Source organism: Bacillus siamensis (genome assembly GCF_051628075.1).
GTDB lineage: Bacteria > Bacillota > Bacilli > Bacillales > Bacillaceae > Bacillus > Bacillus siamensis.
The window spans coordinates 3,081,247-3,137,907 of sequence record NZ_CP155579.1 but is presented as its reverse complement, the minus strand read 5'-3'; the positions used below and the strand labels follow the sequence as shown (position 1 = coordinate 3,137,907).

The window sequence follows — 56,661 nt, the reverse complement described above, 5'->3', positions numbered from 1 at the left end:
AACAATTAAAGATTGCCCAGCCTTCTTTAAGTCTTACTATAAAAAGACTTGAGAATGAACTGGGAACAGCCTTGTTTGAGAGAAAAGGCAGAAATATTAAGCTGAGTTCATCAGGGGAAATTCTTTTAAAACATGTAAACAGGATTTTTACTGAAATTGAAAATGCACAAACGGAAATTCAATTGGAGGAACATCAAATTTCTGACACCATAAGAATATCTATTTCCAATCCAAGATTCCTTGCAGGACTGATGAGTGAATATATCAACCGCTCTCCTCAATCAAAAATTCTCCAAGCAATCGGAGTTAAAAGCGAGATCATAACAAGTTTAAAAAAAGGGGACATTGATTTAGGAATAACAGGTCATCCGATTCAAGATGAAGAGATAGAGAGTTGTGTGCTGGTAAATGAAGATATTGTTCTGGCTTTACCCTCAAACCACCGATTTACGGGTAAAACAGAAATTTCTTTACGTCTTGTCGCCGATGAACCATTTATTACTCTTGCTAATAATGAGGAGTATAGAGGTTTTACAACCTCGCTTTGTGAGAAAGCTGGTTTCACCCCAAATATTGCATTTGAGGCGGATTCTCATTTACTGGTCGAGATTATAAAGCTGGATCGAGGTGTTGCGTTGCTTCCTATTTCAGTTTGCAGAACATTGGGGCTGAATTTTATAAAAGTGACTGATAACTCTGCTTCATATCCAGTCGGTTTATCTTGGATGAGACATAAGCTGTTATCTTCTTCGGTAAGAAATTTTCGTGACTTTATTATGTCGTACTATAAAGATAACGATGAAATGTTTAAGGTTTATTAAAGGATTTCATCACTATTTTTTGAATGTTTACCCCCATTTCCTATTTCACTTGTTGCGGGGTAGGCACTCCGGCTGCACGAAAAGCTGGGCGTCAGAAAAGATGATGTGTTTATCGTCCTCTCAGGCAATGCGGCGGAAGACTGGTCATTTGGAAACGGAGAGGCCCAGATGATATAAAAAAAAATCCCGCGGCATCCGCGGGATTTTTCTCTATTAAACGGCTTTCGCCTTTTCTTCTTGTTTGCCTGTTTTTTTGTTAGTCAGTTTAATTGATTTAACAAACAGTGTGAGGATCAATCCGGCAGCGATAAAGGCCAGGCCTGTGAAAAACACGCTGTGAAGCGAATCCATCAGTGACGTTTTCAAAACCGGCACGATATGGGAAGAAAATGCGGCCGGAATCTGTTTAATCGATTCCTGGCTGAACAAGGATTGAAGCAGCCCTTCAGGATTCTTGTCAATCATACCTTTAAACTGGTCGGCAAAGGCACTGGCCTGTTTCGGCAGTGAATCTAAGTAAGGCACCAGTCTGTCGGTTAAAAGGCTTCCTGATCTGGCATTCATGACAGCGCCGAGCACCGTAATGCCGAATGTTCCCCCGATCATCCGGAAAAATTGGCTTGATGAAGTCACCACACCCAGCTCTTCTTTTGAGAACGTTTCTTGCAGAGCGAGTGTGAGAAGCGGCATGACGAGCCCCATTCCCAGACCGATCACGGCCATATAGCATGTAGCCGCGAGTTTGCTTGTATCCAGCTGCAAAGTCGTTAATAAGAAGAAGCCGACGGCCATGATCAGCATGCCGATCATGATTTGCGGTTTGATGCCGATCTTATAAACCAGCTGGCCCCCGATAATACTTGTGATGATCATAGATACCATCATCGGCGTCATAATCGTTCCGGACGCGGTAGCGCTGACTCCGATAATTCCCTGCATAAAGAAAGGAACGAACGTAACGGCGCCGAACATGCCGATACTCATGAAAAACCCGATCAGATTCAGTACGGTAAACGTTCTGTTTTTAAACAGGTACATCGGCAGAATCGGCTCTTTTGCTTTGATTTCAGCGAAAATGAATCCGACAATCCCGGCAAGCGCAAGCGCAAAGAGACCGAGAATCTGCCAAGACCCCCATGCATAATCCTTTCCTCCGAAGCTGAGTGCGAGCAGGAGGCTGACGATTCCGACGATCATTGTGAAAATCCCGGCGATGTCAAAGTTAATCGGCCCGGTCTGTTTTCTGCCTTGAAGTCCTCTTGCGATAAAGATGACGGCTAAGATTCCGACAGGCAGGTTGATATAGAAAACCCATTTCCAATTTAAAGAGTCAACAATCCAGCCCCCGATTTGCGGACCGATAACAGAAGCCAGCCCGTAAATCGCCCCGAAAAGCCCTTGGAACTTGGCACGCTGTTTCCCTGTGAACAAATCCCCGATGACGATCATGGCCATCGGCATCATGACACCGCCGCCGATTCCCTGAAGTCCGCGGAAAATAATCAGTTCCGTCATGTTGCTGGCCATTCCGCACAGCGCGGATGCTCCCATAAAAATCAATAAACCTGATACATATACGACGCGCCGCCCTAATAAATCTGCAAGTTTCCCCGCAATCGGGACGATCGTCGTCGAAGTTAAAAGATATGCCGTGGTCAGCCACGTCATCATGCTTAATCCCCCGAGGTCACCCACGATTTTAGGAATCGCCGTTCCTACGATCGTGCCGTCAAGGGCTGAGAAAAACATAGCGATAATTAAGCCCGTTATTAATAATGTGCGTTTTGGATCCTTCTGTTCAATGCTCATGCTTCGGCAGCTCCTCTTTTCTATTCGTTTTCTTTTTGATCAGCCGCGTATTTCTCGGCGGCTTCCGCTACTTTGCGGATGATGTTCACGGACTGAATCAGTTCATCTTCAGTCAGAACGGACAGGTTTCGCGCTAAGATCGCTTTTCTTCCTTCCACGACATCCTCGAATTTCTTCTCGCCTTTTTCGGTAAGGCTGATGTCGATGACACGTCTGTCCTGCTGATTATGTTTGCGGACGATCAGTCCTTTTTGCTCAAGGCGGTCGGCCATCAGCGTCACTGCGCTCGGCTTTACTTCCATACGCTCCGCTATTTCGGAAACTTTGCAGCTTCCTTGTTTTTTCAGGCTGGCTAAAACAAATAATTGGGCAGGAGTCACCTCATGTTTTGCCATGCTTTCCATCATTTCCGGCTGTATGTTTTGCAGCAGCGTCTGAAGGGATTTCTGGATGTCAGACACATATTGATCCGCGTTTTTCATAACTCCTCCTCATCTGGTTCTTCGGGAAAATAATTAACATTAGTTAAATATAAATAAGGATTAAAGATAAGTCAATCCTTTTGGGCAAAAATAAAAAAAGGATTGATGCTTAGTGAAAACATCAAATCCTTTCTTATGTTACTGCTGGTAGGGAGACTGCTGCTGAATGGTCTGCTGGAACTTCTGATACGATTGCTGAAGCTTTTGGGTGTCGGCCGCTTCAATGGAATACCAGCCATTTTGAAACATTACATCGTATAATCTTCTCTGCGCTTTTTGTGACTCATCGAAAATCGCCTGAATATCTTGATAAAGAGACTCGTGGCTGAACTCGTGCAGGGCTGTGCAATATGAAGACGTGATATACTTTTCCGTCGTCAGCAGTTCATTCACCAAGTCTCGGTCATTCATTTGCGCCGTATCGGGCACGGCCGTTTGCGGATTCGTGATTTTTTGATTTTGCTGTTCCATGTATTGTCCTCCTATTGCATATAGCCTGTTGTTGTCTGTCCGCCTTGAGCGGGATTCAGGTGACCCAAGATGTTTTGATAATGCTTGTGGTGCATCCGGCCTATTTGTTCAAGCTCTTGTTTTAACGTCTGATTCTGGCAGTGTTCCGCCATGAAATGCGCTTTTTTCATGGCAAGCAGATTCCAGTTCAGCATGTCTTCAAGATACAAATGGTCTTTCGTTGAGATGACGGCAGGCGGCAAATGTCCGTGCTGCTCCTGGTTATTCATATAAACGCCTCCTTCAATTCTGTTCTTCTTAGCTTTCTCTGCGACCGGGATTTCATACACGAATAAAAGAAAAAGGAGGGAGTTCGCCCTTGCTGCGGAGCATATGTTTATTTTTGTCGAAAAATAAAATGCTTACGAAATTCGCCCAGGCTTACGGCCTCCGCTTCGGCGCGGGAAGATTCGTTGCGGGGGAAACACTTCGAGAAGCTGTAAAAACGGTGAAGCGGCTGAACCAAAACGGGCTGTCGGCCTCGATAGATTATCTGGGTGAATATGCTGGGTCCCGGAAGGATGCCAAAAGGACGGCCGAAGAATGCAAAAAAGCAATCAGGGCGATCGCCGAGAATCAATTGGACTGTGAGCTGTCGCTGAAATTAACATCCATTGGTCTGGATATTTCTGAGAATCTCGCCGAACAGCACATCAGAGACATATTGACGGAGGCAAAAGAACACTGCGTCCCAGTCACGATTGACATGGAGGACTATTCCAGATGCGCCCGCACGCTTGATCTGTATAAGCGGTGCAAACCGGATTTTCCGATGCTCGGCACCGTCATTCAGGCTTATTTGTACCGCGCGGCTGAAGACATCAGCAGCCTGATGCCATATAAGCCGCGGCTCAGGCTTGTAAAAGGCGCATACAAAGAATCAGCGTCCGTTGCGTTTCCTGATAAAAAAGGGACCGATCTTCATTTCCATCAGCTGATTAAGCTGCAGCTTTTGAGCGGGCATGAAACAGCGGTGGCGACACATGATGACGACATGATTTCGTATACGAAAACACTCATCAGCGAGCATCAGATTCCCCGGGAGCAGTTTGAATTCCAAATGCTGTACGGCATCAGAACGGAGCGGCAGAAGAAGCTTGCCGAAGAAGGATACAGGATGAGGGTGTACGTCCCGTACGGAACCGATTGGTACGGCTACCTGATGAGAAGAATTGCCGAACGCCCGGCAAATGCGGCGTTTGTGCTGAAAGGAATCTTCAAAAAATAACGGCTGCCTTAAAAAAGCAGCCGCAGTATGTTACTCCATGTTGTCTTTTTTATATTGCTGATTTTGGCTTGTCCGCTTGCCGCCGCCGTATTTTTGCTTCGGTCCCGCATTTCCTTTCATGCTTGCCGCGCTCACTGCGCCGGAAGACGGATCTTTTCTCCCTCGCACCATTCCCTTCACCTCCGGGTTTAAGTTTCCCGCCTGCGGCACGGAACATGCGGAAGCCAAAAAATTTAAAAAAATTCCATATTTGCTATTGAAGTCATCCTGAAAATCTTTTAAGATGAAAGAAGAAAAGGGTTTCATTTTTTTTGCCGAAAAAATGAATGACTATTCATTCAAAGTTCAAGGGGGATGACTCATGCACAAGTTTATAAAGAAAGCAGCCGTTCTCGGGTCAGGCGTCATGGGGTCCGGAATTGCCGCGCACTTGGCTAACATCGGAATTCCCGTCCTGCTGCTTGATATTGTGCCAAACGAGCTGACAAAGGATGAGGTGAAAAAAGGGCTGACATTAGAAAGCCCGGAGGTCCGCAGCAGACTGAGCCGATCGGCCATGCAAAAGCTGCTGAAGCAAAAACCGGCGCCGCTGACTTCAGCTGCCAATCTCGATTATATAACGGCGGGGAATTTGGAAGATGACGCGGCTGAGTTGAAGGATGCCGATTGGATTATTGAAGTCGTCGTCGAAAATCTTGACGTGAAAAAACAGATTTTCTCACTTGTTGATGAATACCGGAAACCGGGAAGCATCGTGTCCAGCAATACGTCCGGTATCTCCGTCACAAAAATGGCGGAAGGCAGATCTGCCGATTTTAAAGCTCATTTCTTAGGAACCCATTTCTTTAATCCGGCCCGCTACTTGAAGCTTCTGGAAATCATTCCGATTCAGGAAACAGATCCTGACGTATTGCAATTTATGACTTCATTTGCCGAAAATACACTCGGAAAAGGTGTCGTCATCGCAAAAGACACGCCTAACTTTATCGCTAACCGCATCGGTACGTACGGCCTGTTGGTCACGGTAAGGGAAATGCTTTCCTCCGGCTGCCGCATCGGCGAGGTGGACACGGTGACCGGGCCTTTGATCGGCAGACCGAAAAGCGCGACCTTCAGAACCCTTGACGTCGTGGGGCTTGATACATTCGCCCATGTGGCAAAAAATGTTTATGATAAAGCCGACGGCGCTGAAAAAGACATGTTTAAGCTGCCGGAATTTATGAATGACATGCTGAAAAACAATTGGCTGGGCAGCAAATCAGGCCAAGGTTTTTACAAAAAAGAAGGTAAAACAATATATGAGCTCGATCCGCTTACCATGACATACGGCGAGCGCTCGAAAATGAAGACGCCCGCTTTAGAAGCCGCCAAACAGGCAAAGGGTGCCAAAGGGAAAATGAAAGCGCTTATATACTCTGATGACCGCGCCGGCCGCCTGCTTTGGAATATCACGTCGCAAACTCTCTTATACTCAGCCCGGCTTTTAGGTGAAATCGCTGATGATATCAAAGCGATTGACGACGCCATGAAATGGGGCTTCGGCTGGGAGCTAGGCCCGTTTGAAATATGGGATGCCATCGGTGTCAGAACATCAGCGGAGCGGCTTGAACAAGAAGGCGCAGAACTTCCCGGCTGGGTGAAAGAAATGCTTGACGAGGGCCATGAAACATTTTATATGAAGGAAAACGGAAGACGATTTTACTATTCAGACGGCCAATACAGGGCTGTGAAAGAAAATCCGAAACGGATCAGCCTGCAAACGGTAAAGGAAACAAAGGGCGTGATCAGCAAAAACAGCGGCGCCAGTCTGATTGATCTCGGCGATGATATCGCGCTGCTGGAATTTCATACGAAAAGCAACGCGATCGGCTTAGACATTATTCAGATGATTGACAATGCGCTTGAGGAAACGGAGCGGAATTATAAAGGTCTTGTCATCGGAAACCAAGGCAGACATTTCTGCGCGGGAGCAAACCTGGCGATGATTTTAATGGAAGCTCAGGATGATAACTTCATGGAAGTCGATTTTGTCATCCGCCGTTTTCAGCAGACGATGCTGAACATCAAATACAGCGCCAAACCTGTTGTGGCGGCGCCGTTCGGAATGACACTCGGCGGAGGAACGGAAGTCTGTCTTCCGGCAGCACGCGTTCAGGCGGCGAGCGAATCGTATATGGGTCTTGTCGAAACCGGCGTCGGCCTTATTCCGGGCGGCGGGGGAAATAAAGAGCTGTACATGAATTACTTGAACAGCGGAAGTGAACTGATGGACGCGGCCATTAAAACCTTCGAAACCATTGCGCTTGCCAAAGTGTCCGGCTCGGCGCACGAAGCCCGTGATATGAAGATTTTGTCTGCGGCAGACCGCATCAGCATGAATCAGGATCACCTGCTGCACGATGCGAAACAGCTGGCTGCTTATTTATATGACAGCGGATACCGCCCGCCTGCCCGCAAAAAAGTAAAAGTCACGGGAGAAACCGGCTGTGCGGCGTTACTGCTCGGAGCAGACCAAATGAGAAGATCCGGCTATTTATCAGATCACGATATGAAGATTGCGAAGAAGCTGGCCCATGTCATTGCCGGAGGAAGAGTCCCGTTCGGCACGGAGGTTTCAGAAGAATATTTACTTGAGATTGAAAGAGAAGCCTTTTTAAGCCTCGCTGGCGAGGCGAAATCTCAAGCGAGAATGCAGCATATGCTGGTCAAAGGCAAACCTTTACGGAACTAGGAGGGTGTTTATGAGAGAAGCAGTCATTGTGGCCGGTGCGAGAACGCCGGTCGGTAAAGCGAAAAAAGGGTCGCTTGCAGCTGTTCGTCCTGATGATTTAGGCGCGCTTTGTGTGAAAGAAACGCTGAAACGGGCAGGCGGATATGAAGGAAACATCGATGACTTAATTATCGGATGTGCAACACCAGAAGCCGAACAAGGATTAAATATGGCGCGGAATATCGGTGCGCTGGCGGGGCTTCCTCATACGGTGCCGGCCATTACGGTGAACCGCTACTGCTCTTCCGGACTCCAATCCATTGCTTACGGCGCGGAAAAAATTATGATCGGCGCGGGCGACACCGTCATCGCCGGCGGTGCGGAATCCATGTCGCAAGTTCCGATGATGGGGCATGTGACCCGCCCGAATATCGCTTTGGCGGAGCATGCGCCTGAGTATTACATGAGCATGGGGCATACGGCCGAGCAGGTCGCCGAAACATACGGCGTATCCAGAGAAGACCAGGATGCATTTGCCGTCCGCAGCCATCAGAATGCCGCAAAAGCCCTTAAAGAAGGGAAATTTAATGACGAAATCGTGCCGGTTGAAGTATCGCTGACAGAAGTCGGGGATGACCATAAGCCGCGGAAAAAACAATTTACCTTTTCTCAAGATGAAGGCGTGCGCCCCGGCACATCGGCGGACGTATTGGCAAAGCTCCGTCCGGCTTTTTCTAAAACGGGAACCGTGACGGCCGGGAACTCTTCACAAACGAGTGACGGCGCGGCTGCTGTCATGCTGATGGATCGCGAAAAAGCTTCGTCGCTCGGATTGACGCCGCTAGTCAAATTCCGTTCCTTTGCCGTAGGCGGCGTTCCCCCTGAGGTCATGGGGATCGGTCCGATCGAAGCCATTCCGCGGGCGCTCAAGCTTGCCGGACTCGAATTACAGGATATCGGGCTTTTTGAATTGAATGAGGCCTTTGCTTCACAGGCCATTCAAGTTATCAGATCACTGGGAATAGATGAAGAAAAGGTGAACGTCAATGGGGGCGCCATCGCGCTCGGACATCCGCTCGGCTGCACGGGGACGAAGCTGACCCTGTCACTCATACATGAAATGAAACGAAGAAACGAGCAATTCGGCGTGGTGACGATGTGCATCGGAGGCGGCATGGGCGCTGCCGGCGTATTTGAGCTCATTTAAACAAAAGGGGGAAACGAATATGAAACAGGAAACGGTCAACGTCAAAAAAGGCGGCAGCTTTCTGATTGAGGAGACGGGATATGATCAAATATTCACTCCGGAGGACTTTACAGACGAACATAAAATGATCGGCAAAACGACAGAAGACTATGTCGTAAACGATGTGCTTCCTTATATTGATGAAATTGAAAACCATCAGTTTGAGCATTCAGTCAGACTGCTCAGAAAAGCCGGAGACTTGGGCCTCCTCGGAGCAGACGTGCCTGAAGAGTATGGAGGCATCGGCTTGGATAAAATCAGTTCAGCCTTCATTACGGAAAAATTTTCGCGTGCCGGCAGCTTTTCGCTATCTTACGGCGCTCACGTCGGTATCGGCTCATTGCCGATCGTGTTCTTCGGAACGGAAGAACAGAAAAAAACCTATTTGCCGGACTTGGCTTCAGGACAAAGAATCGCGGCATACGCCTTAACTGAGCCCGGTTCAGGTTCAGATGCCCTCGGCGCGAAAACAACGGCCGTTTTGAATGAAGCGGGCACACATTATATTCTCAACGGAGAAAAACAATGGATTACTAACTCCGCCTTTGCAGATGTCTTTGTCGTCTACGCAAAAGTGGACGGAGATAAGTTTTCCGCATTTATCGTAGAGAAAAATTATCCGGGCGTGTCAACAGGCCCTGAAGAGAAAAAAATGGGGATTAAAGGTTCATCGACGAGAACGCTGATTTTAGATCAGGCGGAAGTGCCGAAAGAGAACCTTCTTGGCGAAATCGGAAAAGGCCATGTCATCGCCTTTAATATCCTGAATATCGGACGCTACAAGCTTGCCGTCGGCACAATCGGCGCTTCTAAACGGGTGATTGAGCTGTCTGCCGCTTACGCAAACCAGCGCCGGCAATTTAAAACGCCGATTTCAAGCTTCACGCTCACTCAGGAAAAGCTTGCGACAATGTCGGCACGGCTTTACGCCATGGAGAGCTCTGTATACAGAACAGTGGGCTTGTTCGAAGATAATATGAGCCGGCTGACGGAAGAAGCGCAAAAAGACGGACGCGAAGTCGCAAAGTCAATCGCCGAGTACGCGATTGAATGCTCGCTCAACAAAATGTGCGGATCTGAAACGCTTGATTACATTGCCGACGAAGGCGTTCAAATTCACGGCGGTTACGGGTTTATGCAGGAATATGAAGTGGAGCGCGCCTACCGTGACTCGCGAATCAACAGAATTTTTGAAGGCACAAATGAAATCAACCGCCTGATCGTAACGAGCACGTTCCTGAAAAAAGCCGTAAAAGGGCAGCTTCCGCTCTTTGAAAAAGCGAAGGCGCTCCAGGAAGAGCTCATGATGCTGATGCCTGAAGAGCCGGGCTCAGAGCCTCTTGAACAGGAGAAATACATTGTCAGACAGGCGAAAAAGATCGCCCTCTTGACAGCGGGGCTCGCGGCGCAGAAATACGGAAAAGAGATCGAAGGCGAGCAGGAAATCATGGTGAACATCGCTGATATCGTCAGCGCGGTGTACGCTTTGGAATCTGCCGTCCTCAGAACGGAAAAAGCGATTGCGGCGGACGGTGCCGAAAAAGCCGCGCAAAAGCTGTTATATACGGAGATCTTTGCCCAGGAAGCCCTTCAGAATATTGAAGCGCATGCCAAAGAATCACTGATCGCCATGGAGGAAGGAGATTCCCTCCGCATGATGCTTTCCGTGCTGCGCAAACTGACGCGCCTGACACCGAAAAATCTGATCCGGAAAAAACGTGAAGCGGCTGCCGCTGTCTTCCGTGAAGAAAAATATATCGTCTGATCACATGCTGTAAGCGCTCCTTCATCCGGAGCGCTTTTTCATGAAGCAACGTTATAGGTTTTTACAAGTGATTGTGTTAAAATAACGACGATCATTTACAAGGGGTGAAGAAGATGTCGTTAAATTTTTACTGGTACCCTAAATGCGGAACGTGCCGTAATGCGAAAAAATGGCTGGAAGACCGCGGTAAGGAAATAAACGAAATACATATTGTGGAGGAAACTCCGTCGAAAGAAGAAATTAAAGACCTCTATGAAAAGAGCGGACTTGAGCTGAGAAAGTTTTTCAACACGAGCGGCATGAAATACCGCGAGCTGAACCTAAAGGAAAAACTGTATCACATGTCAGAGGATGAACAGCTTGACCTTCTGGCATCTGACGGTATGCTCCTGAAACGCCCGATTACGACAGACGGCGAAAAAGTCACCGTCGGCTTCAAAGAAGACCAATTCGAAAAATATTGGATGTAATGCCGCGTTCTAAGAATTATGGTATCTTCTTATTATAAGAAAAAATTGGAGGGATTTAGATGAGCACACCGAAAGATATGCGTTATTCCAAAGAGCACGAATGGGTCAAAGTTGAGGACGGAAAAGCCCGTATCGGGATTACACATTTCGCGCAAGCCGAACTTGGCGATATCGTATTTGTCGAGCTTCCGGAAGTCGGCGCTGAAATTAAAGCGGACGAGCCATTCGGCAGCGTAGAATCCGTCAAAACCGTATCCGAATTGTACGCACCGATTAACGGAACGGTGACGGAAGTGAACGAAGACCTTGATGACAGCCCTGAATTCGTAAACGAGTCTCCATATGAAAAAGCGTGGATGATCGTCGTAGAACCGGCTGATGCTGAAGAAATCGAAAACCTCATGACTTCCGAGCAATATGACGAAATGACACAGGAAGACTGATCGGATAGCAAAAGGGCCATTTGGACATTCTATCTGTAACGGGAGGTGTCTAATATGGCTTTTGATAAACAAAAGGTCGATGTGACGGAAAACGTCACGGGCCGCTTTCAAAACGGCAGGTTTTCCTTGTTTCATGAAAATGAAGCCATCGGCGAGATGACAGGCATGAACCAGTACGAGCTCAAACAGGGCTTTTCATTTGAGAATCAAAAATTTTATAAAACAGCCGATGTCATAAACGGCAGTGATCCGAAATATGTGGATTGCGATTATGAGAACGGCTGGTGTTAACAGTTGGCGGTGAATTTCACTGCCTTCTTTTTTAATCTGACGCTAAAACAATCGGCAGGTGATGCTTATGAACAACGAAGATGAAAAGGTGATCATCGTAGAAGGGAAATCGGATAAAATCAAAGTCAGAGAAGTGCTCATCGAACCCGCGGAAATCGTCTGTACAAACGGGACGATCGGCCAAACCGAACTGGAAGATTTGGCGGACCGCCTGTTTGACAGAGACGTCTTTATATTAACGGACGCAGATGAATCCGGAGAAAAATTAAGAAAACAGCTGAAACGGGAGCTTCCCGAAGCGCGCCATATCTATATAGACAGAACATACAGGCAAGTCGAGTCGTGCCCGGGCCATCATCTCGCATCTGTGCTGATCAGAGCCGGCCTTGATGCAGACCCTGTATTTTTGAAAAAGAACGACCTGAGGTGATAATCAAAATGAAAGAACTCCAAGAAAATGAACTCGAATTGATTCAGGATGACGTCTATCTCCTGTATTTGTACACCCCGTTTTGCGGCACATGCCAGCTGGCGTCCAAGATGCTTTCTGTCGTCGAAGAAATGCTGCCCGGCACCGCCTTCTATAAAAACAACGTGAATTATTCCCCCGCATTCGCCAAAGCCTATCAGATTGAAAGCGTTCCGTGCTTTTTGCTGTTTAAAGGCGGAGAACTTGTTGAGAAAGGATACGCCTTCCGCTCCGTTTCCTATTTATATGAGCTGATTAAACAAAAAACATCGCAAACGTTCCCGATGTGACAATTTTTACAGGAAAATGTCGTGCGGTTTATAAAGGGTTCTGTCCGTTAAAAAGAGAAAGTGTATGTATGGCCATTAAAACGGGAGGTTATACGAGTGGAGAAAATAGAAGTTTTGGAGAATGACGGACAGCATCTGTTTTTGAAACCGCTATTAAACGCCTCAACGCTGCTGATTACATTCCAGGGAGAAAAAGAAGCCTTAACGGTCTCAATTAACGGACAGGGAGAAATGAGAAAAACGTCAGTTTCAAAGGAAAAATCTAATTTGACCTTTTACGGAAACCAGGCGGAAATCATCCATCTCCTGCACGGTGATGTCTCTTTGCAGAAGCTCATCCAAAGCGGAAAACTCAAAGTGAAAGGATCATTCCGGGCCCTGCTGAAGCTGGAGGCCATCCTCTGGCTGACAAACGGATTTTTTCAGACGATCAGCAAACAGCCGTAAACTGCCAATCTACTATGTGACAATAGCTTCCATTATTTATTTTATTGACTTTTTATCATTCGCCGTGCTATTCTACAGTAAGAATTTCCGGACGAAAATACGATATGTTTTCTCTTATCAAGAGAGGTGGAGGGAAGTGCCCTATGAAGCCCGGCAACCATCAACGATGTTGAAATGGTGCCAATTCACTCAAAGCGGTCTGCTTTGAAAGATGAGAGAAAGGCCTTTTTCAATAAGCCTTTCTGCTCATTTTTGCAGAAAGGCTTTTCTTTTGCGTAGAAAACCGGAAGATTTCTTAGAATAGTGTAAGGCAGGTGATTGCTTTGATCCATCTTCAAAATGTTTCAAAAATTTATAAAGCGAAGCATGGGGATGTCAATGCTGTCCAAGATGTCACTCTTGATATCAAAAAGGGCGAAATATTTGGAATTATAGGATATAGCGGAGCTGGTAAAAGTTCCTTAATCCGTCTTTTGAACGGCCTTGAAAAGCCGACGTCAGGCATCGTGGAAGTTGCAGGGACGGAATTAAATAAAGTAAGCAGCCGCGGGCTGAGAAAAGCGCGTCAGGAAATCAGCATGATTTTCCAGCATTTTAACCTTTTGTGGTCGCGCACCGTCCGGGAGAACATTATGTTTCCGCTGGAAATCGCCGGTGTGAAAAAAAGCGAACGGGTCCGCCGCGCCGATGAGCTGATTAAACTGGTCGGATTAGAGGGGAAAGAAAAGTCTTATCCGTCACAGCTGAGCGGCGGTCAAAAGCAGCGTGTCGGCATCGCCCGGGCGCTCGCCAATAATCCGAAAGTCCTTCTGTGCGATGAAGCGACATCAGCGCTCGACCCGCAGACGACCGATTCAATTTTGGATCTTTTATCCGATATAAATGACAGACTCGGTCTGACGATCGTGCTCATTACCCATGAAATGCACGTCATCCGAAAAATCTGCAACAGAGTCGCCGTTATGGAAAACGGGAAAGTCGTTGAAGAAGGCGAAGTGCTCCAAGTTTTCAGAAACCCGCGCGAACCGATGACCAAGCGTTTCGTTCAGCAGGTGACAGAACCGGAGGAGACGAAAGAAACCATCCAGCATTTTCTGCAGGAAACCGCGACAGGAAAAACGATTCAGCTTTCATTTGTCGGGCAGGCCGCCGAGCAGCCCCTCATTACGGAGATGATCCGAAACTTTGAGGTGGACGTCAATATTCTGCAGGGGAAAATCTCACAGACGAAGGACGGAGCCTACGGTTCTTTATTCATCCATATTGACGGTCAGGAAAAAGAAGTAGAAAACGTGATCCGGTTCATCAAAGACAAACAGGTAGAAGCAGAGGTGATCACAAATGTTTGAAAAATGGTTCCCGAACGTTGATTTAACCGAGCTGTGGACGGCCACATACGAGACCCTTTATATGACGGTCATCGCCTTAGTCTTTTCATTTGTCATCGGAGCGATACTCGGTCTTCTGCTCTTTTTAACGGGCAAGGGAAGCTTATGGGAAAATAAAATCATTAACACCGTGATTGCGGCGGTCGTTAATATTTTCAGGTCTATTCCGTTTCTTATTTTAATTATTCTGCTTCTCGGCTTTACTAAGATTTTAGTCGGCTCGATTTTAGGGCCGAACGCCGCATTGCCTGCGCTGATTATCGGCTCCGCGCCGTTTTATGCCCGGCTTGTTGAAATTGCGCTGCGTGAGGTCGATAAAGGAGTCATCGAAGCTGCCAGATCAATGGGAGCAAAGACATCGACGATTATCTTCAAAGTGCTGATTCCTGAATCAATGCCTGCGTTAATTTCGGGCATCACCGTTACAGCCATCGCCCTGATCGGATCTACCGCCATTGCCGGCGCCATCGGCTCAGGCGGACTCGGAAACCTTGCATATGTAGAGGGGTACCAGTCCAATAATACGGATGTAACGTTTGTAGCAACTGTATTTATACTCATCATCGTCTTTATCATTCAAATCATCGGTGATGTGATTACAAATATAATAGACAAAAGATAAGGGAGGATTTACATTGAAAAAGATTGTACTAAGTGCGCTGCTGCTTGTGTTCGCGGGAGTTTTGGCCGCCTGCGGATCAAACGGATCAAATAAAAAGGAAATCGTCGTCGCTGCGACAAAGACGCCGCACGCTGAAATCTTAAAAGAAGCGGAGCCGCTCCTGAAGGAAAAAGGCTACACATTAAAAGTAAAAGTGCTGAACGATTACAAAATGTACAACAAAGCGTTAGCTGATAATGAAGTGGATGCGAACTACTTCCAGCATGTTCCTTACCTTGAACAGGAAATGAAAGAAAATAAAGATTACAAACTCGTGAATGCCGGAGCCGTTCACCTTGAGCCGTTCGGTATTTATACGAAAAAATACAAATCACTGAAAGACCTGCCTAAAGGCGCGACCATCATCATGACAAACAACGTCGCTGAACAAGGCCGTATGCTGGCAATGCTTGAAAAAGCCGGACTGATTACACTTGATCCGAAGGTAAAAACGATTGACGCCACTACGAAAAACATTACGAAAAACCCGAAAGACCTGACATTCAAAAAAATCGCCCCTGAATTAACGGCGAAAGCATATAATGAAGAAGAAGGCGATGCAGTCTTCATTAACGTCAACTATGCGATTCAAAACAAACTGAATCCGTTAAAAGATGCGATTCAAGTAGAATCAACGAAAAACAACCCGTACGCAAACATCATCGCTGTGCGAAAAGGCGACGAAAAATCAGCGAAAATCAAAGCGCTTATGGAAGTGCTTCACTCTAAGAAAATCAAAGACTTTATTGAGAAAAAATACGACGGAGCCGTGCTTCCTGTATCTGAATAAAGCAAAAACCCCGGATGGATCATCCGGGGTTTTTTTCGGGTATTAATCGGAGAACTGTCCATAATAAAAAGGAAGGTTAACGATTGGAGGGAATGGCAGTGGCTCAATACCAGGATAACGGAAAAAGCGTGCATGACGCATTGAAACAATATAAAGAAGGTTTAGGCATATTCGAGCAAAAAATGCCGATGATGGGGCGGAAGTTTAATGAATTTACTGAACAGTGTTTTTCAGCGGATTCATTAACTGAAAAAGAGAAACAATTAATCGCTCTGGGCATCAGCATCAGCGCTCAAGATGAATTTTGCATGATTTATCACACGAAAGGCTGTCTTGATCAGGGTGCGACAGAGGAAAACATCCTTGAGGTCATCAGCGTCGCGGCGGCATTCGGGGGAGGCGCGGCCCTCAGTCAGGGAGTAACCCTCGTGCAGCAGTGCATTCAGGAATTCGGGCATACAACGCATTAGAAAGAGCAATCGTATGAATACCGTTTTTCAGATAAAGCCAGCGCCGGTTATCGGCACATTCGAAAGGATTCAGGGGCACACTCCCTTTGGCCGGAGCAGAGGATCATTGTTACAATAGAAGCAAATATATGAAGGGATTGATTCATTATCTGCACCAGCCACGAGAGACTGGACCTTGACTATACGCCTGAAATGGAAAAAGCGATGCAGAAGTCACACGGCATCGGCTACGAGGAATACGGACGGCGTCTTTCAAAAAGGATGGAAGTCGAACGGCAGAGGGAGCTTGAGTACCAAAAAAGCAAGTTCCTCGCAGCGCAGCTTAATGAGAAAATCGGTCAGTAAAAAAGGGTGGAATTCCGCCCTTTTTCTGTTTTAAACAGCTTTAATTACACCCTGATCTTTGATAAACTTTAGGAATGTTCCGGGTAATATAAAAAGTTGTATTTACTTTTCATTTGTTATAAAATTAGAATGAGAATAAATTGAGAATAATGATTATATATTTTTGGAGGTATAGATATGGCTGCTTCAACATTAACGATCAAGGATCTTCACGTTGAAATCGAAGGAAAAGAGATCTTAAAAGGTGTAAACCTTGAAATAAAAGGCGGCGAATTCCACGCTGTCATGGGGCCGAACGGTACCGGTAAATCAACGCTTTCTGCAGCGATTATGGGACATCCGAAATACGAAGTCACTAAAGGCAGCATCACGCTTGACGGCAAGGATGTACTGGAAATGGAAGTGGACGAGCGCGCTCAGGCGGGTCTTTTCCTTGCGATGCAGTACCCAAGTGAAATCAGCGGTGTGACGAATGCCGACTTCCTTCGCTCTGCGATTAACGCACGCCGCGAAGAAGGCGATGAAATTTCTCTTATGAAATTCATCCGCAAAATGGACGAAAACATGGAGTTCCTTGAAATGGACCCTGAAATGGCGCAGCGTTACCTGAACGAAGGTTTCTCAGGCGGGGAGAAAAAACGCAACGAAATCCTTCAGCTTATGATGATCGAGCCGAAAATCGCCATTCTTGACGAGATCGATTCAGGTCTTGATATCGATGCGCTTAAAGTCGTTTCTAAAGGAATCAACAAAATGCGCAGCGAAAACTTCGGCTGCTTAATGATCACTCACTATCAGCGCCTTCTGAACTACATCACGCCGGATGTCGTTCACGTTATGATGCAGGGACGCGTTGTGAAATCAGGCGGTGCGGAGCTTGCACAGCGCCTTGAAGCGGAAGGTTATGACTGGATTAAACAAGAACTCGGCATTGAAGACGAAACTGTAGGTCAAGAAGCGTAAGCGTTAGGGGGATTAACATGACATTGGAAACGAAACTATCCGTAGATCAGGAATATGTCAAAGGCTTTTCCGAAAAGCATCAAGAACCTGCCTGGCTGAAAAACCTGCGCTTACAGGCTCTTGAAAAAGCTGAAGATCTGCCGCTGCCTAAGCCTGATAAAACAAAAATCACAAATTGGAACTTTACAAAGTTCAACAAGCATACAGTAGAAAACGCGCCGCTTGCTTCTTTGGAAGATTTAGCTGATGAAGCAAAAGCGCTGATCGATATCGAAAACGAAGACAAAACGTTATATGTGCAGCGTGACCAAACGCCTGCATTCCTGTCTCTCTCTAAAGAGCTGAAAGACAAAGGCGTTATTTTCACGGACATCTTAACGGCTGCCCGTGAGCACAGCGACCTCGTTGAGAAATACTTCATGAAAGACGGAGTAAAGGTCGACGAGCATAAACTGACTGCGCTTCATGCGGCATTAATGAACGGCGGAGCATTCCTTTATGTTCCTAAAAACGTTCAGGTGGAGACGCCTGTTCAGGCCGTTTACGTTCATGAAAGCAATGACACGGCATTGTTCAACCACGTGCTGATCGTCGCTGAAGACCACAGCTCCTTCACTTACGTTGAGAACTATATCAGCACGGTGAATCCGAAAGAAGCTGTATTCAACATTATCAGTGAAGTGATCACAGGTGATAATGCCAGCGTGACGTACGGTGCCGTTGACAACTTGTCAGCAGGCGTCACAACATACGTCAACCGCCGCGGAGCCGCGCGCGGACGCGACAGCAAAATCGAGTGGGCGCTCGGTCTGATGAACGACGGCGACACGATTTCTGAAAACACAACAAACCTCTACGGAGACGGCACATACGGCGATACGAAAACCGTGGTTGTCGGAAGAGGAGAACAGACGGAAAACTTTACGACGCAGATCATCCACTTCGGTAAAGCTTCAGAAGGCTATATTCTGAAGCACGGAGTCATGAAAGATGCCGCATCTTCCATCTTTAACGGCATCGGCAAAATTGAGCACGGCGCGTCTAAAGCAAACGCTGAACAGGAATCCCGCGTCTTGATGCTGAGTGAAAAAGCACGAGGCGACGCAAACCCGATTCTGTTAATTGATGAAGACGATGTAACTGCAGGACATGCGGCATCTGTCGGCCGTGTGGACCCTATTCAGCTTTACTACCTGATGAGCCGGGGAATTGCGAAAGAAGAAGCAGAACGCTTAGTCATTTACGGATTCCTTGCTCCGGTGGTAAAAGAACTTCCGATTGAAGGAGTTAAGAAACAGCTCGTCTCCGTCATCGAAAGGAAAGTAAAATAATGAATATCACTGATATTCGTGAACAGTTCCCGATCCTTCATCAGCAAGTGAACGGACATGACCTCGTGTACCTTGACAGCGCGGCGACTTCTCAGAAGCCGCGGTCAGTCATTGAAGCAGTGGATCAGTATTACAGCAAATACAATTCCAATGTTCACAGAGGCGTTCATACTCTTGGCACAAGAGCGACAGACGGCTATGAAGGAGCGCGTGAAAAAGTCCGTAAGTTTATCAATGCGAAGTCAATGGCTGAGGTCATTTTCACAAAAGGCACGACAACTTCACTGAATATGGTGGCGCTGAGCTATGCCCGCGCCAGCTTAAAACCAGGTGATGAAGTGGTCATCACCCAAATGGAGCATCATGCGAATATCATCCCGTGGCAGCAGGCTGTAAAAGCAACCGGCGCGACTTTAAAGTATATCCCGATGCAGGAAGACGGCACGCTTTCGCTGGAAGACGTCCGGCAGACGGTCACAAGCCATACGAAGATCGTGGCGGTCGCTCATGTGTCAAACGTGCTCGGCACGATCAACCCGATTAAAGAAATCGCCAAAATCGCTCATGACAACGGCGCGGTCATCGTGGTGGACGGAGCGCAGAGCACACCGCACATGAAAATCGACGTTCAGGATCTGGATTGCGACTTCTTCGCGCTTTCTTCCCATAAAATGTGCGGCCCGACGGGAATCGGCGTGCTGTATGGCAAGAAAGAACTGCTTGAGAATATGGAGCCGGCCGAATTTGGCGGCGAGATGATCGACTTTGTAGGGCTTTATGAATCAACTTGGAAAGAGCTTCCGTGGAAGTTTGAAGCAGGCACGCCGATTATCGCAGGCGCAATCGGATTGGGAGCCGCGATTGATTTTCTTGAAGAGGTCGGACTCGACGAGATTTCCCGGCATGAGCATAAGCTTGCGGCCTATGCGCTTGACCGTTTCGAACAGCTCGACGGCGTGACGGTATACGGACCGAAAGAGCGGGCGGGCCTTGTGACATTTAACCTTGATGAGGTTCACCCTCATGATGTCGCGACTGTCCTTGATGCTGAGGGCATTGCGGTCAGAGCCGGCCATCATTGCGCCCAGCCGCTCATGAAATGGCTGGATGTATCTGCTACTGCGAGAGCGAGTTTTTATCTGTATAATACAGAGGAAGAGATCGATAAGCTCGCGGAAGCTCTCCAAAAGACAAAGGAGTACTTTACAAATGTCTTTTAATGCAAATTTAGATACATTATACAGACAAGTGATCATGGATCATTACAAAAATCCGCGCAACAAAGGGGTTTTGGATGACAGCATCGTCGTCGATATGAACAACCCGACTTGCGGCGACCGGATCAGACTGACAATGAAGCTTGACGGCGATACCGTTCAGGAAGCGAAGTTTGAAGGGGAAGGCTGCTCCATCTCCATGGCTTCAGCTTCCATGATGACGCAGGCGATTAAAGGAAAAGATATTGATACCGCCCTTTCCATGTCTAAGATTTTCTCAGACATGATGCAAGGGAAAGAGTATGACGACTCAATAGATCTCGGGGATATTGAAGCCCTTCAAGGCGTTTCGAAATTCCCGGCCCGGATTAAATGTGCCACCCTTTCATGGAAAGCACTTGAAAAAGGAGTCGCTGGCGAAAAAGGCGGCAATTAAAAGATTGGAGTGAAAATGGATGGCTAAAAAAATGCCTGAAATTGGTGAATACAAGTACGGTTTTCACGATAAGGACGTTTCCATTTTCCGTTCAGAGCGCGGATTGACAAAAGAAATCGTAGAAGAAATTTCACGCATGAAAGAAGAGCCTCAATGGATGCTTGATTTCCGCCTGAAATCTCTTGAGCATTTCTACAACATGCCGATGCCGCAGTGGGGCGGGGATTTAAACTCTTTAAACTTTGACGAAATTACGTACTACGTAAAACCGTCTGAGCGTTCAGAGCGTTCTTGGGATGAAGTGCCTGAGGAAATTAAACAGACATTCGACAAACTCGGTATTCCTGAAGCTGAGCAAAAATACCTTGCCGGTGTTTCTGCACAGTACGAATCTGAGGTTGTGTACCACAACATGAAAGAAGATCTTGAAGAGCAAGGCATCGTCTTCAAAGACACAGACAGCGCGCTGAAAGAAAATGAAGACATTTTCCGCGAGCACTGGGCGAAAGTCATTCCGCCGACTGATAACAAGTTTGCGGCGCTGAACTCAGCTGTATGGTCCGGCGGATCTTTCATCTACGTGCCAAAAGGCGTGAAGGTTGAAACACCGCTTCAAGCGTACTTCCGTATCAACTCTGAAAACATGGGCCAGTTCGAACGCACGCTGATCATCGTTGACGAAGAAGCAAGCGTTCATTACGTAGAGGGCTGTACGGCTCCTGTGTACACGACAAACTCACTTCACAGCGCGGTTGTTGAAATCATCGTCAAAAAAGGCGGCTACTGCCGTTATACAACAATCCAAAACTGGGCGAACAACGTTTACAACCTTGTAACGAAACGTACGGTTTGTGAAGAAAACGCGACAATGGAATGGGTTGACGGAAACATCGGTTCTAAATTGACGATGAAATATCCGGCTGTCATTCTGAAAGGTGAAGGCGCGCGCGGCATGACGCTTTCTATCGCTCTTGCGGGCAAAGGACAGCATCAGGACGCAGGTGCGAAAATGATTCACCTTGCACCGAATACGTCATCCACAATCGTATCAAAATCGATTTCAAAGCAAGGCGGAAAAGTAACGTACCGCGGAATCGTCCACTTCGGACGGAAAGCGGACGGCGCCCGTTCAAACATCGAGTGCGATACGCTCATTATGGATAACAAATCAACTTCTGATACAATCCCTTACAATGAAATTCTGAACGACAACATTTCATTGGAGCACGAAGCGAAAGTATCAAAAGTTTCTGAAGAACAGCTTTTCTACTTGATGAGCCGCGGTATTTCTGAAGAAGAAGCAACAGAAATGATCGTTATGGGCTTCATCGAGCCGTTCACAAAAGAACTTCCGATGGAATACGCAGTTGAAATGAACCGTTTGATCAAGTTCGAAATGGAAGGTTCCATCGGTTAATAGTAAAACCCCGCCACATGGCGGGGTTTTTTGTTTTATTGAATCGTGAAATTTCCGTATTCGCTTGACCGGACATGAATCGGTCCGTTTAAATTGTAGTTCTTCTCTTTGACAATATCGCGGAAAACGTCGACACGGGCAACCGATTCTCTCCATTCATCCTGGGTGTCCTCATCTGACGGATTCATCAGATCATCATAGCGTACATCCAAAAATTTATTTAACCATTTCTTCTCGTCGGTTCCGTCTTTCGGTGACCCGCCCATTTTTTTGTTCGTGCGTTTAATCAGGGCATAGAAGGAGTCTGGATCATCGCCGTCGCCGTGCTGAATCACCGTATCGTACATCACCGCTTTTGCTAATGCCGTTTTCAGTCCGGCTTGCTCTGAACGTTTCATCGCCGGCTGATAATACAAGCTGTCATTTACCCTATCCTGAGCAGCACGGAAGGCCTTATCATTGCCAAGTGAGCGCCAGGCAGAAGCGAATCCTTTCAGATTGCTGGTGTCATCGCTCTCGTCCTTTGCAAGACGCCGTAATTCAGGCAAATACTTTTTCAAGTTGTTATTCGGCACCGCTTTCGTGTATACTTCGACTACTTCCAGTGCATCTCCGGTAGCCGTCGTAAAGCCGGCCCGGCCGCAGGTGTAACCTCTTCCGTCATCCAATGCTTCAACATAGCCGTATTGGATTTCCGTCTTGCCGTTTTCAAAGATGCTGGTCAGCTGTTCCGCCCGGCGCTTCTGATCCTTATTCAGCCCGGCCGCAAAAACCGTACCGCTCATCATCAGGGTAAAAAACATGGTGAAAATAAGAGATGAAACCGCCGTCTTCTTCCAAAAACCTGCTTTTTTTTTCAAACTGATTTTCATTGTCATACCCCTTTCATATGTAAGTTACGCACTCAGTATACATGAGGGGGTTATTTTTTGTTGAAAACACACGAATTTGTCAAAATTTTGAATCATAAGCCCTATCCGACGCTTCATAAAAAGAACGCATCTTCATCAGACAGAAAATTCCGTTCTCTCATCATTCTCATCTGTAACATAGTCAATGCGGTGAAACCCGCGTTGTACAGCCTGCTGAAAAAGAGCCTCGAGCATGTCCGGATCTTTGCAATATAACGTTACATACGAGCAATCCGCGATGAGAAGCACAAGTTCACAGGAACTCTCCACATACTCCTCGTACGTATTGATTTCCGTTACCATCCCGCTCGGGAAAGCTTTCAATTCAGCAAAAATCATATAATAAAGGTTTCCTTCCAGACGCTGACGGAGTTCTTGACCCTCAATGATGCGCTGATTTTGCGGAAACAGCTCTGTATCGGTGTCTTCTTTGAACTCAGTATACGCCTCTCCATCACCGATAAACCACGTATAGGAAGAGATGGGGAATGGTTTTAATATATCTGCCGCAAACTGTCCGAATTCATTTGGGATGTCAAAGGTAATGCCGCGTTTCATATTGTCCTCTCTCCTTTCGGCTTTTGAATATTATGGTATACTAGTTGGATAAATATTGAAAGGGCTTGACGGTATAACAACACGATACGGAATTGATGCGCCTTATGGGGCGTTTGGGTTTATCTTACTTGCGATCCTTTATGCCGCAGGCACGTTATGCGGCATGATTCCTGTTTTCTGGGGCTGGCTGACGGGCGCCTTGTTTTTAGTGCCCGGACTTTGGATGCTCTTGTATTCAACGGCCATTCAACTTTCACACCGCCATCGTATTCTGGCGCTTTCCGGTTTAAAGCCGGACATGAAGGTGCTTGATATTGGGACGGGACGGGGGCTGTTAGCCATCGCCGCGGCTCAAAAAGGCGCTGACGTCTCAGCGATTGACAAATGGTCAGGCTGGGATCTGGGCGGAAACGGGAGAGACGCATTTGAAAAGAACAGACGGGCAGAAGGAGCGCCGGAGATTGCTTTGTATGACGGGCTCGCGCAAGACATGCCGTTTCCTGATAAAACGTTTGACCTTGTCATTTCACATTTTGTCGTACACAACATTTCAGGCAGAAAAGAGAGGGAACGGGCGATCGCGGAAATGGCGCGAGTGCTGAAACCTGACGGAACACTGGTTGTGTCAGATATAAAAAATACGTCTCAATACAGAAAGCTTCTTGAGGAAAACGGCTTCCGGACAAGAACTTATTCCTTTTATTATACGTTTCCGTTTTCGAAACTCATCATTGCTGTCAGGACTCCGGTAGGAACCGGGCGCTCCATTTGTTAAAATAAATAAGACAAAACAGATAGAAAAGGTGTTACACATGAAGTCTTATATCATTATCGGAGCCGGCATTCTCGGTGCGTCAGCGGCTTATCATCTCGCAAAGGCCGGTGCGGATGTAACGGTCATTGACCGGAAACATAAGGGGCAGGCGACTGACGCTGCGGCGGGGATCGTCTGCCCGTGGCTGTCGCAGCGCCGCAATCAGGCATGGTATGCGATCGCAAAAGGCGGAGCCCGTTATTATAACCAATTGATACAGCAGCTTGAAGCCGACGGAGAAACGGACACCGGTTATCAAAAGGTCGGTGCCGTCAGTCTCCATACGGATGAAAAAAAGCTCAGCCAAATGGAGGAAAGAGCTTATAAAAGAAGAGAGGACGCTCCGGAAATCGGTGACATTACAAGACTCACTCCGGCAGAAACGAAGGCATTGTTTCCTGCGCTGTCGGAGGAATACGGAGCGGTTCATATCAGCGGTGCGGCCCGGGTGAACGGCAGGGAGCTTCGTAAGGCGCTGTTAAACGCTGCCGTTAAGCACGGCGCGGCTGTTTACAATGAAGAGGCGTCAATATTGACAGAGGACGGTGCCGTCATCGGTGTGAAAACCGCAGAACGCACGCTTTTGGCCGACCAGGTTCTCGTAACGGCCGGCGCTTGGGCGAGAGAGCTGCTTGAGCCGCTCGGCATCCGCTTTTCAGTATCGTACCAAAAGGCGCAGATCGTTCATTTAGAGCTTCAGGATGAGGATACGGGCGGCTGGCCGGTCGTCATGCCTCCAAATGATCAATACATTCTCGCGTTTGCAAACGGCCGGATTGTAGCGGGCGCGACTCATGAAAACGATACCGGCATGGATTTGCGGGTGACGGCCGGCGGTCTCCGCGAGATTTTTGATAAAGCATTAACCGTGGCGCCGGGGCTTTCAGACAGTACTTTGATGGAGACAAGAGTCGGTTTCCGGCCGTTTACTCCCGGTTTTCTACCCGTCATCGGCAGACTGCCGAATATCAGCGGACTTCTCGTTGCCAACGGGCTGGGCGCCTCAGGGCTGACGAGCGGGCCGTATCTGGGGGCTGAACTGGCGAAACTCGCGCTCGATCAGCAGACAGAAATTGATTTGAGCCTTTATGATCCGGCCGGGGCGCTTGAATAAAAATTAGCTTTTAGCGCATTCTTATGATAGGATGGAGCTTTAATGAATAAGAGGACGTGACCCATTTTGATAAAAATAAACCTTCCTGCTCCTGATGTAACCATTACGGAACGGCAGCAGTCACCGTCGGAAAATGAACCGGCGATTAAAGCGATTTACGGTTTCATTGATTTTCACCGAATTCCGAGAGACAAAGGCGGCATCTTTATGTTTTATAACATTCATGATGAGCTGCTGTTTGTCGGGAAAGCCCGTAAATTAAGACAAAGAATCAAAAAGCATTTTGAAGACAATGTGTCGCCTGTTAAACATCACAGGGACGAAGTGTATAAAATTGAAGTATGTGTCGTCAATGATCCGATGGAAAGGGAAATTTACGAAACGTACGCGATCAATACCCTTCAGTCGAAATACAACATTGAGAAAGTATTTTATAAATAAGGAAAACCGGAGCCCTTCAAGGCTCCGGTTTTATTGTTGTTACAGTGCCAGCCACAGCACCGCGATGTGGACGATCAGCAGAAAGTATACGACGAGGAATAACTGGACGATCCGTTTTCTGAATAACATACAGACAACCATAAGCACGGGTAAAATCAGAACGCCGGCCGTTTTATTAATAGCTGTATTCGGACGGTTCGACACGTCATAGTGAATGGCCATATCAGCAGGAAGCAACGGATAAAACACAATCGACAGAATAAAGGCGAGAGCCACAGCTCCCCACAGCACCTTATCATTCATCAAAAACATATGAACACTCCTTTTTTACATATAATAGTATATTAGTCCGAAAAATCTAATTTATCAATATTTTACCTGTTGAATGGTGTATAATCATGTCAATGAAATTTCCAAACAATAGGAGGGTTTCGATTGACTGACAAGAAGCAAACCGGCATGTTTTCATTCTTTCTTTTTATCATGGCCGCCTGGATCATCGTTTTGTTTTTAACCGTTATCGCGGCACTGCCAAGCTCCGCCATCCAATTAACCAAACATCAATCCAAAACCGTTTCTATGATTTATCCGCAAAGCTGGGGGTTTTTCAGTAAAGATCCGAGAGAAGACAGCCTGAATATCTATCTTCTTGATGCCGGGGAGGAGCTCAGATGGCCGAATAATTCTCTGAAAAACGTGATCGGCTTAAATCGGCACGGACGGACGCAAGGGATAGAACTCGGCCTTATGCTGGAAAAGCTGCCTTCCAAAGAAAAGTGGAACGACTTCACGGCCGGCCAAGACTTTAAGAATACCACATTTTTGAAGGTGAAAAATGAGTCTCCCTCCCCAAGGCTGAAAGGAAAAATGATCATTACATATGAACGCATTACCCCATGGGCATGGAGCAGCCATACTGAAACGAAACGAACCATCAAAAAATACATCGGAGTGGATGTCAATTGATTCAGGATGCAAAAAAGCAGCTCACCTTATGGATGATGAAGAATCCGCCTTGGACAAATGTGTATGGTCTTGCCAGAAGTTTAATCGCGCTCGGCACGCTTCTGACATTGCTGTTCAATCCGGCATCTGTCTTCTTTAAAACGCAAAATCAAATGCTCAGCTTTTCCGATACGTTCAGCCTGTTCTTGCTGTTTCCCGATTTCCGTTACATTGAGGTCGTCAAAGCCGTTTGTATCTGTATTTTAATTCTGGTTGTCATTGGCTGGCGGCCCCGCCTAACCGGTTTTTTTCACTGGTGGATTTCATACAGCTTCCAAAACTCCGCCGTTACCCTTGACGGGGGAGATCAGGTGGCTGCCGTCTTTACGCTGCTGCTGCTCCCCTTGACATTAACTGATCCGCGGAAATGGCACTGGTCTCCGTACGAAGCGTCTTTTGAGAAAAGGCCGCTTGAGCCTTATTACCGTTCCTTATGCTGGGCGACACTGACAATCATCAGAATACAGGTCGCGATGCTGTACTTTAACTCCGTCATTGCCAAACTGATGGAAGAAGAGTGGCAGAACGGCACCGCCGTTTATTACTATTTGAACGATCCGATGCTGGGGCTGCCGGATGCGCTTCACAGTCTGTTTGACTTTATGTTGCAGTCAAAGCTTGTCATCATCCCGACTTGGGGCACGCTCATTGTGCAAACTATTATGTTCTGCGCTTTGTTCGCTCCGAAAAAATATTGGCGCCTGATCTTGTTTATATCCATTTTTATGCATGAAATTTTTGCTGTCATGCTTGGGCTTACCTCATTTTCCATTACAGTGTCTGGTATTTTGGTCCTGTTTTTGGTGCCGGCAGAGAAAACAGTAGATTTGAACCATTACAATCCCTATTTTATCAGATACAATTTTCTCAATAAAAGGAAAAGGAGGAAATTATATGGTTAAAAGTAAAAGGTCAGCTGCCGCCATGCTGCTGGTGTTTGTTTTAATGGTCGCATTAGTCGGCCCGCATGCCACAGCGCAAACGAAGCCAGCCGTCTCTTATTCGGGTGAAGACATTTTTTCCGGCATCTTTTTTGGACAAGGTGAGGTCGCAAAGCTTCTTCCCGAGGTATGGGATACCAAAGCTGTCAAAAAGATTAATCAGGACGAATTAAAGCAAGTTTCCGATCAGGTGATCGCTGATATTAAAAAGTCATCGCCGGATTATTTTAAAAAGTTAAAAACGGCTGTCTACAGCGGCGATTATGAGAAAGTGAACAGCGTCATTGATCAAGGTTCACAGATTATGGCGAAAGTGCTGAAAGAAGAATTTGACAAAAAAAGCATGGACAAAGGAAAATCAACGGCCATCGGCCAATGCGCAACGGCAGTTTGGGTGTTTTTAAACGCGGCAGCCGCCATTGAGACGATCGCTCTTGCGGTAGCGGCCATCATTTTGACCGTAGCAAGCGTTGACGAAAATTCCGACTTAGGCAAAGAGCAGCTCATCGCTCATGTCGTGGACCGCATTAATGCGCAGCACTGAAGCTGAAGAAAGAAACGCTAAGGAAATCGGCCTTAGCGTTTTTTTATTTGCAGCATCTTTTTTAAATATGCCTCTGAATCAAAGCCGAGCTCCTCGTCGGCTTCTTTTTTCAGTTCAAGCTGAAGGCGCACGTATTTGTCATAGGTCGGACTGAGCTTTTGAAGGAGATTGCTGAAAGGCGAACCTGCCTTAAGTGCCGGCAGATCCGAAGCGGATTCCCCGACCTTGATCAGGTTTTCTCTGTATTCTTCATCTGTCTGCACTCTTTTTACGAGCTGAATGATTGTGTTTTTATGAGTGTCCCAAGTAGCGGGGTCTCTCTCCAAAATCCGCTCGATGAATTGGTCATGCTGGGCTTTGTGCTGCTGGAGCTGAGCCGGATCCTCGCTGCCGACCAGTTGCATCATCGGGTGTGCGGCCGGCACTTCTTCCATATCATCCAATACTTTAATAAGCTCCGCCCATGTCGTTTTTTTCTCATCTGTATCAATAGAAAAGTCGAGGAACGGTTCAAACAGCGCGGCGATAAATTTTCCGAAATCTCCCGGGAACAGTTTTTTCAGCTGAAGCCCCATATACTTCGGTTCGTCTATTTGGACTTCGCCGATGTCATGTAAAATGGAATCGACATTTTCTGCACCCTCCACGCGTTTGAGCAGCAGTTCGGTGAGTTTCCGTTCCTGCTCAAGCCCTTCAATCTGCCGGCTGAGCTTTTGATGCTGCTGCTGCAGTATCTCATGCAGGCTGCTGCCCTCTAAGAGGAACGCTTTAATATCGCTTACGGAAAGTGCCAGCATTCGGAGGGCGGCAATCATTTTCAGTGTATTTACATCCTTTGCGGAATACTCACGGTATCCGTTATCAGGGTTTTTGCTGACGGTGATTAAACCTTCCTGCTCGTAATATTTGATGGCTTTTTTCGTGAGACCCGTCTGCCGGGCGGCTTCTTTTATATTCATTCTGCATCACTCCCTGCTTTTATTCTAAACGTGTCTCTAAGGGTCAGGTCAAGAGAGTGCGGGAATTAAGGCGATCTCGCTTTATATTTTAGAAATTTCAGAAAATATAATTGACAACACACCTTTATTGCGATTAATATAACAATATATAATGTTATATAACGTTATATAATAAAAATAAGGAGTGAAGGATTTGAGTCAGGCCACAGCAAAAGTAAATCGTGAGGTTCAAGCTTTCTTGCAGGATTTGAAAGGGAAAACCATTGACCATGTCTTCTTTGTCGCTTGCGGAGGGTCTTCGGCCATTATGTATCCGAGTAAATATGTGTTTGACAGGGAGTCAAAATCAATCAGCTCAGACCTTTACAGCTCAAACGAATTTATTCAGCGCAACCCTGTTCAGCTTGGTGAAAAGTCTCTTGTTATTTTGTGCTCGCATTCGGGAAATACCCCGGAAACAGTTAAAGCTGCCGCGTTTGCAAGGGGCAAAGGCGCGCTTACGATTGCGATGACGTATAAACCGGAGTCTCCTTTAGCACAGGAAGCGCAATATGTTGCCCAGTACGATTGGGGTGATGAGGCGCTTGCGATCAATACGAACTATGGCGTTTTGTATCAAATCGTTTTCGGCACCCTGCAAGTTTTAGAAAAAAACACGAAATTTGAGCAGGCCATTGAAGGCTTAGACCAATTACAGGCTGTGTATGAAGGAGCCCTTAAGCAGGAAGCTGACAACGCACAGCAATTCGCAAAAGCTCATGAAAAAGAAAGCATCATTTACACAATGGCAAGCGGTGCAAACTACGGTGTCGCTTACTCCTACAGCATCTGCATTCTCATGGAAATGCAATGGATTCATTCCCACGCCATTCATGCCGGAGAATATTTTCACGGACCGTTCGAAATCATTGATGAATCCGTTCCATTTATTATCCTGCTCGGCTTAGACGAAACAAGACCTCTTGAAGAGCGGGCGCTTTCCTTCTCGAAAAAGTATGGCAGAAAGCTCACTGTGCTTGATGCCGCATCCTACGATTTCACTGCAATTGACGATTCAGTTAAAGGCTATCTTGCCCCGCTTGTCCTCAACCGTGTGCTGAGAAGCTATGCAGACGAACTGGCAGAGGCGAGAAATCATCCTTTATCTCATAGAAGATACATGTGGAAAGTTGAGTATTGATCTGAAAATGAGGAACCATTATGCACTAGACTATAATGTTATATAACATTATAGTCTAGTGTCCAGAGGAGGCCAACCCTTTGAAGAAAATGTTGTTGTTCTTGATCATTGCAGCTGTCAGTTTGCTCACCATTGCAGGCTGTTCGAGTCAGAGCAGTTCAGCGGACGGAAAGGTGACATTGAAATTTTTCCACAGATGGCCGAAGGAGCCGGAAAAAAGTTACTTTCAAGAGGTTGTAAAGGAATTTGAAAAAAAGCACCCGGATATCGACATTCAAATTGAATCCGTTTTGAATGACTCCTATAAAGACAAAATTAAGGTTATGCTGGGAACCACCAGTCCTCCAGACATTTACTTCTCTTGGAGCGACGAGTTTGCTTTTAAATTCATTAAAGGCAATAAAGCACTTGATCTCTCGTCCTACTACAAAAATGATACCGATTGGTCATCACAGCTCGTTCAATCGCAAATTACACCGTTTACTTATGAAAACAAGCAATATGGCGTGCCATGGCAAATGGACGCTAAATCATTCTTCTATAATAAAGACATTTTTCAAAAACTGAACCTTAATCCGCCGAAGACATGGGACGAATTAATCGATGTGTCAAAGAAGCTGAAAGCACATGGCTACACACCGATCAGCTTCGGCACAAAGGCAACTTGGACAATCTCGCACTATATCGGCACGCTCAATCAGCGGATGGTCGATGAAAAAACCCGGGAAAAGGACTATAACGCCAAAACAGGTGAATTTACCGATGAAGGCTATGTAAAAGCACTTGAAAAGCTTCAGGAGCTGATGCCTTACTTCAATAAACATGTAAACTCCGTCGACCACGAATATGTAAGGCAGCAATTTAAGAGCGGAAAGTCGGCGATGATATATGCGGAAACCGCGGAGATCAAGCTGGTTGAACCGGTGAATCTGGGGATGTTCCCATTCCCTGAAATCAGCGGGCAAAAAGGATCTTCAGAAGCGTTAACGGGAGCGCCGGAAGGATTCATGATTTCCTCAAAAACAAAACATCCGAAGGAAGCGGTGGAATTTTTGCAGTTTCTGACGTCGAAGAAAATGGGGGAAAAGCTCGTCAAAGATGTCGGAAAATACAGTGCGGTGCAAGGAACGGCAACTGAAGAAAATTCTACAGCCGTCCAGCGTGAAGCCGTTCAGCATATTGTTGATGCGAAATCAATGGTTCCATGGTTTGATATGGATGTCGATGTTGAAGTCGCAGATGCGTACCTAACGAGCGTCCAGCAAATGCTTGGCGGCGACATGACACCGGAGCAGGTGATGAAGACCGTTCAAAAAGCAGCGAAGCAAGTGAGGGCGCAAGCTGAATAAATCAAGAAAAGGTGAAGCTTCGCACCTTTTCTTTTTATAAAGGAGATGAGATATCCTTGGTCAATCAGAATAAAATAATCCCCTATTTGTTTTTGGTGCCCGCTCTCGTTTTTTTACTTTTCGTTTATATCCCGATTTTTGAGAATGTCTTCCTCAGCTTGTTTCAGTGGAGCTCTTTTTCTCCGGAAAAAACGTTTATCGGCTTGAAAAACTATGTGGAACTGCTTCATGATCCTGTCTTCTACCGGGCGCTTTCCAATAATGTGCTTTACGCCGTGATCTCCATTGTATGCCAGGTATTTGGCGGTTTGATTTTGGCGGCGGTGCTTGAGGATAAGCTGGTCAGAAAATGGTCGCCGTTTTTTCGCACCGTTTTCTTTTTGCCGGTCGTCATCTCTATGACGGTGATCGCGCTTTTGTTTGATTTTATTTACAACCCTGAGACGGGGCTTTTGAATCAGCTGCTTCAGGCGGCAGGTCTTGATCAGCTGACGAGGGCTTGGCTTGGGGAGGACAGCACGGCTATGCTTTCTGTTATTTTCGTGTCTCAATGGCAATCTGTCGGTTATATTGCGATGCTGTATATTGTGTCGATCCAAAAAATACCGGATGAACTGTATGAAGCGGCCCGGCTTGACGGGGCGGGAAAAATTCAGCAGTTTTTTCACATTACCGTTCCCCAGACGAAAGAGATGTCTTTTGTGGCGGTCGTCATGACGCTGACCGGGGCTTTTACGGTATTTAATGAACCGTACATCTTGACAGGCGGCGGGCCGGGCAACGCTTCAGAAGTTTTAAGCACGTTTTTATATAAAAGCGCCTTTACAAAGGATATGATGGGCTATGCCTCAGCGATTGCCACCGTTGTGTTAATCATTACCCTCGTATTGTCGCTCATGCAAATGAAGTTCTTTAAAACCGGAAAGGAGGATTAACAGATGCTGCCCCAGAAGAAGACAGATTCGTTCAGATTGGAGCCTGTGCCTGACCGGCGCATTGAGGAGAAAAGAAAGCCTAGACGAAAATGGTACATCGGAGAAACGTCTGTGTGGGTTTTTCTGTTTCTTTATCTGATTGCGATCGCCTACCCGCTTCTATGGATGGTGATGAGTGCTTTTAAAAACTCGGATGATATTTTTGAGCACAGCTGGTCGCTGCCGTCTTCGTGGCATCCGGAGAACTTTGTGTCGGCCTGGAATCAGGGGATTTCTTCTTATTTTATGAACAGTGTCATTGTCACGGCGCTGACGTGTGTGATCACTGTCTTTATCAGTGCATGGGCGGCGTATGGACTTTCCCGTTTTGAGTTTAAAGGAAAAGGATTCTTTTTGGTGCTGTGTCTTGGCGGATTGATGCTGACACCGCAGGTCAGTCTTGTGCCGCTTTATTCTATTATTCAGTCGCTTGGCCTGTACAATACGTATTGGGCGTTGATCCTCCCGTATGCGGCTTACCGGATTCCATTCACCATCATTTTGATCCGCTCTTATTTTCTTTCTATTTCAAAAGAATTGGAGGAGGCGGCTTATTTAGATGGGTGTTCAAGTTTTGGAGTATTTTTCAGAATTTTCTTACCAATGAGTGTGCCGATCTTGGTCACCTCCGGCATTTTGACGGCTTACCATACGTGGAATGAGTTTATGTTTGCGATTATTTTCATAGATGATGAGAATTTGCGGACCATTCCAGCCGGACTGATGCAGTTCAGAGACGCGCTGCAGACAGATTGGGGCGTCCTGCTGGCGGGGTTAACGATTTCAGCAGCGCCGATTATCATTCTATTTTTATTGATGCAGAAGTATTTTGTCCGCGGGATTGCAAGCGGAAGTGTAAAAGGTTAAAGGGGGAAGAAAAATGAAATTGATTGCGGTCGGAGATAACGTTGTCGATTACTATAAGGATCAAGAAACGTTTTACCCGGGAGGAAATGCCTTGAACGTCGCTGTGCTTGCCAAACGGCTCGGGCACGTGGCTTCTTATATCGGAATTGTCGGCAATGACGAAGCTGCGGCACATCTTTTGAACGTACTGAAAGTAGAGAAGGTTAATGCGGATTACATCCGCCAAGCGCACGGAGAAAACGGAATGGCCATTGTCACCCTTGATGAACAGGGGGACCGGATTTTTGTCAGGTCAAATAAAGGCGGCATTCAGTCCCGGCTCCGGCTCGTGTTCCAGGAGAAAGATCTCGCCTTTATCAGCGGGCATGATCTGCTGCATACCAGTGTGTACAGCCGGCTTGAGAACGATCTTCCGCAGCTGTGCGGGCTGATCCCGGTCTCTTTTGATTTTTCAACCAATCGGGAGGATGATTATTTGAGAAAGGTCTGTCCTTATGTGACGTATGCGTTTTTTTCAGGAAGCGATTTGAGTAAGTCAGAGTGCGGTGCGCTTATTGAAAAAGCACATGGGTACGGAGCCAAATTCGTTTGTCTGACCCGCGGGAGCCAGGGAGCGATCCTGTCTGCGGGAGACCGAATCTATCATCAGCCGATTGTGGAAATTGATATAATAGATACACTTGGAGCGGGAGATTCTTTTATCGCTGGTTTTTTGACTGCCTTTTGTGAGAAGCAGGACATAACGCCTGCTTTGCGCCAAGCGGCGGAAACGGCTGCGAAAACTTGCAGCGTGTACGGGGCTTTCGGCTATGGCCATCCTTATCGCTTGGAGGATGACGGGGGAAGCAGTGAAAAAACGAGAATACTGTAAGCAGTGTCTCGTTTTTTATGCCTATTAAGTGTAGGGGCTGTTGATGGTAAAGGTGACACGGTTTGTGTGCATCAAAAACAATGAGCAGTAGATTGGCTGGTCATTTGATGTAAAAGCCGTTTTATCAATTTCAAACAGCGCATCGCCGATATCGCAATCCAGGTATTTGCTTTCCTCCTGCTGGGCATATACGACATTTAATAGCTTCGTATTGTGAGTCGGAACAACTTGGTATTGCTGTTTCAAAATATCATGCATGGATACGCCGTCAGCAATAAACGTATCAATAGTGGGAAACAGATCCAGCGGATAATGTGTCACTTCAAAGGTGAGCGGCTGGTCATCGTTATATAAAATCCGTTTTAGTTCAACGACAGGGCTCTCGGGATTGATTTGAAGCTTCTCAGCAATGAGGTTTGCCGCCGGAATGATCTCATGGGACAGCACATGGTGCTTCGGTTTTTTTCCGGTTGATTCCATAAATTCCGAGTAGCCGTTTACTGCAATCAGCTCCCGTTTTAATTTAGGGCTTTTAACGAACGTTCCTTTTCCCTGCTGCCTGATCAGATAGCCTTCTTCGACTAAATCGAGAATGGCTTTCCTGACGGTAATGCGGCTGACATTATACTTGCTGCAAAGCTCGTTTTCAGTAGGCAGCTTGGCGGCGGGAGAATACACGCCCTTTTTGATATCATCAGTGATGATTTGTTTCAGCTGAATGTATAAAGGTGTAGAACTTCCATTGTTTAACAAAAGGTAGCCTCCTTTTAACCTGTTATTCATATTATAATGTAATATGACGTTATAATACAAATTCGCATTTATTATTTTAGGAATATAGCAAAAATAGGAATTGATTATTTTAAAAATAACAGAAAGACCGAGTTGTTTCCAGTGACGAAATAACAGATGAAAAGATAGGGGGAATGTCTGATGGCTTCATTAACATTTGAACATGTCAAAAAATCATATCACTCACAATTAACGGTGAAGGACTTTGATTTAAATGTAAAGGATAAGGAGCTTTTGGTGCTGGTGGGGCCGTCAGGATGCGGAAAATCGACCACGCTGCGGATGGTGGCGGGACTGGAAAGCATCTCTGAAGGAAACCTTCTCATTGATGGGGAGCGGGTCAATGATCTCCCTCCGAAAGAACGTGATATCGCAATGGTATTCCAAAACTATGCGCTTTATCCGCATATGACGGTTTTTGATAATATGGCGTTCGGATTAAAGCTCAGAAAAATGTCCAAACAGGAAATCACCGAGCGGGTTCATGCGGCAGCTCAAATTTTAGAGATTGAGCATTTGCTGAAGAGGAAACCGAAGGCGCTCTCCGGCGGGCAGCGGCAAAGGGTGGCGCTGGGCAGATCGATTGTGAGGGAGCCGAAGGTCTTTTTAATGGACGAGCCGCTTTCCAATTTGGATGCGAAGCTGAGAGTGACGATGCGTACAGAAATCAGCAAGCTGCACCAGCGTTTAGAGGCCACCATCATTTATGTCACACATGACCAGACCGAAGCGATGACAATGGGCGATCGGATTGTCGTGATGAATGAAGGAGAAATCCAGCAGGTGGCGAAACCTCATGACATTTATCATTATCCGGCAAATCTGTTTGTCGCAGGTTTCATCGGCTCTCCCGGAATGAACTTTTTGAAAGGCGTCATAGAAGAGCAGCATGGCGAGCTGTTTTTCACAAATCCTTCGATCCGGCTTCACATTCCTGAAGAAAAAGCAAAGCGGCTTAGAGAAAAGGGCTACGCCGGAGAACAGATGATTGCCGGCATCCGGCCGGAGCATATCACACACATGACAGGGAATGAACAGCTGTTTGATTCAGTGTGTAAAGCGAAGGTGGAAGTGAATGAAAATCTGGGATCGGAGCTGATTGTCCATGTCACAAGCGGGGACGAGCGGCTGACGGTGCGCCTGGATGGGAACACGCGAATTGCCGCAGGCGATTCGATTCAGCTGGCAGTGAAAATGGATCACGCCGTCTTTTTCGATGCGGAGACGGAAGAGGCTGTGTATTAGGAAAGGTGCTCCTAAAAAGGAGCACCTCAGATTGGGGAACTGATCAAGTCGGTAATGTTAATTGAAAGAACAACATACCGCGAACTGGAACTCAAACAGCAAAAGGAACTCCTGCATAAAGTAAAGCATGATATGAATACACCTTTAACTGCTGTCAGACTGCACTTATTTTGCTTAGAAGAGTTTGCGAATTCATATATTGTAAAGGCAGAAAAAGCTGACAAGTGATTCCGTCAGCTTTCTCTTGAATGTCAGGCTGCATCATCCCGTTGTCATGTCCGCTGAAGAATTCGATGCAAGATCTCATGTTCAATCTGAATGAGTGTGCTGTCGGACAAGGAGCGAGGGCGTTTGGCGCGGATCGGGATGTCGAAACTGATTTCTCCGTCTTCGATCATGATGACGCGGTCAGAAAGGCGGACCGCTTCCTGCACATCGTGTGTGACGAGCACAGCTGTAAATCCATTTTGTTTCCATAGCTTTTCTATCAATTGCTGCATGTCGAGACGGGTGAGGGCATCCAATGCGCTGAGCGGTTCATCCAGCAGAAGAAGGGACGGCTTTCTGATGAGAGCACGAGCAAGGGCAACCCTTTGCTGCTGTCCGCCTGACAGCTTATACGGCCATGCGTGGCGGTAATTCCACAATCCGACTGCTTTCAGCACTTCCTCTGCTTTTTTTGTCCGCTCTTTCGGCAGCCCGATTAATACATTATCGATGACCTTTTTCCATGGCAGCAGCCGTGAATCCTGATACATCATTGTGGTGCTGTTCTCATCTGTGCCGCTGAATGTCAGTTGGCCTGAGCTCGTTTGTTCTAACTGGGCCAGAATGCGGAGCAATGTGCTTTTTCCGCTCCCGCTTTTTCCGACGATGGCCGTGAATCTGCCTTGTTCAATTGTCAAAGAAATGTCTTTTAAGACTTGTGTGCCGCCGAATTGTTTGCTGACATGGTCCAATTTAATTTGGGCCGCTTGCTCATTTGCTTGGTTATACAACTCTATTTTCTGAGAGGGCTGTGCCATTTTTTTCACTCCTATCCTTGCTTTTGATAATTAGGATGCCATTTAAGCGCATAGCGCTCACCGATATGAGCAATGATGTCGGCTGCTTTTCCTAATAAGGCGTAGACTAAAATGCTGACGATAATGACATCCGTCTGCATAAATTGACGTGCATTCATGGCAAGGTAGCCAATTCCGTTGCTTGTGGCGATTGTTTCAGAAACGATTAAGGTCAGCCACATAACGCCGAGCGCATAACGAAAGCCGACGAATATAGAAGGAAGAGCGGAAGGGAAATAAATTTGTTTGAATAATTGAAAACCGCGTAAGCCGTACATTTTCCCCATTTCAATATGTTCGCGGTTCACGTTCCGAATGCCATGGAGCGTATTAATATAGACGGGAAACATGACGCCAAGCGCGACGAGAAATACTTTCGGAGCTTCGCCGATTCCAAGCCAGACAATAACAAGCGGCAAAAGGGCAAAGTGCGGAATGTTCCGGATCATTTGGATGGTTGTATCTAGCAGACGGAAGGAAAGCGCTGACCAGCCGTTGATAATACCGAGGACAAAGCCGATCAGTCCGCCAATCAATAATCCGCTCAGTGCACGCGCTAAACTGATTTGTAAATGCAGAGAAAGCGCTCCATTTGTGATGAGCTCCCACAATGCTTTTAAAACAGATAGCGGAGAAGGAAAAAGACCCTCTGATAATACATGTGAGGAAGAAAATAATTGCCAAACGATTAGAATAAAAATCGGCACCAGCCAGGGAAGTACACTTTTTCTCATCATCATTCGCCTCCTTTACTTTCTTTTAAAACAGGCTTCCGCAAAGGATCGAGAGGCATGATGTCAGAAACGCGGATCGGGTCTTTTATTAATCCGAGCTGATAGTAGTCATCTGCCTGCTGCTGCTGGGCGGATATGATGTCTTTCGTCAGCGTATTCACGCCGTAGTTTTTTCGCTTTGTCGCCCGTTTCAAGATATTAGACTGAATACCGGTCAGAGTCGCGATACGGCTGGCGATTTCGTTTTGATGTGTGCTGGCATATCGGTCTGAGCGGTCAGTCTCCTCTAATATAGATTTGACCAGATCGGGGTGTTCGCGTACGAATTGCGGTGCAGCATAGTAAAACGTTCGATTCGGATAAGCCGCAACATGATGGGAGAGAGTTCTCACATGTCCATTTTCTTCGACTCCGGCGAGGAACGGATCGTACGTTGCAAAAGCATCGACTTCACCCGATTCCAGAGCAGCCCTGCCTTGGGCGGCATCCGATACGAAAGCCCATTTGACATCGTGCTGGGTTAACCCGGCGGCTTTCAAAGCCAAGAGAGCGAGGTAATGGTGATTTCCCCCTTTATTCGCGGCTATCATTTTCCCTTTTAAATCAGCAAAGGATTGAATGGGGCTATTCTCTTTTACGACCACACCGACACCTGATAAATTTGGCGGACTCGCACCCACGTAAACAATGTGTTTGCCGGAGCTTTGCGCAAAAATACCTGATCCGTCAGCGGCATTGCCGTAATCAATCTTTCCGGCAGCCAACGCCTCCAATAAAGCCCCGCCGCCTTCAAATTCAATCCATTCAATTTTCTCGTGTGGTAATCGTTTTTCTAAATAGCGGCTTTCTTTTAAAAGGTGCAGCGTATTTCCTTTTTGGAATCCGATTCGAATGGGCTGCTTTCCATTTGTTTCATTGGCTGTACATGCAGTGAGGCTTAAAAAAGCAGCTATGATTATGAGAGTGCAGACCCTTTTTCGCTTCATCAGAATGGCCACCTTCCTTCACAGATTCATTCCTTACTATTTTTATAGGATTATATGTATTTGAAGGTGTAATGTCAATCCTGTAAAGGAAATGATTTGAAAAAACACAAAAAAAGACCCGAGGGGGTCTTTTTTTAAACAGTCTGACTCTATAAGGATGGTGAAACCGCGTCCCTCCGTTTAATGTAACGGCAAGTGAGAGACTTAAAATCAGCAGGGCAGCTGTGATTACGGGATAATTAATTCGCTGAAAAGGACGGCCGCTATACCACGTTCTTTATTGAGTATTACTTCTCTTAAAACTCCTCATACTCCGCGCGGGTAAACGAATCGATGATCTTCATGTCGTTTTCTTCAAGGGAGAAATCAAAAACAGAGATATTTTCAAGCTGGCGGTCTAGTGATGCTGATTTTGGAATCGGGACAGCGCCGAGCTGAATATGCCAGCGTAAGATCATTTAGAGATTGTTTTATGCTTTTCTGCAATTTGCTCATGCTGAAGATGTCTTTTCAGGAGCACCTTTTACTTACGGCCAGATGTCGCCGGCCCATTCAGGGTGGTCGATAAATGGATTGCGGTTGTGCTGGTATTTCTCATAAATGATTTCATTTCTTTTTCGCTCACGGTCGTCAACCGGGTCCTGTTTATTCCAGTCGAGCAGGACAGATTGTTTGCCGATATAAGGAGCCGAGCCGTTGCCTGTCTTATTATTAAGCTCAAGGTCAGGATAGCCGTCATCACCTTCGTAGCGGACAGCCATGTAAAACAGCATGCGGGCAATATCGCCTTTCACATCATCGCGGGGTTCCCATGAATCGCCATCATAATAATTTCCGGGTGCCTTCTTATATTCAGTACCGCCATTGTCAAAATCCATATTTCCTCTGGCGCTGTTAACTTGGACATCAGCCGGGCGCAAATGGTGAATATCAGTTCCGGGTCCCTTGCCCGTACCAAAATTGCCATGGGATTTCGCCCAGACGTGCTCGCGGTTCCAATCGCCGACATTGCCGCCATTCAAGTTTTTGGACCGTGATTCATTCGTATAGAGCAGGATGACGTTATTCGGATTTGCCGGATCTTCATCGGTTTCTTTCAGTGCGTTCCACACTTCGCTGTAGGACAGCATCGTGTGTCCGCTGATGATGCGGTGCAGGGCGCTTTTTAGCGATTTCCCTGTTTTTCCGTCAGCCCCTTCATAATAGGTGTCAATGTCAGTATAAGGTGCTGCGGGTGCGGCTAATGAGAGAAGGCTCATTTTTCCTGAAGGGGAAGACGCCAATCGGTCATTCAGGCTTAATGCGGTTTGCACGCTTGCTGAAGCTGCCGGCGCAAACCATCCGGAAATCAGTAATACACAGACGAACGGCAGAAACCATGCTTTTTTTGTCATCGCTTGCCCTCCTTTTATCAGATCATATCTATTATCTAAAATTGATATAAAGGATAGAAGTGTCATTTTGTATATTTTTCATTAAAATTGTAAATTGGTTCCTTTGGGGGATATCCTGAGACCCGGTTTTTGCTTCAGTTGGGAGATGGCAAGCTGCCGGCATTTCTGTTTTCATCCGTCCCGCGCTCTGCGCATCGTTTCTCCGCAAGCTTGGCTTGTTCATATGAAAGGTTTTTTGTCCTCTTTTTCCTCTCGCTGGTTCCTTCATCCATTGCGGCTGATTACTGTGTTTTCTGTGGGTTTTACATGAGATACTGTGACCAAAAAATAAACGTTTTTTTGGTTAATCTGTCAATGAACTGTCGTGTTCCTCCTTCTATAATGAAGTCACCATAACGGCCAGAGGGGGGAGTACATGGAAAAGCAGAAGCTTTCAGTCAAAAACAGCATCACAGATTATATTGAATGGCTCGCCCAATACGGCGCATCAGCAGACGGCGGTGTAACGAGGCTTTTGTACACAAAAGAGTGGATGGACGCACAGCTTGCAGTGAAGACGGAAATGTCTTCATTCGGGCTTGAAACAAGATTCGATGACGTCGGCAATGTTTTCGGCAGGCTTTCGGGCACCCAGTCTCCGGATGAAGTGATTGTAACCGGTTCGCACATTGATACTGTCATCAATGGGGGAAAGTATGACGGCGCTTATGGCGTTCTGGCGGCAATGCTTGCGTTAAAGCAGCTCAAGGAAACATACGGAGCGCCGAAAAAAACGCTCGAAGCGGTCTCCTTATGTGAGGAGGAAGGCAGCCGTTTTCCAATGACCTATTGGGGGTCGGGGAATATGACGGGTGTTTTTTCAGAACAAGATGCAAAAGAGCCAAGAGACGAGTCGGGAGTCTCCCTCCAAACAGCGATGTATGAGAGCGGTTTTGGCAAAGGTGTGTTTCAGTCAGCATATAGGACAGATATCAGCGCGTTTGTTGAGCTGCATATTGAACAGGGGCAGACGTTGGAAATGTCAGGCAGGGATCTCGGCATCGTGACAAGTATTGCGGGGCAGAGACGATATCTGGTCACGCTCGAAGGAGAATGCAATCACGCAGGAACCACCTCCATGAAATGGCGCAAGGACCCGCTCGCAGCCGGCAGCCGCATCATTCATGAACTGCTTCTGCGCGCAGAAGAGCAGCCGGATGAGCTCCGTCTGACATGCGGCAAAATAACGGCCGAACCCAATGTAGCCAATGTCATCCCGGGGCGCGTGCAGTTTTCAATCGATATACGCCATCAAAATCAGCGCGTGCTGAAGCAATTTCATGAAGATATGGCTGTTTTGATCAACCGAATTTGCCGTCAAAAAGGAATTCACGCCGTCATTGATGAATATATGCGGATAGAACCTGTGCCGATGGATAAAAGGCTGAAGGATGCGGCTTTTGAAATGGCGGCAGAAAACGGCATCAGCTGTGAGGAAATGGTGAGCGGAGCAGGGCATGACGCGCAAATGATCGGACGGCGCCATCCGGCTTGTATGCTGTTTGTGCCAAGCCGAAGCGGCATCAGCCACTCACCGAAGGAATATACCTCAGCCAGACAGCTTGAGATCGGCATCCGCGCACTGACTGATTTATTATACAAACTGGCTTACTGATAAAGGAGGAATGGCTGTGTCAGGCAGAAAAGAATTATGCACGCCGTTAAGAACGATTATGACGCCGGGCCCTGTTGAGGTTGATCCGCGTGTATTAAGAGTAATGGGCACCCCTGTTGTCGGACAATTTGATCCGGCGTTTACGGATATCATGAATGAAACGATGGAAATGCTTCGGGAGCTGTTTCAAACAAAAAACCGCTGGGCATACCCGATTGACGGCACGTCACGGGCGGGAATCGAAGCGGTGCTGGCGAGTATCATTGAACCTGAAGATGATGTGCTCATCCCCATTTACGGGCGCTTTGGTTATTTGCTGACTGAAATCGCCGAGCGGTACGGGGCAAATGTTCATACGCTTGAGTGCGAATGGGGAACGGTTTTTGACCCGGAGGACATCATACGGGAAATGACAAAAGTGAAGCCGAAAATCGTCGCGATGGTGCACGGCGAAACTTCGACAGGGCGGATTCACCCGCTGAAAGCAATCGGCGAAGCCTGCCGCGCACACAATGCATTGTTTATTGTCGATGCAGTCGCGACGATCGGCGGCTGCGAGGTAAAGGTGGATGAATGGAAGATTGACGCGGCCATCGGCGGCACGCAAAAATGCTTGTCTGTTCCGTCGGGGATGGCGCCGATTACATATAATGAGCGGGTGGCGGATGTGATTGCGGCTCGTAAAAAGGTGGAGCGCGGGATTGCGACACAAGCGGACAGGGCAGCGCTTTCAGGAAACCGGCCGATCACAAGCAATTATTTTGATTTGAGCCAGCTTGAGGATTATTGGAGCGAAAGACGGCTTAATCATCATACAGAAGCGACGACGATGCTCTATGCCTTGCGTGAGGGTGTCAGGCTGGTGCTTGAAGAAGGTCTTGAAGCCCGCTTTGAGCGCCATCGCCGCCATGAGAAGGCGTTAGCGGCAGGGATTCAGGCCATGGGGCTGAATCCGTTTGGAGATGACAGCTGCAAAATGCCTGTTGTCACCTGTGTAGAAATTCCGGACGGCATTGACGGCGAGTCTGTCCGCCGCATGCTGCTGGCGCAATTCGGCATCGAAATTGCCAGCTCATTCGGTCCGCTGGCGGGGAAGATCTGGAGAATCGGCACGATGGGCTACAGCTGCAGAAAAGAAAACGTGCTGTTCGTCCTTGCCGGGCTGGAGGCTGTGCTGCTCAGACATGGTGCGGCGATTGAAGCCGGAAAAGCACTCCAATCGGCGCTTGACGTGTATGAAAACGTCGGCCGTCAGGCGGCGGTATAAAGCAAAGCTTGCGGAACCTCCGCAAGCTTTTTTAGTCATATGATGTGCTATTTCTCCAATCCGTTTTTCTCCGTTTGACTCTTTTTACAAATCTTCTTTCTCCGTGTTGTATTTTCTGACGAAGCATGAGTCAATTTTTCTTCCATCATCTATTCTTTATACAAGTTACCTATAAAATCACGCTGAACTTGTTGATTCTCACAGCAATGTAAGAGAGGGGGATACAGCATTGGCAAATTTGCACATGATGGTAGATGCGCTTCTGGAAGATCAGGAAGAGGCTGTGCTGGCGACAATTGTTCAAGTAGAAGGCTCAGCGTATCGAAAAGCAGGCGCCTCTATGCTCTTTAAGAAAAATGGGGAAAGGGTCGGCCTGCTGAGCGGCGGATGTGTGGAAGAAGATTTATTCCGCAGAATCAGTGAGCTGGGTGATCAGCTGACGTCAGCGCTGATTTCTTATGATATGCGGGCGGAGGACGATCTTTCCTGGGGCATGGGAGCAGGGTGCAACGGCATGATTCATATTCATGCGGAAGCAATCACTCAGGAAAAAAGACGGCACTATGAAAGAGTGCGAGACTGCCTTCATGCTGGCAAAGCAGTAACAGCCGTTACGCAGATTGACTCCTCCCGTTCTTTATTTCTGACGGAAAACGGGCATTTCGGGAATTGGCCGGGCGCGCCTCTGCAAGACATACAACGTACCGTTTCTGCGCTTCATTTACCGCATTTTGATCCATCTGCCAACCTGTTTATGCAGCGGATTGAACCGAAGCCGCGCCTCATTCTGTTCGGAGCGGGACCGGATATTGTGCCGCTTGCCAATTTGGCGGCTGATACAGGATTTTCTGTGATCGTGACAGATTGGCGTCCCGCTTATTGCACATCCTCTCTATTCCCAAAAGCGGATCGGCTGATCACCGCTTTTCCGGAACAAATGCTCAATGAATTTCAGTTTTTGCCGCAGGATGCAGCTGTTGTGGCAACCCACCATTTTCAGCACGATCAAGCGATCATCGACTTTTTATTTTCTCAACACCTTCATTATATCGGTTTGTTGGGTTCGGCAAACCGCACGAAGCGGCTGCTGAACGGTAAACAGCCGCCGGCTCACTTTTACAGTCCGGTCGGGCTTTCAATCGGTGCGGAAGGCCCCGAGGAAATTGCCGTCAGCGTTGTTGCCGAAATCATTCAAACAAGAAAACGGCTGGCGGTTGTATGAGAAGCCCCTATCTGATCGGTGTGTTTCTCGCTGCCGGCAAAAGCGAAAGGATGGGCCGAAACAAGCTGGCTTTGCCGCTAAAAGGAGAAACCGTCGGATCGCTTTCCTTGAAAACGGCTCTTCTGTCCGGCCTTGATCACGTGCTGATCGTCGAGCGGACAGAGCAAGCTTCCCTTGAATGGATGGGAGCACCCTATCACGCTCAGCCTTTTCGAAAACGCTGGAGTCTGCACGTTTGTCGAGACGCAGAAAAAGGTCAAGGGCATTCAGTCAGCAGCGGGGTGAGAAAAGCGGAAAGCATGGGAGCGGACGGCGTTGTCATTTTATTAGCCGACCAGCCGCAGCTTTCCGTTGATCATCTCAATGCCCTTGTGGCGATGGCACCTGAGTCGTTTGCCGTGTCTTCATCTTTAGGCGCTCCTGCCCCGCCAATCTATTTCTCAGCAGCGTGTTTTCCTTATATAAAGAAGCTAAAGGGAGATGAGGGGGCCCGCAGACTTCTGAAAAACGGGCAGCTTGGAAGAGGAGCCGTTTTGGAGGCAAAGGAAAGCGCGGAGCTGAACGATATTGATACACCGGAGGAATATGAGATGGTGAGGAGGGCGATGGTATGAACGGGCAAGTGCCAAAAGCGAGGATGAACATTCAATTATGGAAACCGGCAGCGCTCGATGAAGCCTATACGCTTCTAAAGCAGTTTGCCCCGGATGTGTGTGCCGCATCGGGCAGCACATGGCTTCAGCTTCAGTGGGATAAGGGAATTCTTCCGAAACAGCATCTTGTCAGTCTGGAAGGAATTGAAGAGATGAGGGGGATCAGCGTCAGTGACACCCACGTGTCGATCGGAGCGCTCACGACACTGAATGAATGCAGAAAAAATCCTTTGATCAAGAGTGCGCTTCGTTGTTTCAGCGACGCTGCTTCCGCCGTCGCCGCACCGGGTGTCCGCAGCCGGGCCACAATTGGCGGAAATATCGCGAGTAAAATCGGCGATTTGATTCCGCTCTTGCTCGTACTTGATGCGGAGCTTGTCGTATATCAAAAGGAGCTGATCAGACTGCCGCTTGGCGATTGGCTCGCAGATGAAAATGATGGAGGTGATATCGTCACGCGTGTCATCATCCCGCGTGCGGAGGGAGAGCGTGTGTTTTACCGCAAGCTTGGGAGGCGTCAGGCTTTTACAGGAGCGGCTGCTGTTGCGGCCGGACGTTTTTTGAAAGACGGCGGCATTCGTCTCGCCGCTGGCCATGCCGATATTACATCTGAAAGATTATTGGAAAGTGAAGCGAAGCGGATGGCAGGGTGTGATCCGCACGAGCTGTACGAAACGCTTATCCATGAGCTGCCATTTTCCGCAGATGCTTTTATGTCAGCGGCATACAGAAAAAAAGCCGCTGCCAACGTCATTATGTCAGAGCTGATGGCGGGGAATAAATGATGATCAACAAACCGTCAAGAGTCAGGCCGGATGGAAGAGAAAAGGTCACAGGAGAACTGAAATATATGACCGATCTCAGCTTTCGCGGAATGCTGTATGGCAAGGTGTTAAGAAGCGCTTATCCTCATGCGGAGATTGTGTCGATTTGCACCATGAAAGCTGAAGAATTGGAAGGTGTGCGGACTGTCGTCACTCATAAAGATGTTCCCGGATTAAACCGATTTGGCATCGTCATCCCTGATCAGCCGGTTTTATGCGAGGACAGAGTACGGTATGTCGGGGATGCGATTGCCGCCGTGGCTGCAGAATCGGAGGAAATCGCGGAGGCTGCGCTGGAGCTGATTCGTGTTGAGTATAGAGAGCTTGAGATCATTGATTCACCGGAAAAAGCGCTTCGCCCGGACGCACCCAAGCTCCACGAGGACGGGAATATCCTGCACCGCGCGTTTTTTTCAAACGGCGATGTCGAGGAAGGGTTTCGGGTGTGTGACACAGTCCTTGAAGAAACCTATGAGCTGCCCCGGCAGATGCATACGTATATGGAAATGGAAGGAGGCACAGCCGTTCCGGAGGATGATGGGGGCTTTACGATGTATGCAGGAACACAGCACGGCTATAAAGACCGTTTCCAGCTTGCTCGTATTTTTGACATTCCTGAAGAGAAGATCAGGGTTGTGTCGAGTCCGATGGGCGGCTCGTTCGGAGGAAAAGATGAGCTGAATATCCAGCCGTATGCCGCGCTCTTGGCCCTGAAAAGCGGACGCCCTGTCAAAATCCATCAGACGAGAAAGGAATCTGTACGTTCTGGCATTAAGCGCCATCCGATGAAGGTGACAATAAAAACGGGAGCTGATCAAACAGGAAAGCTTTTGGCTCATGATGTGAAAATTGTGGCGGACACAGGCGCTTACGCCACACTTGGACCCGCCGTTCTTGATTTTTCAGTCGAGCATGCCGCAGGCCCGTACCGTATTCCGAATATCCGGACGGAAGGGATATCTGTGTTTACGAACAACGGGGTGGCGGGAGAATTCCGGGGCTTTGGCGGCAATCAAATCACATTTGCCCTTGAAACCCATCTCGACCGTCTCAGTGATAGGCTCGGTATCGACCCGCTGGAGCTGAGAAGAAAAAATATCAGAAAGCCGTATGACTTAGGGCCGCTGGAACATCGGATTGCACCGACTGACGGAGCGGCACAGGTGTTGAATGCCATTTCTGAATCTTCCATTCTCACAAGAAGACGCCGGAACTCCGGGTATATACGGAGCGGCACGGGAGCGGCAATAACGATGCACGGCGGCGGGCTGGGCTATGGCCGAATGGATGCGGCGGGAGGCCGTTTGTCCCTTTCAGGTGACGGAAAAATCACAGCTTCGTTCGGATTTGAAGAATGCGGACAGGGCATTCTGTCGGCGATTGAACATATCGTCACCGAGGAGCTTGGCTGTGCCGCAGAGGATATTACCATTGTCATTGGGGATACCGCAAAAGTGCCGAAGTCAGGCTCCTCCACGGCGTCCCGCGGCACAAGCATGGTGTGGCACGCAATTCACCGTTTGAAGAAGCCGTTTCTTTCTCGCTTGAAAAAACGGGCGGCAGAATGGAGCGGTTGTTCAGCGGAAACCCTTATTCCCGGCGCTAAAGGCTTACGTGATAAAAACACAGAGGAGCTCATGGTGACATATAAAGAGCTGGCTGAAAAAGGCCCTTTGGCAGAGGAAACGGCATTTGACTTTCCGACAACGCCTGATCCTGTGGACGGCGGACATTTTCTCTACTCATTTGGAGCAGCCGCCGTTGAGGTGGAAGTGGATCTGTTAACGGGTGATGTCAAAGTGATAGATTGTGAGCACGCCATTGCGGCAGGACCGGTTGTCAGTCCGCAAGGTTATCGGGGCCAAATTGAAGGCGGCGCCGCCATGGCGCTCGGCTATACGCTGATGGAGGAAGCGAAAATGACGGACGGCCGTTATGCTGCAGAAAATCTCGATCACTATTTGATCCCCGGTGTCAAAGATGTTCCGAGCATGAAGGTGGTCGCCATAGAAGATGTAATGAAGGGAGACACGTATGGACCGCGGGGAGTCGGCGAAATCGGAACGATCGCTATCACTCCCGCTATTGTAAAGGCTGTACATGATGCGATCGGCTGCTGGATAAACAAGCTGCCGATTTCAAGAGAAGAGCTGCTTGAAGCGATAGACAGAAAGGGGCTGAAGCAATGGACGTAAAAGAGGCTGGATCACTTTCTGTAAAAAAGGGACAGTACCGAATGACCGTAAATGGGCAGGAGCGTGAGATTTCAGCCATTCCCACGGCACGTCTGAGCGATTTGCTTAGAAAGGAATTTCAGCTGACCGGGACAAAGGTGTCCTGCGGTATCGGCCGCTGCGGAGCATGCTCCATTTTAATTGACGGGAAGCTGGCCAATGCGTGCATGACGATGGCCTATCAAGCAGACGGCCATTCCATCACAACCATCGAGGGGCTTCAAAAAGAAGAGCTGGACATGTGCCAAACCGCTTTCCTGGAAGAAGGCGGCTTCCAATGCGGCTACTGTACGCCGGGAATGATCATTGCGCTTAAAGCATTGTTCGAAGAAAACCCGCATCCCACAGATGAAGACATAGAAGAAGGGCTGGCAGGGAATTTGTGCCGGTGTACCGGGTATGGCGGGATTATGCGGTCGGCTTGGAGGATGAGAAGAGAGCTGAACAGGGGGAAAAGGGAGTTCGACTGTTAAGAGCGGACTTTTAGTATCTAAAAAACTTCGGGATATTTTCCCCGCAGGCCATTTTCTGAAAAACAAATAATTGTATAAGACGAATCAATACTTTAGAATAATTGATTATATTCTGAAAAAAATTCAGGAGCGGTTATATGAAAACGATCGGCCTTATTGGCGGAATGAGCTGGGAATCTTCGGCTGAATATTATCGAATAATCAATGAAGAGATAAAAAAGAAACTAGGAGGGCTGCATTCTGCAAAATGCGTTTTATACAGTGTTGATTTTAAAGAGATTGAACACTATCAGTCTGAAGGGGCTTGGGATAAGGCGGGTGCAGCTTTGGGGGAAGCTGCGAGATCATTAGAAAAAGCCGGGGCAGATTTTATCGTCATATGTACAAATACCATGCATAAAGTGATTGGCTGTATTCAGAAAATGATCACTATCCCTATTTTACATATTGCAGATGCAACTGCCGATCAAATCACAAGACAAGGTATTCGTTCAGTAGGTTTACTTGGAACGAAGTATACGATGGAACAAGATTTTTATAAATCACGTATTGAGTCTCACAATATCAATGTCATTGTGCCTGCTGATGAGGAAAGAGAAGTAATCAATCATATTATTTATCAGGAGCTATGTTTAGGCGAAATCAAACAGTCGTCTAAAACCATGTATAAGAAGATTATCAATCATTTGGTGGATCGGGGTGCGGAAGGGATTATTCTCGGATGTACTGAAATTGGATTATTAGTAAAAGCCGAGGATTCTGAAGTGCCATTATTTGATACGGCTTTCATTCATGCACAAACAGCAGTGAATACATCTCTTTCCTTGCAGCTGTGAATGCTGCCATGGAGAAGCCCGCCTCACCGGCGGGCTTTCTTTTTAACTCCCCCTGTACACCTGATAACCAAACGGCGACAGCAAAAGCGGGATATGATAATGCGCATCTGAATCTGCAATGTGAAAACGGACGGTGACGATGGTTAAAAACGGCTGAGCGGCTGCGTTCACGTTTTTACTCGCGAAATAGTCCCCTGCATGAAACTCCATCATATACTCTCCGGACACCAGCTCTTCACCTGCGAGAAGCGGGGCATCGACTCTGCCGTCAGCGTTGGTGTATGCCTCTTTCCTAAAGCCTCCGCCGCCCAGCCGCTTCAATTCAATTTTTACGTTCGCCGCGGGTTTGCCGCAGGTTAAATCTAAGATATGGGTCGTCAGCTTTCCCATCAGGCTTTCAGGCTCCCTAAGGCTTCATTGGCTTTCTGTTTTTCTTTCTCGGCGTCTTCTCTTGTCACGGTAAAACGCTGGAAGCCGAATGGCGGGCGCGGTTCGGTGTAGACTTTTCCTTTGGAACCCGGAATTTCTTCCACGACTGTGTCCCATGTGTGATTTTGAGATTGGAAGGTGACATTAGTGAGCTGCGGGAATCTCGTTAAAATTCTGCAGCCGATATGATAGATTAAATGTTGGATTGAAGGGGTTTCAAGCTCGTGAAACACGGCGCACGCCAAGTCGCGGACCTGTTCAGCAGCGACGTAGCAGGCTGGATCAGAAGCGTATGCGTCATTTGTGTTTTCATAATGCCAGCCGATGTTTAGATGGACAAACAGCGGGCGGTTGCCGTCTTCGGGGAGAGTCGTATATTCGTCGCGAATAAAGCCGACGAAAGAGTTGCCGCTCACCTTGACGAGCTGAAGATCCATCATTTCGCTGTACTGCTCTGTAATCGTTATGGTCTCTCCTGTTCGTTCCGCTTTCAGCACAGACCGAGCCCGTTCGTTGCGTGATCTTCTGAAAACGAGCCGGCTTGTGCGGAGCTCCTGCGCCTCGTATGCGGGCATTGCTTCAAATGGAATCTCTTCGCCTGTCAGAGTAATCGTGTCCATATGAGAATACGTATTTAAAAATCGGTGAGCCACATCGTGTAAGAACCCCTCAATTGTTGTCCCTTCATAGGAAGCGAAATGGCGCTGAATAAAGTTTTTCATTGAATCCGTCGCCACGACGAGGGTGTTATCCCCGTCTATAAATGACGGCAGGAAGGCGTCTCCGCCAATTTCGCATGTCACATCAACGCCGACAACAGTATTGTCTCTCCCTGAAAAAGATGACTCTGGGATTTGCTTTACTCCTGTGAGCGGCTTTAAAAACGTTCGGTAGGCAAATACATTTCCTTTGCCGTAAGACATGGTTCTTTTCATTTGCGTCTCTCCTTTTTCAGTTATGATGTCCGCCAGCCGAAAGCGGGCGATGCGGTAAATTTCGATAAGGGCTTGCTGGAACTCGGTTTCCTGTTCGTTCTCGAGCCTTTTCACTAGGGCCCGGTGAATGTCCTGTTTCGTCTTTCCCTTTACCGCTAAAATAAAAGGAAAGCCGAAGCGTTCATGATAATGTTCATTCAGCTTGAGAAATTCCTCGTATTCCTCTTGTTCAAGTTTGCTGAGCCCTGCGTTCTGCTGCTCTCTTACCGAATCAGCGCTCATTGTTTTCTTTGTTCCGAGTCTGGGATGCTTGTTGATTACATCAAGCTGCGTCTGGCGGTCCGCGGCTTTTACAATGCCGGCCATTTTGCGGTGAAGGTCAGAAAGGGAAGAAAACGGGCGTAATTCCGCCGCTTCCTCGGCAATCCATGAAGAGTGTTCGAAAATAGATCCCAGCGTGTCTGTCAGTGTGTGTCTTTCCATTTGATTCAGGTCATCCATAGTGAACATTGGCATCTTCCTTTACGTTTTTATTTCAGCGTGATCCGGCTGTTTGGCATGAAAAAAAGCGTGCAATGCAATTGCCGTCAAACTGCCGATCACAATTCCGCTTCCTGCTAAAACTGAAGCCGCTCCCGGAAGAGATGAAAACAACGCGGGAACTGTCGTTGCGCCAAGCCCTAAGCTGACGGAAGCGGCGATAATCAGCAGATTGCCTTGCGAGTCGAGATCAACGCTGGAAAGCATTTTGATCCCGTAAGAAATGACCATGCCGAACATGACGATCATCGCGCCGCCGAGAACGGGGGTTGGAATCACTGTTGTCAGTGCAGCTGCTTTTGGAACCAGTCCGATTGCCATCAGCATCATTCCCGTGACGGCGATGACGTTAACACTTTTCATTTTTGACAGCTGGACAATACCGACATTTTGCGAGAAAGCTGTGTAGGGAAACGCGTTAAATAAGCCGCCAAGCACGATCGCAAGGCCTTCCGCCCGGTAGCCCTTTTCCAGATCCTTCTCCGACAGCCTGCGATTTGTGATATCGGCAAGCGCAAAGTAAACACCTGTTGATTCGACCAGACTGACAATCGCAACGAGAAGCATCGTCACAATAGCCGGCAGTTCAAAGGTCGGCATGCCGAAATAAAACAGAGACGGAATATGAAGCCATGACGCCTCCATGACATCAGAAAAATCGACCTTTCCCATGAAGAATGCGGCCGCTGTACCTGCGATAAGGCCGAGCAAAACCGCAATGGAGCGGATAAAGCCTGTAAAGAAATAAAACAGCAATAAGATAAAAGCCGTGACGCCAAACCCGAGAAGCACATTGTCCAGTGAGCCGAAGTCTTTGCTTCCATCGCCTCCGGCCAGGTTATTCATTGCTGTCGGAATCAGGCTGATGCCGATAATCATGACGACTGAGCCGGTCACAACAGGCGGAAAAAAGCGGACAAGCTTTCCAAAGAAGCCCGCGGCTAAGACGATAATCAGCCCTGCGGCAATAATGGCGCCATAGATCGCTGAGACACCGTATGTGCTGCCGATGGAAATCATCGGGCCGACCGCGGTAAACGTACATCCGAGCACAACGGGGAGGCCGATGCCGAAAAACCGGTTTTTCCATAGCTGCAAAAGAGTCGCCGCCCCGCACATGAACAAATCGATCGCGATTAAATACGTCAGCTGCCCCGCATTCAGCCCGATCGCCGCTCCGACGATCAGCGGAACGAGAATCGCTCCCGCATACATGGCAAGCATATGCTGAAGTCCGAGCATCGCCAGCTGAAAGGCATTTTGCTGTTTCTTCATTTTTTTTACACCTCTTTTTCTAATGCGAGTGTATGATCTAATGCCGGAAGTTCAGTTTTCTGTGTTGTTTTTTCTTTTTTGCCGCGCAGGCTGAAAAATAGATTCAAAAAGATGGCGGTCAGGCTGCCGGTGATGGTGCCGTCACTGACCAGAATTCTGATTGGAGCGGGGAATTCAGCAAAAATCCCGGGGACCGTGCTGGCGCCGATGCCGAGTGCGATTGAGCATGCGATGGTCAAGAGGTGATATTGGTTTTTGAGATCCGCTGTGCTGAGCATTTTAACGCCTGAGGCAATCACCATGCCGAACATGACAACGGTTGCGCCGCCAAGTACAGCAGCAGGAACGGCAGAAGCAAGGGCGGCAATCTTCGGTATCAGGCCGAGACAGACAAGGATACAGCCTGCTGTAACGACGATATTTCTTGTTTTCACTTTCGTCAGCTGCAATAAGCCGGCGTTTTGCGCGAAGGTGTTATAAGGAAAGGCGTTGAACAGCCCGCCGATGAGAATGGCGATTCCCTCCGCCCGGTAGCCTTTGACAAGATCTTTTTCGGTTAAAGATCTGCCGCATATCTTGCCGATTGCGTAGAAAACGCCGGTTGATTCGACGATAATGACCATTCCGACGATCAGCATCGTTAAGATTGGTCCGATTTCAAATGAAGGGGTTCCGAAATAAAACGGTTTCGGGATTTGGAAGAACGGGGCTTCAGCAGCAGCAGAAAAGCTGACTTTGCCCATGAGTGCTGCTGCCGTTGTTCCGGCGGCGATTCCGATCAGAACAGACAGCGTTCGGGCAAACCCTTTGAGAAAGCGGTTGAGGACTAGGATCAGAACAAGAACGCCGACAGAGAGAAGAAGGTTTTCGAGCGAACCGTATTCGGGGTTGGCGCCGCCGTTTATTTTTTCGCCGCCGGCCATATTTTTCACACCTGCCGGAACAAGTGAAAGGCCGATTAAGGTCACAACGGTTCCTGTTACGACAGGAGGGAATAACACGGTCAGCTTGCCGAAAAAACGCGCAAACAAAAAGATGAATACACCGGCTGTAATGATGGAACCGTAAACCGCGTGAATGCCGTAATTGGCGCCGATAGCGATCATCGGAGTGACGGCCACAAACGAACTGCCCAGCATGACGGGAAGCCCGATGCCGATGTGTGCGCCGCGCAAGGTTTGCAAAAGCGTCGCGACGCCGCACGTTAACAGGTCAATCGCTAACAGGTAAGACAGCTGTTCAGAGGTTACATTCAGCGCCCTGCCGACAAGCAGGGGCACTAAAATCGCACCTGCATACATGGCCAGCACATGCTGAAGGCCAAGAGAAAACACGGCAAACGATCTTTGTTTCAACATAGTCCCTCCTTGTATGTAAACTTTAGTAACATGATAGCGTGCTGATTTTTGGGTGTCATTGGGTACAGTAGCTGAAAAAGACAGGCGTTATTGCTGGAAGTGACGAAAAACGGTTTAGTTTGTAAGATTATGTGACAAATGCTAGCTGATCAGCCGCTGCATCCGTAAGGCCAGCCGCAAACGCATCGTCGTTTCAGGATCTTTTAAGCTTTTGCCCAGCAGATCCTCACATTTTTCAAGGCGGTAGATGACCGTATTGCGATGAACGTACAGGCGCTTTGCCGTCTCGGAGATTTGGCAGTGTGTTTCTAAATAGACGGACAGCGTATGAAGCAGGCTTTGATCCTCCTGCTGTTTTTCAGCGAGGCTTTGAAGCGTGGAACTGTAAAACTTCTTCAAATCCTCAACCGGAAGCAGGCGGAGAAGCTCGGGCACATCTTTCGCGTGATACACCTGGATAAACTCCGTGCTTCTTGACAAATGCCCAGAGTGCAGAGCATCAGAAGCCTCTGTGAATGCGTCGGGAACGTCAATGAGCTTTTGGCATATATTGCTGATGCCAAAGGACACCGTCCGCTTAAATTGAGCTCTGACCTGTGTTTGGAACTGCTCTAAAAAGCTGATCACCGAGGCGTGCATTTCATTCCAGCTGTCTGTCGCTTCTATCAGAATAATGCCGACATTTCCTTTTATAAAAAGGTGGGGCGGAAACGGGAAGGCTGATAATTCACCTTCAAGAAAGTCGAAGACACCGTCGGAGGCGAGCTGATTTTCTGTGAAGCTGATCGAATCGTTATTCCGGTCGAGTTTGCCGGCGATGCACATGTATTTTTGATCCCAGCGCAGCTTGAATTCCTTCGCCCGGTTTTTGATTTCATCGTCTGAAGAAAATGTGCGCTCAATAAAATTGCTGAAAAACTCATTGCGCGTACGGCGGCTGAATTGCTTCAGCGCATTTTCCTTCAGCAGTTCAAAGGATATCACGTTGGCCGCTTGCTCAATGGTGAGAATCAATCCTTTGTCGCCGGCCTGCACCATGTCCGGTATCAGCAGGAAGCCGCAGTTTTTTTCATGATTATAAATAGGAAGGACGGAATATGTTTTCTGATCGGAGATTGCGGAAAAACAAGTGAAAAACGGCCCGGATACGGTGTTCAGGACTCTTTTTAGCTTTTCGGTCTCAATTGAGATCTGATGGGACGCAGACAGCATTTTGGCATGCTGGTCCAGAAGCAGCACGGGTATCTGAAGCAGGTCTGAGACCTTTTTGAGGAGAGATTGCAGCCCTTTTCCGCTCATAATGTGGTTTGTGAATTTTTTGTGCGCGTAAATGGCTTGCTGAAGCTCGTTGGAACGCATATCGAGAATACGGCTGAGTGTTGCATTCACAATATCGCCGAGACGGATGTGTTCCGGAAGCTCAATGATCGGAAACGCGTATGAATCGGCCAGTTCGATGATTTCTTTCGGGATATCCTCCAAGTAGCGCTTTGTTTTAATGCCGAGACCCGCGCAGCCGCGTTTTGCCATTTGCCGAATCAATTCAGATAACTGGTCGGGGTGATCCTTCAGGTGATACGCGGTGGTGACGAGCAATTCATTCTTATGCAGGAAGTCTGCAATATCCGGTGCGTCCATCATATTGACATGCTGTACCTCTCTTTCCCCTCCTGCTTTTCCAGCGATTAAATGGGCGTTTTCAAAAGCCGGTATTCTCATCACATCAAAAATATTCATAGCGCATTCTCCTTTTCTATAAAAATATTGGTTAAGATGAATAATTTTCAATAGGAATTCTAGCGGTTTTGCTGATGTAATACGATTATAGTAGCAGTAAACTGTTGAAAATAGAATGGATTGTGTTACATAAACTGACATGAAAAATCGTCAACCTGACATGGGGGGATCGGTATGGCTTACGATATGGTGATAAAAGGTGCGAAGGCAGTTACGCCAGATGGTGTGAAGGAAGTTGATATCGCAGTTCAAAACGGTATCATTGCCGAGGTTGGTTCTGTCATTGAAACAAGCGGGGCAGAAATCATCCAAGCAGACGGAAAGTACGTGTTTCCCGGTGCGATAGACTGCCATGTTCATTTCAATGAACCGGGCAGAGAGGACTGGGAGGGAATTGAAACAGGTTCTCAAATGATGGCGGCAGGCGGCTGCACCACCTATTTTGATATGCCGCTCAATTGCATCCCATCAACCGTGACGGC

60 protein-coding genes, 4 pseudogenes and 1 riboswitch (2 of these 65 cut by a window edge) are annotated in these 56,661 nt (G+C 47.5%); of the genes and pseudogenes, 44 read left to right on the top strand and 20 right to left on the bottom strand.

The window, feature by feature from the left end; genetic code table 11:
* Both ABDB98_RS15515 and ABDB98_RS15510 read left to right on the top strand, forming a co-directional pair.
* Positions 1–821: the 3' portion of a LysR family transcriptional regulator gene (locus tag ABDB98_RS15515; protein WP_438420603.1), read on the top strand. Its footprint begins 67 nt before the window's first position; only the last 821 of its 888 coding nucleotides appear in the window; its start codon lies beyond the left edge, outside the window; the stop codon is at positions 819–821.
* Positions 822–884: 63 nt separating this feature from the next.
* Positions 885–998, top strand: a pseudogene (locus ABDB98_RS15510) (tautomerase family protein); the annotation flags it as partial.
* A gap of 36 nt (positions 999–1,034) precedes the next feature.
* Here ABDB98_RS15510 and ABDB98_RS15505 read toward each other — a convergent pair.
* The 4 genes from ABDB98_RS15505 to ABDB98_RS15490 form a co-directional block, all read right to left on the bottom strand.
* On the bottom strand, positions 1,035–2,630 hold the full coding sequence (locus ABDB98_RS15505; RefSeq protein WP_438420602.1) for an MDR family MFS transporter: 1,596 nt from the start codon (positions 2,628–2,630) through the stop codon (positions 1,035–1,037).
* A gap of 20 nt (positions 2,631–2,650) precedes the next feature.
* The gene (locus ABDB98_RS15500; RefSeq protein ID WP_438420601.1) at positions 2,651–3,112 is read right to left on the bottom strand and encodes a MarR family winged helix-turn-helix transcriptional regulator; all 462 of its coding nucleotides are present in this window, start codon (positions 3,110–3,112) and stop codon (positions 2,651–2,653) included.
* Between the two features lie 138 nt (positions 3,113–3,250).
* Entirely contained in the window at positions 3,251–3,583 is a 333-nt protein-coding gene (locus ABDB98_RS15495; RefSeq protein WP_438420600.1) for a spore coat protein, read from the bottom strand.
* Between the two features lie 11 nt (positions 3,584–3,594).
* Positions 3,595–3,852 (bottom strand): hypothetical protein, encoded by a 258-nt coding sequence (locus tag ABDB98_RS15490; RefSeq protein WP_016937996.1) that lies wholly within the window; start codon positions 3,850–3,852, stop codon positions 3,595–3,597.
* An 89-nt stretch (positions 3,853–3,941) separates the two neighbouring features.
* Between ABDB98_RS15490 and ABDB98_RS15485 the strand changes: the two genes are divergently transcribed.
* Entirely contained in the window at positions 3,942–4,850 is a 909-nt protein-coding gene (locus ABDB98_RS15485) for a proline dehydrogenase family protein (RefSeq protein WP_438420599.1), read from the top strand.
* A 30-nt stretch (positions 4,851–4,880) separates the two neighbouring features.
* Here the strand turns inward: ABDB98_RS15485 and ABDB98_RS15480 are convergent, their stop codons facing one another.
* The gene (locus tag ABDB98_RS15480; RefSeq protein WP_076982541.1) at positions 4,881–5,021 is read right to left on the bottom strand and encodes a YuzL family protein; all 141 of its coding nucleotides are present in this window, start codon (positions 5,019–5,021) and stop codon (positions 4,881–4,883) included.
* A gap of 190 nt (positions 5,022–5,211) precedes the next feature.
* On the opposite strand from ABDB98_RS15480, the gene ABDB98_RS15475 reads away from it, so the two are divergent.
* The 19 genes from ABDB98_RS15475 to sufB all read left to right on the top strand — a co-directional run bounded on the left by ABDB98_RS15475 (position 5,212) and on the right by sufB (position 21,999).
* On the top strand, positions 5,212–7,581 hold the full coding sequence (locus tag ABDB98_RS15475) for a 3-hydroxyacyl-CoA dehydrogenase NAD-binding domain-containing protein (protein WP_438420598.1): 2,370 nt from the start codon (positions 5,212–5,214) through the stop codon (positions 7,579–7,581).
* A gap of 10 nt (positions 7,582–7,591) precedes the next feature.
* Positions 7,592–8,767 carry an acetyl-CoA C-acetyltransferase gene (locus ABDB98_RS15470; RefSeq protein ID WP_438420597.1) on the top strand — a complete coding sequence of 392 codons (1,176 nt, stop codon included), beginning with the start codon at positions 7,592–7,594 and terminating at the stop codon, positions 8,765–8,767.
* Between the two features lie 19 nt (positions 8,768–8,786).
* Positions 8,787–10,571 carry an acyl-CoA dehydrogenase family protein gene (locus tag ABDB98_RS15465; protein ID WP_438420596.1) on the top strand — a complete coding sequence of 595 codons (1,785 nt, stop codon included), beginning with the start codon at positions 8,787–8,789 and terminating at the stop codon, positions 10,569–10,571.
* Positions 10,572–10,684: 113 nt separating this feature from the next.
* The gene (locus ABDB98_RS15460) at positions 10,685–11,041 is read left to right on the top strand and encodes an arsenate reductase family protein (protein ID WP_049627325.1); all 357 of its coding nucleotides are present in this window, start codon (positions 10,685–10,687) and stop codon (positions 11,039–11,041) included.
* A gap of 59 nt (positions 11,042–11,100) precedes the next feature.
* Complete coding sequence (gene gcvH / locus ABDB98_RS15455) at positions 11,101–11,484, top strand: glycine cleavage system protein GcvH (protein WP_003151844.1); 384 nt, start codon at positions 11,101–11,103, stop codon at positions 11,482–11,484.
* A gap of 54 nt (positions 11,485–11,538) precedes the next feature.
* A complete protein-coding gene (locus ABDB98_RS15450) occupies positions 11,539–11,775 on the top strand; it encodes a YusG family protein (protein ID WP_016938003.1) in 237 nt (78 codons plus the stop codon).
* Between the two features lie 67 nt (positions 11,776–11,842).
* Positions 11,843–12,205, top strand: a complete 363-nt coding sequence (locus tag ABDB98_RS15445; RefSeq protein ID WP_438420595.1) for a toprim domain-containing protein — start codon at positions 11,843–11,845, stop codon at positions 12,203–12,205.
* A gap of 8 nt (positions 12,206–12,213) precedes the next feature.
* Positions 12,214–12,534, top strand: a complete 321-nt coding sequence (locus tag ABDB98_RS15440; RefSeq protein WP_016938005.1) for a thioredoxin family protein — start codon at positions 12,214–12,216, stop codon at positions 12,532–12,534.
* Positions 12,535–12,630: 96 nt separating this feature from the next.
* The gene (locus tag ABDB98_RS15435) at positions 12,631–12,981 is read left to right on the top strand and encodes an SCP2 sterol-binding domain-containing protein (protein ID WP_438420594.1); all 351 of its coding nucleotides are present in this window, start codon (positions 12,631–12,633) and stop codon (positions 12,979–12,981) included.
* 111 nt (positions 12,982–13,092) lie between these two features.
* A riboswitch (SAM riboswitch) is annotated at positions 13,093–13,199 on the top strand.
* A 105-nt stretch (positions 13,200–13,304) separates the two neighbouring features.
* Positions 13,305–14,330, top strand: coding sequence for a methionine ABC transporter ATP-binding protein MetN (gene metN / locus ABDB98_RS15430; protein ID WP_438420593.1), 1,026 nt, complete (start codon positions 13,305–13,307; stop codon positions 14,328–14,330).
* Positions 14,323–14,991, top strand: a complete 669-nt coding sequence (locus ABDB98_RS15425; protein ID WP_016938009.1) for a methionine ABC transporter permease — start codon at positions 14,323–14,325, stop codon at positions 14,989–14,991. The genes metN and ABDB98_RS15425 overlap by 8 nt, the downstream gene beginning before the upstream one ends.
* A 13-nt stretch (positions 14,992–15,004) precedes the next feature.
* A complete protein-coding gene (gene metQ, locus ABDB98_RS15420) occupies positions 15,005–15,820 on the top strand; it encodes a methionine ABC transporter substrate-binding lipoprotein MetQ (protein ID WP_060964332.1) in 816 nt (271 codons plus the stop codon).
* 92 nt (positions 15,821–15,912) lie between these two features.
* A complete protein-coding gene (locus tag ABDB98_RS15415; protein ID WP_031306536.1) occupies positions 15,913–16,290 on the top strand; it encodes a carboxymuconolactone decarboxylase family protein in 378 nt (125 codons plus the stop codon).
* Between the two features lie 192 nt (positions 16,291–16,482).
* Positions 16,483–16,635: a hypothetical protein gene (locus tag ABDB98_RS15410; protein WP_003151857.1), complete on the top strand. Its 153-nt coding sequence runs from the start codon at positions 16,483–16,485 to the stop codon at positions 16,633–16,635.
* Between the two features lie 177 nt (positions 16,636–16,812).
* Positions 16,813–17,598, top strand: a complete 786-nt coding sequence (gene sufC, locus ABDB98_RS15405; RefSeq protein ID WP_003151872.1) for a Fe-S cluster assembly ATPase SufC — start codon at positions 16,813–16,815, stop codon at positions 17,596–17,598.
* A 17-nt stretch (positions 17,599–17,615) separates the two neighbouring features.
* The gene (gene sufD / locus ABDB98_RS15400; protein ID WP_438420592.1) at positions 17,616–18,929 is read left to right on the top strand and encodes a Fe-S cluster assembly protein SufD; all 1,314 of its coding nucleotides are present in this window, start codon (positions 17,616–17,618) and stop codon (positions 18,927–18,929) included.
* Positions 18,929–20,149: a cysteine desulfurase SufS gene (sufS, locus tag ABDB98_RS15395; RefSeq protein ID WP_045926011.1), complete on the top strand. Its 1,221-nt coding sequence runs from the start codon at positions 18,929–18,931 to the stop codon at positions 20,147–20,149. Before sufD ends, sufS begins: the two co-directional genes overlap by 1 nt.
* Positions 20,139–20,582, top strand: coding sequence for a Fe-S cluster assembly sulfur transfer protein SufU (gene sufU, locus ABDB98_RS15390; protein ID WP_003151877.1), 444 nt, complete (start codon positions 20,139–20,141; stop codon positions 20,580–20,582). The genes sufS and sufU overlap by 11 nt, the downstream gene beginning before the upstream one ends.
* Positions 20,583–20,601: 19 nt before the next feature.
* Positions 20,602–21,999, top strand: a complete 1,398-nt coding sequence (sufB, locus tag ABDB98_RS15385) for a Fe-S cluster assembly protein SufB (protein WP_007410090.1) — start codon at positions 20,602–20,604, stop codon at positions 21,997–21,999.
* A gap of 35 nt (positions 22,000–22,034) precedes the next feature.
* Here sufB and csn read toward each other — a convergent pair whose 3' ends face one another.
* On the bottom strand, positions 22,035–22,871 hold the full coding sequence (gene csn / locus ABDB98_RS15380) for a chitosanase (protein WP_438420591.1): 837 nt from the start codon (positions 22,869–22,871) through the stop codon (positions 22,035–22,037).
* Between the two features lie 135 nt (positions 22,872–23,006).
* Positions 23,007–23,468 (bottom strand): DUF2691 family protein, encoded by a 462-nt coding sequence (locus tag ABDB98_RS15375; protein ID WP_438420590.1) that lies wholly within the window; start codon positions 23,466–23,468, stop codon positions 23,007–23,009.
* Positions 23,469–23,541: 73 nt separating this feature from the next.
* Here ABDB98_RS15375 and ABDB98_RS15370 point away from each other — a divergent pair, with 73 nt between their 5' ends.
* The 3 genes from ABDB98_RS15370 to ABDB98_RS15360 all read left to right on the top strand — a co-directional run bounded on the left by ABDB98_RS15370 (position 23,542) and on the right by ABDB98_RS15360 (position 25,837).
* On the top strand, positions 23,542–24,243 hold the full coding sequence (locus tag ABDB98_RS15370; protein ID WP_438422154.1) for a class I SAM-dependent methyltransferase: 702 nt from the start codon (positions 23,542–23,544) through the stop codon (positions 24,241–24,243).
* 37 nt (positions 24,244–24,280) lie between these two features.
* Positions 24,281–25,396, top strand: coding sequence for an NAD(P)/FAD-dependent oxidoreductase (locus ABDB98_RS15365; RefSeq protein ID WP_438420589.1), 1,116 nt, complete (start codon positions 24,281–24,283; stop codon positions 25,394–25,396).
* A gap of 66 nt (positions 25,397–25,462) precedes the next feature.
* Complete coding sequence (locus ABDB98_RS15360) at positions 25,463–25,837, top strand: nucleotide excision repair endonuclease (RefSeq protein ID WP_003151888.1); 375 nt, start codon at positions 25,463–25,465, stop codon at positions 25,835–25,837.
* 39 nt (positions 25,838–25,876) lie between these two features.
* Here ABDB98_RS15360 and ABDB98_RS15355 read toward each other — a convergent pair whose 3' ends face one another.
* The gene (locus ABDB98_RS15355; protein ID WP_060964347.1) at positions 25,877–26,149 is read right to left on the bottom strand and encodes a DUF1648 domain-containing protein; all 273 of its coding nucleotides are present in this window, start codon (positions 26,147–26,149) and stop codon (positions 25,877–25,879) included.
* Between the two features lie 123 nt (positions 26,150–26,272).
* Between ABDB98_RS15355 and ABDB98_RS15350 the strand changes: the two genes are divergently transcribed.
* The 3 genes and pseudogenes from ABDB98_RS15350 to ABDB98_RS15340 all read left to right on the top strand — a co-directional run bounded on the left by ABDB98_RS15350 (position 26,273) and on the right by ABDB98_RS15340 (position 28,327).
* Entirely contained in the window at positions 26,273–26,803 is a 531-nt protein-coding gene (locus tag ABDB98_RS15350) for an SdpA family antimicrobial peptide system protein (RefSeq protein ID WP_438420588.1), read from the top strand.
* A 32-nt stretch (positions 26,804–26,835) separates the two neighbouring features.
* Positions 26,836–27,652, top strand: a pseudogene (locus tag ABDB98_RS15345) (sporulation-delaying protein SdpB family protein); the annotation flags it as partial.
* Positions 27,653–27,736: 84 nt separating this feature from the next.
* A complete protein-coding gene (locus ABDB98_RS15340; protein ID WP_438420587.1) occupies positions 27,737–28,327 on the top strand; it encodes a sporulation delaying protein family toxin in 591 nt (196 codons plus the stop codon).
* Positions 28,328–28,359: 32 nt separating this feature from the next.
* Here ABDB98_RS15340 and ABDB98_RS15335 read toward each other — a convergent pair whose 3' ends face one another.
* Entirely contained in the window at positions 28,360–29,286 is a 927-nt protein-coding gene (locus ABDB98_RS15335; RefSeq protein WP_438420586.1) for a MerR family transcriptional regulator, read from the bottom strand.
* A gap of 193 nt (positions 29,287–29,479) precedes the next feature.
* Between ABDB98_RS15335 and frlB the strand changes: the two genes are divergently transcribed.
* The 5 genes from frlB (at position 29,480) to ABDB98_RS15310 (ending at position 34,527) form a co-directional block, all read left to right on the top strand.
* The gene (gene frlB, locus ABDB98_RS15330; protein WP_016938024.1) at positions 29,480–30,466 is read left to right on the top strand and encodes a fructosamine deglycase FrlB; all 987 of its coding nucleotides are present in this window, start codon (positions 29,480–29,482) and stop codon (positions 30,464–30,466) included.
* An 80-nt stretch (positions 30,467–30,546) separates the two neighbouring features.
* Positions 30,547–31,815 (top strand): ABC transporter substrate-binding protein, encoded by a 1,269-nt coding sequence (locus ABDB98_RS15325; RefSeq protein WP_438420585.1) that lies wholly within the window; start codon positions 30,547–30,549, stop codon positions 31,813–31,815.
* Between the two features lie 56 nt (positions 31,816–31,871).
* Positions 31,872–32,750, top strand: coding sequence for a carbohydrate ABC transporter permease (locus ABDB98_RS15320; RefSeq protein ID WP_438420584.1), 879 nt, complete (start codon positions 31,872–31,874; stop codon positions 32,748–32,750).
* Between the two features lie 3 nt (positions 32,751–32,753).
* Complete coding sequence (locus tag ABDB98_RS15315; RefSeq protein ID WP_438420583.1) at positions 32,754–33,656, top strand: carbohydrate ABC transporter permease; 903 nt, start codon at positions 32,754–32,756, stop codon at positions 33,654–33,656.
* Between the two features lie 13 nt (positions 33,657–33,669).
* Positions 33,670–34,527 carry a fructoselysine 6-kinase gene (locus ABDB98_RS15310; protein ID WP_438420582.1) on the top strand — a complete coding sequence of 286 codons (858 nt, stop codon included), beginning with the start codon at positions 33,670–33,672 and terminating at the stop codon, positions 34,525–34,527.
* A 24-nt stretch (positions 34,528–34,551) separates the two neighbouring features.
* On the opposite strand, the gene frlR is transcribed toward ABDB98_RS15310, so the two are convergent.
* Positions 34,552–35,280, bottom strand: a complete 729-nt coding sequence (gene frlR, locus ABDB98_RS15305; RefSeq protein WP_060964356.1) for a transcriptional regulator FrlR — start codon at positions 35,278–35,280, stop codon at positions 34,552–34,554.
* A gap of 180 nt (positions 35,281–35,460) precedes the next feature.
* Here frlR and ABDB98_RS15300 point away from each other — a divergent pair, with 180 nt between their 5' ends.
* Positions 35,461–36,564: an ABC transporter ATP-binding protein gene (locus ABDB98_RS15300; protein ID WP_438420581.1), complete on the top strand. Its 1,104-nt coding sequence runs from the start codon at positions 35,461–35,463 to the stop codon at positions 36,562–36,564.
* A 15-nt stretch (positions 36,565–36,579) separates the two neighbouring features.
* Positions 36,580–36,744 (top strand): annotated as a pseudogene (locus tag ABDB98_RS15295) (two-component sensor histidine kinase); the annotation flags it as partial.
* A gap of 92 nt (positions 36,745–36,836) precedes the next feature.
* Here ABDB98_RS15295 and ABDB98_RS15290 read toward each other — a convergent pair.
* From ABDB98_RS15290 to ABDB98_RS15270, 5 genes and pseudogenes are all read right to left on the bottom strand, one after another.
* Positions 36,837–37,589, bottom strand: coding sequence for an ATP-binding cassette domain-containing protein (locus ABDB98_RS15290; RefSeq protein ID WP_438420580.1), 753 nt, complete (start codon positions 37,587–37,589; stop codon positions 36,837–36,839).
* An 11-nt stretch (positions 37,590–37,600) separates the two neighbouring features.
* Positions 37,601–38,365: an ABC transporter permease subunit gene (locus tag ABDB98_RS15285; RefSeq protein ID WP_438420579.1), complete on the bottom strand. Its 765-nt coding sequence runs from the start codon at positions 38,363–38,365 to the stop codon at positions 37,601–37,603.
* The gene (locus ABDB98_RS15280; protein ID WP_438420578.1) at positions 38,365–39,348 is read right to left on the bottom strand and encodes an aliphatic sulfonate ABC transporter substrate-binding protein; all 984 of its coding nucleotides are present in this window, start codon (positions 39,346–39,348) and stop codon (positions 38,365–38,367) included. Before ABDB98_RS15280 ends, ABDB98_RS15285 begins: the two co-directional genes overlap by 1 nt.
* A gap of 296 nt (positions 39,349–39,644) precedes the next feature.
* A pseudogene (locus ABDB98_RS15275) lies at positions 39,645–39,838 on the bottom strand (aldo/keto reductase); the annotation flags it as partial.
* 37 nt (positions 39,839–39,875) lie between these two features.
* Entirely contained in the window at positions 39,876–40,742 is an 867-nt protein-coding gene (locus ABDB98_RS15270; protein WP_438420577.1) for an endonuclease I family protein, read from the bottom strand.
* Between the two features lie 415 nt (positions 40,743–41,157).
* On the opposite strand from ABDB98_RS15270, the gene allC reads away from it, so the two are divergent.
* The 8 genes from allC to ABDB98_RS15230 all read left to right on the top strand — a co-directional run bounded on the left by allC (position 41,158) and on the right by ABDB98_RS15230 (position 49,905).
* Positions 41,158–42,396: an allantoate deiminase gene (gene allC, locus ABDB98_RS15265; protein ID WP_438420576.1), complete on the top strand. Its 1,239-nt coding sequence runs from the start codon at positions 41,158–41,160 to the stop codon at positions 42,394–42,396.
* Between the two features lie 16 nt (positions 42,397–42,412).
* The gene (gene pucG / locus ABDB98_RS15260) at positions 42,413–43,663 is read left to right on the top strand and encodes a (S)-ureidoglycine--glyoxylate transaminase (RefSeq protein ID WP_438420575.1); all 1,251 of its coding nucleotides are present in this window, start codon (positions 42,413–42,415) and stop codon (positions 43,661–43,663) included.
* Positions 43,664–43,892: 229 nt separating this feature from the next.
* The gene (locus ABDB98_RS15255) at positions 43,893–44,885 is read left to right on the top strand and encodes an XdhC family protein (RefSeq protein ID WP_438420574.1); all 993 of its coding nucleotides are present in this window, start codon (positions 43,893–43,895) and stop codon (positions 44,883–44,885) included.
* Positions 44,882–45,499 (top strand): xanthine dehydrogenase accessory protein PucB, encoded by a 618-nt coding sequence (gene pucB / locus ABDB98_RS15250; RefSeq protein ID WP_438420573.1) that lies wholly within the window; start codon positions 44,882–44,884, stop codon positions 45,497–45,499. Before ABDB98_RS15255 ends, pucB begins: the two co-directional genes overlap by 4 nt.
* Positions 45,496–46,323 carry a xanthine dehydrogenase subunit C gene (pucC, locus tag ABDB98_RS15245; RefSeq protein ID WP_438420571.1) on the top strand — a complete coding sequence of 276 codons (828 nt, stop codon included), beginning with the start codon at positions 45,496–45,498 and terminating at the stop codon, positions 46,321–46,323. Before pucB ends, pucC begins: the two co-directional genes overlap by 4 nt.
* Entirely contained in the window at positions 46,320–48,557 is a 2,238-nt protein-coding gene (gene pucD, locus ABDB98_RS15240) for a xanthine dehydrogenase subunit D (protein ID WP_438420570.1), read from the top strand. Before pucC ends, pucD begins: the two co-directional genes overlap by 4 nt.
* On the top strand, positions 48,548–49,069 hold the full coding sequence (pucE, locus tag ABDB98_RS15235; RefSeq protein WP_438420569.1) for a xanthine dehydrogenase subunit E: 522 nt from the start codon (positions 48,548–48,550) through the stop codon (positions 49,067–49,069). The genes pucD and pucE overlap by 10 nt, the downstream gene beginning before the upstream one ends.
* A gap of 137 nt (positions 49,070–49,206) precedes the next feature.
* Entirely contained in the window at positions 49,207–49,905 is a 699-nt protein-coding gene (locus ABDB98_RS15230) for an aspartate/glutamate racemase family protein (protein ID WP_438420568.1), read from the top strand.
* 42 nt (positions 49,906–49,947) lie between these two features.
* Here the strand turns inward: ABDB98_RS15230 and uraH are convergent, their stop codons facing one another.
* The 5 genes from uraH to pucR form a co-directional block, all read right to left on the bottom strand.
* Complete coding sequence (gene uraH / locus ABDB98_RS15225; protein WP_438420567.1) at positions 49,948–50,295, bottom strand: hydroxyisourate hydrolase; 348 nt, start codon at positions 50,293–50,295, stop codon at positions 49,948–49,950.
* Positions 50,295–51,779: a factor-independent urate hydroxylase gene (gene pucL, locus ABDB98_RS15220; RefSeq protein ID WP_438420566.1), complete on the bottom strand. Its 1,485-nt coding sequence runs from the start codon at positions 51,777–51,779 to the stop codon at positions 50,295–50,297. Before pucL ends, uraH begins: the two co-directional genes overlap by 1 nt.
* Positions 51,780–51,791: 12 nt before the next feature.
* On the bottom strand, positions 51,792–53,084 hold the full coding sequence (locus ABDB98_RS15215) for a nucleobase:cation symporter-2 family protein (protein ID WP_438420565.1): 1,293 nt from the start codon (positions 53,082–53,084) through the stop codon (positions 51,792–51,794).
* A 5-nt stretch (positions 53,085–53,089) separates the two neighbouring features.
* Entirely contained in the window at positions 53,090–54,439 is a 1,350-nt protein-coding gene (locus ABDB98_RS15210) for a nucleobase:cation symporter-2 family protein (protein WP_438420564.1), read from the bottom strand.
* 144 nt (positions 54,440–54,583) lie between these two features.
* The gene (pucR, locus tag ABDB98_RS15205) at positions 54,584–56,179 is read right to left on the bottom strand and encodes a purine catabolism transcriptional regulator PucR (protein ID WP_438420563.1); all 1,596 of its coding nucleotides are present in this window, start codon (positions 56,177–56,179) and stop codon (positions 54,584–54,586) included.
* Between the two features lie 174 nt (positions 56,180–56,353).
* Between pucR and ABDB98_RS15200 the strand changes: the two genes are divergently transcribed.
* Positions 56,354–56,661, top strand: the 5' end (the start) of a protein-coding gene (locus tag ABDB98_RS15200) for an allantoinase (RefSeq protein WP_438420562.1). Its footprint extends 1,036 nt past the window's final position; 308 of the gene's 1,344 nt are visible here — the first part of the coding sequence; it begins with the start codon at positions 56,354–56,356; the stop codon falls past the right edge of the window.

Excerpts from the sequence above, each read along its gene's own strand:
- ABDB98_RS15290 (WP_438420580.1), bottom strand. The coding sequence starts at position 37,589 with ATGGCACAGCCCTCTCAGAAAATAGAGTTGTATAACCAAGCAAATGAG.
- ABDB98_RS15450 (WP_016938003.1), top strand. The coding sequence starts at position 11,539 with ATGGCTTTTGATAAACAAAAGGTCGATGTGACGGAAAACGTCACGGGC.
- ABDB98_RS15410 (WP_003151857.1), top strand. The coding sequence starts at position 16,483 with ATGGAAAAAGCGATGCAGAAGTCACACGGCATCGGCTACGAGGAATAC.
- sufS (WP_045926011.1), top strand. The coding sequence starts at position 18,929 with ATGAATATCACTGATATTCGTGAACAGTTCCCGATCCTTCATCAGCAA.
- pucL (WP_438420566.1), bottom strand. The coding sequence starts at position 51,779 with ATGTTCACTATGGATGACCTGAATCAAATGGAAAGACACACACTGACA.
- pucE (WP_438420569.1), top strand. The coding sequence starts at position 48,548 with ATGGACGTAAAAGAGGCTGGATCACTTTCTGTAAAAAAGGGACAGTAC.
- ABDB98_RS15480 (WP_076982541.1), bottom strand. The coding sequence starts at position 5,021 with ATGGTGCGAGGGAGAAAAGATCCGTCTTCCGGCGCAGTGAGCGCGGCA.
- ABDB98_RS15270 (WP_438420577.1), bottom strand. The coding sequence starts at position 40,742 with ATGACAAAAAAAGCATGGTTTCTGCCGTTCGTCTGTGTATTACTGATT.
- pucC (WP_438420571.1), top strand. The coding sequence starts at position 45,496 with ATGAACGGGCAAGTGCCAAAAGCGAGGATGAACATTCAATTATGGAAA.
- ABDB98_RS15460 (WP_049627325.1), top strand. The coding sequence starts at position 10,685 with ATGTCGTTAAATTTTTACTGGTACCCTAAATGCGGAACGTGCCGTAAT.
- ABDB98_RS15340 (WP_438420587.1), top strand. The coding sequence starts at position 27,737 with ATGGTTAAAAGTAAAAGGTCAGCTGCCGCCATGCTGCTGGTGTTTGTT.
- pucB (WP_438420573.1), top strand. The coding sequence starts at position 44,882 with ATGAGAAGCCCCTATCTGATCGGTGTGTTTCTCGCTGCCGGCAAAAGC.
- sufC (WP_003151872.1), top strand. The coding sequence starts at position 16,813 with ATGGCTGCTTCAACATTAACGATCAAGGATCTTCACGTTGAAATCGAA.
- ABDB98_RS15375 (WP_438420590.1), bottom strand. The coding sequence starts at position 23,468 with ATGAAACGCGGCATTACCTTTGACATCCCAAATGAATTCGGACAGTTT.
- ABDB98_RS15415 (WP_031306536.1), top strand. The coding sequence starts at position 15,913 with ATGGCAGTGGCTCAATACCAGGATAACGGAAAAAGCGTGCATGACGCA.
- ABDB98_RS15300 (WP_438420581.1), top strand. The coding sequence starts at position 35,461 with ATGGCTTCATTAACATTTGAACATGTCAAAAAATCATATCACTCACAA.
- pucD (WP_438420570.1), top strand. The coding sequence starts at position 46,320 with ATGATGATCAACAAACCGTCAAGAGTCAGGCCGGATGGAAGAGAAAAG.
- ABDB98_RS15490 (WP_016937996.1), bottom strand. The coding sequence starts at position 3,852 with ATGAATAACCAGGAGCAGCACGGACATTTGCCGCCTGCCGTCATCTCA.
- ABDB98_RS15495 (WP_438420600.1), bottom strand. The coding sequence starts at position 3,583 with ATGGAACAGCAAAATCAAAAAATCACGAATCCGCAAACGGCCGTGCCC.
- ABDB98_RS15465 (WP_438420596.1), top strand. The coding sequence starts at position 8,787 with ATGAAACAGGAAACGGTCAACGTCAAAAAAGGCGGCAGCTTTCTGATT.
- ABDB98_RS15230 (WP_438420568.1), top strand. The coding sequence starts at position 49,207 with ATGAAAACGATCGGCCTTATTGGCGGAATGAGCTGGGAATCTTCGGCT.
- pucR (WP_438420563.1), bottom strand. The coding sequence starts at position 56,179 with ATGAATATTTTTGATGTGATGAGAATACCGGCTTTTGAAAACGCCCAT.
- ABDB98_RS15425 (WP_016938009.1), top strand. The coding sequence starts at position 14,323 with ATGTTTGAAAAATGGTTCCCGAACGTTGATTTAACCGAGCTGTGGACG.
- ABDB98_RS15355 (WP_060964347.1), bottom strand. The coding sequence starts at position 26,149 with ATGTTTTTGATGAATGATAAGGTGCTGTGGGGAGCTGTGGCTCTCGCC.
- ABDB98_RS15475 (WP_438420598.1), top strand. The coding sequence starts at position 5,212 with ATGCACAAGTTTATAAAGAAAGCAGCCGTTCTCGGGTCAGGCGTCATG.
- gcvH (WP_003151844.1), top strand. The coding sequence starts at position 11,101 with ATGAGCACACCGAAAGATATGCGTTATTCCAAAGAGCACGAATGGGTC.
- sufU (WP_003151877.1), top strand. The coding sequence starts at position 20,139 with ATGTCTTTTAATGCAAATTTAGATACATTATACAGACAAGTGATCATG.
- ABDB98_RS15440 (WP_016938005.1), top strand. The coding sequence starts at position 12,214 with ATGAAAGAACTCCAAGAAAATGAACTCGAATTGATTCAGGATGACGTC.
- ABDB98_RS15315 (WP_438420583.1), top strand. The coding sequence starts at position 32,754 with ATGCTGCCCCAGAAGAAGACAGATTCGTTCAGATTGGAGCCTGTGCCT.
- ABDB98_RS15285 (WP_438420579.1), bottom strand. The coding sequence starts at position 38,365 with ATGATGAGAAAAAGTGTACTTCCCTGGCTGGTGCCGATTTTTATTCTA.
- ABDB98_RS15470 (WP_438420597.1), top strand. The coding sequence starts at position 7,592 with ATGAGAGAAGCAGTCATTGTGGCCGGTGCGAGAACGCCGGTCGGTAAA.
- ABDB98_RS15505 (WP_438420602.1), bottom strand. The coding sequence starts at position 2,630 with ATGAGCATTGAACAGAAGGATCCAAAACGCACATTATTAATAACGGGC.
- csn (WP_438420591.1), bottom strand. The coding sequence starts at position 22,871 with ATGAAAATCAGTTTGAAAAAAAAAGCAGGTTTTTGGAAGAAGACGGCG.
- ABDB98_RS15445 (WP_438420595.1), top strand. The coding sequence starts at position 11,843 with ATGAACAACGAAGATGAAAAGGTGATCATCGTAGAAGGGAAATCGGAT.
- ABDB98_RS15215 (WP_438420565.1), bottom strand. The coding sequence starts at position 53,084 with ATGAAGAAACAGCAAAATGCCTTTCAGCTGGCGATGCTCGGACTTCAG.
- allC (WP_438420576.1), top strand. The coding sequence starts at position 41,158 with ATGGAAAAGCAGAAGCTTTCAGTCAAAAACAGCATCACAGATTATATT.
- ABDB98_RS15280 (WP_438420578.1), bottom strand. The coding sequence starts at position 39,348 with ATGAAGCGAAAAAGGGTCTGCACTCTCATAATCATAGCTGCTTTTTTA.
- ABDB98_RS15310 (WP_438420582.1), top strand. The coding sequence starts at position 33,670 with ATGAAATTGATTGCGGTCGGAGATAACGTTGTCGATTACTATAAGGAT.
- ABDB98_RS15335 (WP_438420586.1), bottom strand. The coding sequence starts at position 29,286 with ATGAATATAAAAGAAGCCGCCCGGCAGACGGGTCTCACGAAAAAAGCC.
- uraH (WP_438420567.1), bottom strand. The coding sequence starts at position 50,295 with ATGGGAAAGCTGACGACCCATATCTTAGATTTAACCTGCGGCAAACCC.
- sufB (WP_007410090.1), top strand. The coding sequence starts at position 20,602 with ATGGCTAAAAAAATGCCTGAAATTGGTGAATACAAGTACGGTTTTCAC.
- ABDB98_RS15500 (WP_438420601.1), bottom strand. The coding sequence starts at position 3,112 with ATGAAAAACGCGGATCAATATGTGTCTGACATCCAGAAATCCCTTCAG.
- ABDB98_RS15365 (WP_438420589.1), top strand. The coding sequence starts at position 24,281 with ATGAAGTCTTATATCATTATCGGAGCCGGCATTCTCGGTGCGTCAGCG.
- sufD (WP_438420592.1), top strand. The coding sequence starts at position 17,616 with ATGACATTGGAAACGAAACTATCCGTAGATCAGGAATATGTCAAAGGC.